The sequence below is a fragment of the Bacillus sp. AY2-1 genome, from assembly GCF_008368965.1.
Taxonomy (GTDB): Bacteria; Bacillota; Bacilli; order Bacillales; family Bacillaceae_G; genus Bacillus_A; species Bacillus_A thuringiensis_S.
Genome location: NZ_QPEL01000017.1, coordinates 173,014 through 230,684 on the forward strand (window position 1 = coordinate 173,014; position 57,671 = coordinate 230,684).

Sequence of the window (57,671 nt, forward strand, 5' to 3'; positions counted from 1 at the left end):
TCATTATAGTGCAGATATAAACGATCCTTTCGGTATGGGAATGGTAGAAGCACCGAAGATAACTGAAGAAGACATTTTTGAAATTAAAAAAATTCCAGAAATCGCACATGTGGTAACAACAAATTCCAGCATGGAACCACTTGATATTGAAGATAAAAAAGAAATGGTGAGTATTACTGGATTAGATAGCGAGTACTTTGCAGTAAATAAAGTAAAGTTGTTAAAGGGACGTTCTTTACAAGAATCAGATGTGGATCAAGGTAATAACGTTGTTATGATTAGTAAACAAATGGAAGAAAAGGTGTTTAAGGATGCCAATCCAGTCGGTAAAATTATTGAAATGAAAGGTCAACCGATGCAAATTATCGGTGTCTACAAATCAGATAATGAGTTTATGGGAATGGGACCATCAGAAGCACTAGTTCCAATTTCATTATGGCCGACACTGTATGGAAAAGATGAAATTCAAAACATTTCTGTTCAAGCAAAAAATGTAGATAATCTAGAAAAAGCAGGTAAAAAAGCTGCAGATGTCTTAAACAGTCGTAAACCGACTGATGCAACTGGTAAATATGAAGTTATGAATTTAAAAGAAATTCAAGAAGGTATTTCGAAGATGACCGGTATTATGACAATGATCATCGGTGGTATTGCTGGTATTTCATTAGTCGTTGGTGGAATTGGTGTTATGAACATCATGCTTGTATCTGTAACGGAGCGTACACGTGAAATTGGTGTACGTAAAGCACTCGGGGCAACACGTAGTAAAATTTTATTACAGTTTTTAATTGAAGCTGTTATGTTAACACTTCTAGGTGGTTTAATCGGAATTGGTCTTGGGTACGGCGGAGCATATATCGTTTCTACATTCGCAAAATGGCCACCACTCGTTTCATGGGAAGTTGTCGTTGGAGGCGTACTGTTCTCGATGACACTTGGTATTATTTTCGGGTTAATTCCAGCGAACAAAGCTGCGAAATTAGATCCAATTGAAGCATTGCGTTATGAATAATTAATAGTGTGGTAGAACTACACATTACCGTTCTAGTGGGCGGTTCGTAGCCTCTTGCATGAGGAAGTGAACCGCCCGTTAGAACGGGTTATATAAATAGAAGGAGGCGTTATAATGGAAGCGAATATTAATACGCAAGATGTAGTTTCAAAAAAGCCATCATTATTTGGAATGATTACTTCTCCAGGTGAGCAATTTGAGAGAATGAAGACGAGTAATGCAGTTTGGGGTGCATTTTGGCTACTTGTTTTAATAGCTGGGCTTGTTGGGGGATTTGCTGCTTATGTATATTCTCTAACACCTGAGGCAATTAAGCTTAATAAGGAATTAGGTGTTACTGTTTCAGCTGCAATGACATACGGTATGGGATTTGGGGTAATTGCTATTAGTATGGCATTTGTCTTTCTACTTAGTGCTGTGGTGTATAAAGTGTTAATGGTGTTTATAAGCAATGATACTTCTTATAAAAAATTATTAGCGATTACTGTATATTCAAGTGTTATTTCATTACTTGGTTTATTAATAAATACGATTTTAGCATATATTTTAGGTGGAACGGGTCAAGAAATGTACACTGGCCTAGAACCGATTTTCGCCTCAAGTAGTGGTGTTGTAAAAGGTATTGTAAGTAAATTTGAAGTGTTTACAATCTGGGGATATGCAGTTACATGGCTAGGTCTTCAAATTACAGCAGGTTTAACTAAAAAGCAGGCAACAATTATTACTATTGTTTTCTTTGTTTTAACTCTTGGAATGGGAGCTTTACAAGGTATGTTCCAATAAGGAAATAAAATAGAAAAGGTGACTCTTCAAGAGAGTCACCTTTTTTATTTTTACCCTTACTTCAAATACCACCAACAAAATTTCAAATACTATCTAGTGTAATTTCAAATTCCATCGGTAGTATTTGAAATTACTCACAGTGAAATCTTTTCTTTATTTTTATATTGTGAAGGTACCGCGGAATACTAGAAAGGTATACCTTTTAGAAACGGGTACTGTGTGAAGCCAGCGACTTTTACAGAGGCAGTTGTTTTGTATGAAGGAATGATTGTAAATCAAATAAAGAAATTAGGTATTCGCCAAGATTATGAAGAGTATTATCAATGTGGTTTAATTGGTCTTTGGCATGCGTATGAAAGATTTGATGCAAAGAAAGGGTATTTCCCTGCATATGCACTTGTAACGGTGCGTGGTTATATATTAGAAAGATTGAAGAAAGAATCTACTGTACAAGAAAGATGTGTATGTGTAGGTGAGTATGAGGATATTTTTCATTTTGAAGATGTTGAAATAAGAGTGAAGGATTTTATGAGTGTGTTAGATGAGAAGGAGAAGTATATTATTTTTGAACGTTTTTTTGTAGGAAAGACGATGGGAGAAATCGCTTTAGAGACGGAAATGACATATTATCAAGTAAGATGGATGTATCGGCAAGCACTCGAGAAAATGCGAGATAGTGTAAGAGGATAAAAATAGCAAATAGAATGGAAGTTAAGGAAATACTACCTTCCATTCTATTTGTTATTAAGGTGATGAATCTTGCATGTTCATTTGGGATAATACATATCCAGCTTTCCATAATTGCTGACTTAGCTTATGGGAACTAATTTGTATCGTTACGGTAGCTCCGTTTGAAAAATGAATTTTAGCTTGTTTAGCTTTTTTGAAAAACTCTATTGTATGAACATGTTTGAAGAAAAGCCAAATACAATTTGGAGAAGCAGGAGATTCTGTTGGGAAAGCGCAAATATATTCTCTATGATTGATCGGAATTGGAACGTTTTGTTTAAATTTAAATTTTGTTTTTACGGCATTACGTCTCCCTTGATAGGTAGAATGAATATTTGTTAGACAAGATTTCTGTATAAGTTGGAGAGCAGTCTGACAGGAGTAAAGATGGTTTCCGCTACTGTCGATGATTTTTGTACGGTAATAAGGGTGTTTACATGGTTCAAGCATCATTGTAGAACTAGAAATAAAAATGTTGTTTTCATTATCCATAATTCTATATCCTCCCTTATAATTTTCATTCTGAATATAATTATATATAAATTAAGTAAATTGGTTGTTAATATTCTATTTCATATTGTAAATTTTGGCTATTCGTTTACAATCAATAGGTGATAGTCTTTCTAATTTGCATCGCTTGTACATATATATGAAAATAGAAAAGAGTAGGCGGTGATATAGTATGAAGAAAAAGTATATTATTATGGCTTTAGTTGTCATTCTCCTAGTATATTTAGCAAACAGCAATCCGAGTAAAGGAGAATATACAGAATGGGCAGCGAAGCAGTTTATGAAGCGAAATGATGTGAGTAAGAAGCTAGATGAAGTTCAAAAAGAGAATGAAGAGGGTCTTCTTGGCGACTTGGCATCGGCCGGTAAAAAGTTAGCGAAAAAGTATGTTGAGCCACAAGTTGGGTTATTAATTGATCATTATACGAAGCGAAATGATTATATATTCTTCTCAACATATACGACTGAGTTTGATATAGGTGAAGAACATTATAAGTACGTATGCGTCGGTTTTTCAAAGATTTTTATTCCGATTGAAATGCCGAAGAAAAAAGACGAATCTGCAAAATGATGCAGATTCGTCTTTTTCATTTTATAAAGTAATTGGAATTTCAGATACATTTTTTTCTACAAGGCGAGCTCCCTTTTTTCTTGTATTTTCATCAATGGATGAAAATACAGATGAGGCAAGGATTGTATCCATTACTTGATTTACGACTTGTGCATCGATTGGTGTGATGGGCGTATCGATAGAAAAAACGACTGTTTTTCCATCTTCTTTCGCGAAAATTAACTCTAGTACTTGCATGTGTTATTCCCTCCTTTGTATTTATCCCGCTATTTACGGGACTCGGGTCTGCTGGTTAAATTGCGGCTAATAATCAGTGGGGATGAATAAAATCCCCACTGATCTGAAGTTTTACTTTATAGTTTAGAAAGATCTGATGTGCTTACAAGTTGTACAGCATGAAGTGGTGATGCTTGTAAGGAAGCGAGAGCATGAGCTACGTTGTGTACTTGATCTAAGCTCGCATTTGTTTTAACACGTTTAAATTGTTTGCTCTTGAAAACTGTTTTGCCATTCTTATCTAATCCGTTGTTTAATACTAGACGTAAAGTTAAATCCATTACGATTGTTTCAATTGCCATGTGTATCACCTCCTTTCACTTTATAAATAGGGCGTGAATGTCATGTTTTGGCGTGAAATTTTTTCTTTTTTTTGGTACCCTTAAAAGATTAAGAGAGGAGAATTCTGGATAATGAATCGTAAATGGTTATTTTGGATTCCTGTATTACTATGGATGGGGCTGATTTTCTATTCTTCGGCACAACCATATAAAAAGCAGGATATGCGTTCAGATATTGAACAATATGTCAATGTTGAATTTGTAAAAGAGCATTTTTCATGGGTATCTATCGATTATGGTGGAGGAACCCCTGTTAGTATTGCGAATAAAGGTGTAGGCGGATTTATTGAGTTTTTCCTTCGTAAAGGTGCTCATTTTATGGTGTTCTTTATGCTAGGTTCATTGATTTATTACGCTTTTCATCGATCAGGTCATTCGAGGAAAAGATGTTTTATATATGCCATTCTTTTCGTTGCGGGTTATGCAACATTTGATGAAATTCACCAATGGTATACGGGGGACCGTACACCAATGTGGCAAGATTCATTGCTTGATACGTGCGGCGGATTAACGGGAATTATAATAAGTAATTGGTTTTGGAATAGAAAAAAGCGCTAATCTCATTTCGAGATTAGCGCTTTTTTTGCGGGTAGTAAAACTTCCGGTAAAAGCCCGATTGGTGAGGGCTGATAATCAGTGGGGGATGAACAAAACCCCTACTGATTAAAGTTTCACTTTATACACCAAGTAATTCTTTTAGTTCGTCTGTTGATAGTTCAGTCATCCAGCTATCACTTGTGATGACCGCATTGTTTAGAGATTGTTTTCTTTCTAGCATTTCATCGATTTTTTCTTCTAATGTTCCTGTTGTAATGAGTTTGTGAACATGAACAAATCTTTTTTGACCAATGCGATATGCGCGGTCTGTTGCTTGATTTTCCACAGCTGGATTCCACCAACGATCGTAGTGAATGACATGGTTGGCAGCAGTTAAGTTTAATCCTGTTCCCCCAGCTTTTAAGGATAAGATGAAAATGTCATACGTTCCGTTTTGGAACTCCTCAATCATCTTGTCACGATCTTTTTTCGGTACACTACCGTTTAAGAAGAGGACACGCTGGCCAAATTGTTCTTCTAGCACACGTTTTAGCATGTTTCCCATGCCGATGTACTGAGTGAAGATGAGGCAACTTTCATTTTGATCTTTTATATTTTCGATGAGCTCCATTAACGTTTTTGTTTTCATAGAGCGTTCAACGACATTTTGTGGTTCTTCTTCTTTTAAATAAAGAGCAGGATGATTACAAATTTGTTTTAGCTTGTTCAACATAAGTAATATAAAGCCGCGTCTTTCAATTCCGCTTAATCCTTCTACATTTTGCAGTGTATCTTGAACAAGTTGTTCATATAAGGAAGCTTGTTCACCAGTAAGAGGACAGTAAGCTTTTTGTTCTTGTTTATCTGGTAAATTTAATGCGACTGTTTGATCTTTCTTCGTTCGGCGCAGTAAAAATGGTGAGATAAACCGTTGGACTTGCTGGATTTTTCCTTCATCACGATCTTTTTCAATCGGTGTGACGAAGCGGCGTTGGAATTGTCCTAAGCTTCCGAGATATCCATGATTAATAAAGTCGAAAATGGACCAAAGTTCAGCGAGGCGATTTTCCATTGGTGTACCAGTTAAAGCGATTTTGTGATTTGCCTGCAAGTTTCGTACTGCTTTCGACTGTTTCGTATGTGGGTTCTTAATATTTTGTGCTTCATCCAAAATAACAGCATCCCAGCATAATGAAGTCAGTTCTTCCTCATCGAGTTGAGCCAATGCATAAGATGTTAATACAACATCTGCTGATTGAAGGAAATCTTCAAATGAATTGCCCTTCTCTCTATTACTTCCGTAATGTAATTGGACACATAAATTCGGTGCGAAACGCTCAAATTCTTTTTGCCAATTTCCAAGAACAGATGTCGGCGCTACGATTAATGCAGGGCCTGTTTTGAGATTGTTTTCTTTTATATATAGTAAGTAAGAGATTGTTTGAATACTTTTCCCGAGTCCCATATCGTCAGCTAGCAATGCTCCAAATCCAAGCTTTCGTAAATATAATAACCATTCAATACCATGTTGTTGATACGGACGAAGTGTTGCGTTTAGTGAAGTAGGGACATCTACCTTTGGAATATCTCCAATATGAAGCAGCTTTTGGAATAGTTCCTCATAATATCCATCTAGTTCGATTTCAATATCAGTAAACGGACTATCATCTTCTACAATTTCTGTTTCAGCCGTATTTGATAAATGTTGCTGCAGGACATCTTTCATCTCTAGTCCGTATTTATCGGCACGGTTCATGAGTTTCCTTACTTCTTCGATAAAGGCTGGATCTAGTCGCATCCATTGACCATTTATATTAAATAGACGTTTGTTTTGTTCAACGAGCTCGAAAAATTCGCTTTCTGATAAATCAATGCCGTTCGTCGAAATGCGCCAGTCAAAATTAACGAGCGTATTCATACCGAAGAACGATTGTGTTTGTGCTGTATTTTGCTTCAACTGGACACGTAATTTCGGTTTTGTTGCTTTTAAATTTTGCCACCATGATGGTAGTAAAATTGTAATGCCGGCTGCAAGTAATTCGTTGCTTGCATCTGTTAAGAAGTTCCAAGCTTCTGTTTCAAAGAGCTCATTTCGGAATGTATCTCCTTCTTTTAACCACGGTATGAGCTTACTAAAACCTTCTTGTGTTTCTGTAATCCGTTCTTCGTAATCGTGCCATCTTTTCGGTAAGGAATCGATGTTTTCATATACATATATGCGATGAGCCCCGCGCTTTGGTGTCACAATTGTTTCAAGCTTCCACATTTCAAATTCTTCTTGTGGTTCTTGTAGTCTTAGTCCGATTGTAAACGGAAGATCATCTTCAATATAACCGATTTTTCGAAGCCAATCTTCTTCATGTAGTGCTGTTTCCAATTGTCTTTTCGTAAAGTCGTAATGTTCATATAGCCTTTTAGCATCTTCCCAGCCGTCATTTGAGCGATTATCTTGTAATATGCTTTCATTAACTGCTGCTGAGAAAAGAGATGCTAATGTATCATCTTCAATTGGTGTATTTTGAACTTTCCAAGATGGCTGTTTAGGCCAATGATTCATATCTGGTACGAAGCTACCACTCGTAAAGGCGTCCCATAATTCATTTGCATCTTTCGTAAGTGCTGTAATAGGTCCGTTTATTTGCATATGTGCAAAGGAATTCATCGGTTTGTTTGCAATGTATTCAAAGGCTTGTGCATTTGTTAGGAGCACACCTTGTTTTCCTTCGAAGGTTGCTTCTTTTAGAGAAGTACCGTAGAAAGAAGTGGAGTGCCATGTGAATGCATTTCGTTTCCAACTTTTTACGGATAATGGAGTACCGCTGTCATCTTCTCCCCAAAGGAACCAACCTTGACTAACATGCTGGAGCCTAATTGTTACTTCAGTTTGATTGATCATCGATTAATTTTCCTTTCCGTAATTCCTCTTGTAGTGCACGCAGACGTGAATGGAGATTGGCGATGTGAATAATGAAAGCATCCCATTCATCGGTGCGTTTTAATCGTTTATACAATGTACGTAATTTCTTTAAGTAACGAACTGCGCGTTTATATGATTTACGATTTCGTTCTTCAATCGCCTCTACAGCAGCAAGATGGTAAAGAGGAAGTGCCACTTCTGGCGCTTCTTTTTCAATATCTTTCAGTGGCTCTTTCAACAGCTCAATTGCTTCAAATCCATATAGGAGATGAAGCTCTGCCCATGTACGATACTGTTTTTTCGCGAGTACGTACTGTTCATAGTTTGTGAAACTATACGGTAATAGTTCTTGTAAGATCATTTCGAAACCAGCTTGTTCATTTGTATGTGTTGCATATGTTTCATACATGATTACAAATAGCCGAACGACATCTTTTATGAAAATCGTATTTTCGTGATCTTGGATCGTTTTCTTTACTTGTTTATACGTAAAGGAAAGCCAGTTTTTTGCACGATCCCAATGCATGGCACTTAATAGTTCTTCTAACCAATAGAAGTATAGACTCACAACAGAAGCAGGCTGTTTTTTTAGTAAGTCCATCGCTAGTAGATCTTCGTCATTTAAAAAGAGAAGATGAGAAGACGCTAACGCTTTAGATAGTGGATTGATTTTCGTATCGATTCGTTTTTCTTCTTCTTGTATTTTCTCTTTATTGTTTAAAAGTTCACTCCATATGTGACGATAAATGAAAAATCGCTCTTGCGTATAAGCGTCGGTAGAGAAGAATACTTCATGAACGAGACGAGCTGTTTCTTGTAAAATTATTTCAGACTCTGAAGGAATCGCTTCTGATTGTAAGTCCCGAACGATGGATTCCACTTTGTCTACAAATAGGCGAATGACATTAACAGGTTGGTGATAAGAATATGTTTTGTTTGCTTCGAATGCCTGAATTTCTTCTAATAATTTTTGAAAGCAGTAAAGTGCTGCGTGTAACCTGAATAATTCATGTATCGCAATGATACGCGGAGCTTTCCGCTCAAGTTTCGTATAGAAATCTGTAAAGATACTCATAAGAAAATACATTTGTTTATAAGTAAGCCGAGCTTGTTCTTTTTTAAATGAATCATATTCTTTTTCAAAATATGATTCCCAACTTTTATAGTCAGTTTCTTCAAAAGCTGATGATTGTAATACTTGTCTTGCAGTTCGAATAGGGGGAAGGGAAGGTTTCGTATTATTTTTAAATAAAGTTAATACATCTCCTACTTGCCCAAAACTAGACGCTGCAGATAGTAATACAGCGAGCATATGCTCACATTGTGTTGGTGCGAAGCAATCACAATAGCTTTCAGCGACGTTACGAATCGGAATATGAACGCTATATACGTTGCCTTCCGCATCTACAGTTCCTGATAGTGTATAACCATCAAAGTCAACGTTATAGACAACACCACTACGATATAGGTGCCGAGCTGTAGCGACATGTTCCTGATCAGCTGTTTGCTGTGGATCTAGTCCTTGAACGAACTCATTCGCAATCATCATAATTTCATCTTTCGTAATTGAGTGTTGCAGCATAATATTCCTCCGTACACATATTTCTTTCCTTTACCATTATAAACAAAAAATGCTCAAAACAGAAAAAATGAAATTTGGATTACATAACTTGAAAATCATGGTAATATATAAAATGTTAATTTCGTATATTACTATATATTTATAGGAGGGGAAGTTGTGTCAGATTTACAAGCGAAGTTTGGGAATGGTATGAACAAGTTGCAAGAGGGAATTGAGCAAGGAAAGATGAAGTTGCAAGTTGCACAAGAGGTTGCACAACTAAAGAAAATTACGCAGGAGAAGTTACAAGCGAAAACTGAAATTTTGTTGGAGCTTGGTCAAACTACATATATGCAACTGCGCAATGATGAAGTTCGAATAGAGGTATTGAAAGGAATTGTAGAACCGGTACAAGAGCTTGATATTGCTATTTATAACATGCGTAAGCAAATTGCTAATTTGCAGAATCAAGGTCAGAAAGGGCAGTGTAGCTGTGGTGGCTCATTATCATTAAATGATAAATTTTGTGGACAGTGCGGGAAAGAAAATGAGTTACTCCTTCAAACAAACAATGTTGAAAATGAATCATGTTCTTCATGTAGTGAACAAATCGCAACAGAAGCTATATTCTGTCCAGTTTGTGGTATGAAGCAAAGTAAGGAGTGAGGAACATGTATTGTAAAACTTGTGGTTTAGAACAGTCTGATGTATCAAATTATTGTACGCATGATGGGTCTAGTACAGGTGGTGTAGCAAGTCATATTATATTAGCGCCTAAAGACTCAAAATATTGCCGAACTTGTGGAGTGGAAAGTAAAGAAACTGCTACATATTGTGAGAAATGCGGCGATTCCTTACTAGTAGGTATTACGAAAAAAGAAATGAAAACGAAATTACCAGACCAGGGTGTACAACTAAATGTGGGTTCATCTGGAATTGCTTTGAAAAAAGGCTTACTTGGTGGTGGTCTGGCAATTATATGCATGTTTTTGGCTGGCTGGATTAGTAGTTTAATTATCGATGCAGCGATGAATGATTTAATGAGAACGATGGTTACAAATACGAACGGTATGCTGGATATGACTACCATTAATCAATCTTTCATTGGCATAGCGCCATTAATTTTAATGTATCATTTAGCGGGTCTTGAAGTCAGTGGAAGTGGTACATACATAATGTCATTTATTCTTCATGTCCCATTGTTCATTTTATTAACTATTCCAGCACTTATATTAGGTGGAATTGGCTTTTTTGTAGAGAAAAAAAAGCCGTCTATTGTTTGGCGTGAGAAGCTAGTAACAGCATGTATTATCGGTATTGTATATGGAATTTTCTTATGTGTTATAAGTTTTGTAGCAAGTTCTTCTACGACGATTTCTCAATTCTATGAAACAATGACAATTAATGTTAGTTATTCTCATATTATTAGTTTGTTGTACGGTATTATATTTGGTTTATTATTTAGCTTTATTGGCATGAGTATTGCAGCGGGACCACATCGTATGCTTTCCGCAATTAGTCAAAGTGTTCCATATGCAGCATCTATTTATTATAGTGTAGTGACTGTTTTAAAAGGATTAATCATTACATTTGGTATTATACTTATTACGATTTTATTTAGTAGTTCAAAATCAATGGGACCAATTGATTTCCCTGAGAAAACATATAAAGCATTAATTTCATTAGAAGCAACACCGTATATGTGGAATATGGCTCACTTTGCTCCAACTGCAATTGAATGGGCGAACATGGAGAAAGAAATACAGAACTATCCAGGAGGAAAAGGGCCGTTACATTTATCATATACATCAGGCATATCATTAAATGGTACGTCTTTAAAAGATGTGGCAATTGCTAATGGTGCTTCTGCTAAAGAAATTAAATATATGGATGATTTCAATTCCTACATGCATTGGTGGGGTTTATTAATTTTAATACCATGTATCTTACTATTTAGAGCTGGAATGAAATTAGCTCAATATCCAATGAAAAATATATATGTAACAATTGCGATGTTTAGTGCGGTTTATACTGTGATGATGCTTTGTGTAAATGGATTAGCAAAAATCCAAATCGAAGCTTCAGGTAGTAAGGAAATTATGAAGGAATTTACGGGGATTTCTGGTCCGCTATTATCGATTCAAAGTAGCACGATGTATTTAATAGTAGGTAGCTTTATTCTTTCTTACGTATTAGTGTTTGCTGGGATGAAGTTGGTAAAAAAATAAGGGGGAGAATCGCTTGAAGTTTTGTGGAATATGTAATGAAAAAGTTGCAGACCATTTAAATTTTTGTCCAGAGTGTGGAAGTAAGATAGAAGAAATAGCTGATCAAACAGCTTCTTCTCGTTCAGAAATACAACGGGAAACAAAGCCGGTGAAAAGTAAGAAGAACATATTTTTACTGCTAGGTTTTCTTGTTATTTTTGCTATATTGTTCGGAGCATATAAATTTGGTGCAAGCAAGTTTTCAAAGGAAAAACAAGTAAACGTTATGATTGAGGCGTTTCAAAAGAAAGATGCGAATGCAATTGATGAGTTTGTAAAGGTAGATGATCCGAGCTTAAAGATTAAGGCAGAGGATATTAAGGCATATATCCGTTATTTAAAAGACAACCCTTCATATAATAAAGAGCTGCTGTCTTATTTACAAAGAGAGACAGTGGATCAAAAACTAGCAAGTGATAAAGCATCGTTTAAAGATGGACAAATTATAGAAGACGGAAAAGAATGGTTTTTATATCCGAAGTATAAATTTAGCATGAAATCGTATTATATGAATGTAAGTACAACTGCGAAGAATGCAGAAATATATGTGAATGATAAGAAAGAAGTAGAATTGTCTAATGACAAAACTTCAAAAGAAATTGGTCCATATTTTCCGGGTTCTTACGTTGTAAAGGCAAAAGCAAAGTCAGAGTTAACTGAGTTAGAAACAGAAAAAGAAGTAGATTTAGCAGATGAAAAAAGTGCGAAGGTAGATGTAAATTTATCATTAGAAGGCAATTATGTAACAATTTCCTCTGATGAAAATGATGCAAATGTAGTTGTGAATGGTAAGAAGCGTGGGAAGTTAAGCCGCGGAAGTTATAAACTTGGTCCTGTACCAACAGATGAAACGGTAGAAGTGCATTTAGAGAAAAATGCTGAGTTTGGCTTAATTAAATCAGAAAGCGTTAAAGTTGGAGACCAAAGCACCTATTACTTAAAATTCCCGAAAGAAACATCAAGTTCAGCAGTGGGCGAATTTGTAAAAAATCATATTTATGATAACGTACGTGCAATTTCATTAAATGATTTTAGTTTAATTGAAAATAATTATGATAAGAGCGGGAAATCGTATAAGGAAGACCGTGATTATATACAGTATTTACACAAAAAAGGAATTACAGAAGACTTATTAACGATGGAAGTTCGTAATGTAGAGCGTCAAAGTGATACGAAATATAAAGTAACGACATATGAAGAGTATCATATTCGTTACGGTGATGGATCTGTGAAGTTCAAAAGTTTTAACAACGAACATATTGTAACTGTGAATGGAAATGGAAAGATGTTGTATCATTCTCTTGGTGCAAATAATACGTTGAAATCAGAAGATGTATCTGGTCCAACTCGTTAATATGAGAGAGGCTGTTCAATATTTGAACAGCCTCTTTTTGTAGCTAAATCGATATTTCGTGTCAAACCGTTGATATATCGTAAGTTATGATAGATATAATTGAAAAATTGTTGATATATTGCGATTTATGATAGATATATTCGGAAAATCGTTGATATCTTTTTTTACAATTATGAGTGCGTTTCCTTTAATATCGCTTGTACATATGGATCATGTAATATTTGCTCTATAATTGGTAACATGTTTTGTTCAAATGGAATGTCGATAGGAAATGGCTTTTGAGAGCCTGGTTTTATTCCATATTGCACAATTTTGTAGTGTGTATTTTTTTCTGACTTGAGCACAATTAGCTTATAGCGATTATCATCGCCAGCGAGTGAGAAATCAATAGAAGTAGCGTTATATGTTACTTCATCTTTATATATGTACGGTTTTGGCGTACCAATCCAGTCTACTTTTGCTTGTACATTCATGGGCATAGCCTCCTTATATGTATTATAAATAAATAAAAGCCAGCTCTCAATAAAGAGAACCGGCTTGTAATTTAGCAGTCATTGGTTATTTTAAAATTTTCACTTTAACAGTTTTGCGTCCCCATTTTTGAGCAGCGCTATCTGATCCAAGTAAGATATCGATACGGTTACCTTTAATTGCACCACCAGTATCTCCAGCGATAGCTTCTCCGTAACCTTCTACCCATACTTTAGATCCTAATGGGATTACTTTCGGGTCAACAGCAATCATTTTCATGTTTGGATTCGCAGTTAAATCATGACCCATTGCAGTTAATACACGGCCGCCATATGTGCCACCGTTTTCGCTCGGATGAGCTGTATATGCTGTAGCTACAACTGTTAACTCACGACCACCAGATGGTTCGCTAGTTTCAGCAGCTTTCACAGCAGGCTTAGCAGCTGGTTTTGCTTGTGCTGCAGGTGTTTGAGCCTTAGCTGGTGCTTCAACTTTAGCTTTAGCAGGAGCAGTTGTTTCTTGTTTCTCAATTACAGGTGCTGTACCTGTTAAGAAAGGAACATGAACATAAGCTGTTTTCCCGTTATATTCAAATTGTAACCACTCATTTTGTACTTGGCTCGTTGTTTCGATTACATCGTCTTTCTTCAACTTTCCAAGAATTTCTGAGTTTGTGTTCGCTTCAGCACGTACGTTTAATACGTTAGCTGTTACGTAGTAGATGCTTTTTGTGAACTCTGCACTTACGAATGCGTCTTTACCGTCTAAAGTAACTTTTGACCATCCGTTCTCTGTATTTTGAACATCTATTTTATTACCGTTTAGTAATTTACCGACAACTTTTGATTCAGTAGTAGGGTTTTCGCGTACGTTTAGTACGTCTGTTGTTACAACAGTTTCTGCATTAGCAGATGATGTGAAAATCCCAAGACCAAAAACTGCTGCTGTTGCTATTCCAATTAATTTTTTCATGATAGCCTCCATTGCGTTTGTTTTCGTGTCCTCATTATAGCAACAGATTTTTTCGGATTTGGGGAAAACACACAATTACAAACCATTCGTAATCAGTCGTTAACATCCTGTAATATAACAAAAAATATAGGAAAGCGTTTTTCATTCTATATGACTCATAGGTTGCTGGTTATATTCAAAATATTTAATACAACATATTTTTTTCGACGTAAATAAAAATATTACAGGAATGTTACATGATGTTTACTAAACGATTACATTCCTTGAGTATTTTACCGTTTTATGGGTAATATAGTTATATAAACATAAATATTTTGTTTGTGAAGCTATAAACACGTGCTATATACTAGCAAAAAAACCGCATAATTGTTACAAAACGAAAGGGTTGCAAGGAAGAAATTCGCCCTTTTTTACATATGTAACACATCCTTTTTTAGGAAAATACATTCCTATCCGCGTTTTTCTCACACAATTTGACAGCAGTATTTCTAACTTGTAGCTCTTGCAGAGTGAAAAGGTTATACGAAAGGTAAGGCTGTCTATAAGAATTCGAATTGGTGAAGGTGAAAGTAAGAAAATCACCGCAAAATTATAGTTTTCTATCCGATTTTACATATCGGAATTTATGTTATTTACAAAAGCGAAACCTACGAAGGGGGATTTGATGAGGAAACTGACAAAAACATTCATCGTTTCATTAACATTATGTATTGCATTTACAATTTGGGGGATTATTCCCGAATCTATTATTGGAAAAGGTAGCTTAGGAAATGTAACAACTGCAATTCAAACTGCATTAGTTAGTAAGTTTGGGTGGTTTTATATTATTTCCGTTTCTATTATTTTAGGTGTGTCTATCTTTTTAATTGTTTCGAAATACGGTTCTATTCGTTTAGGTAAAGATGATGACGAACCTGATTATAGTTATATGACATGGTTTGCTATGCTATTTAGTGCTGGTATGGGTATCGGCTTAGTTTTCTGGGGCGTTGCTGAACCATTAAACCATTTGTACGCACCTCCGTTTGGAGAAGGTGCAACTGAGGAAAGTGCGCGCCTTGCATTGCGTTTTTCATTTTTCCATTGGGGATTACATCCTTGGGGACTATATGCGTTTGTAGCGTTATGTATTGCTTATTTTACCTTTAGAAAAGGAAAAGCAAGTACGATTAGTGCGACGGTAGGTCCGTTATTTAAGGGTGGGGAACACGGACGTATTGCTCATTCATTTGATGTGTTAGCTGTTTTCGCAACTGTGTTTGGTGTTGCAACTTCATTAGGTCTCGGTGCAAAACAAATTGCAGGTGGTGTTAGCTATTTAACATCTATTCCGAATTCATTAACGACACAGTTAGTTATTATTGCAATCGTAACAGTTCTTTTCATGTTATCTGCACAAACAGGTCTTGATAAAGGCATTAAATATTTAAGTAATACGAACATTATTTTTGCATTTGCACTTATGATCATTGTATTATTTGCAGGTCCAACAAACTTTATTATGAATTACTTCACTTCAACAATAGGTTCTTATATTCAGGAATTGCCAAGTATGAGTTTCCGTTTAAGTCCATTGGATGAAGGCGGAAATCAATGGATTCAGTCATGGACAATTTTCTATTGGGCATGGTGGATTGCGTGGTCACCGTTCGTAGGTACGTTTATTGCTCGTGTTTCACGAGGTCGTACAATTCGTGAGTTTGTTATCGGTGTGTTACTTGTACCGACCGTAATCGGTGCGCTTTGGTTCTCCGTTTTCGGCGGGACTGGTATTCACATGGAGCTGTTTGGTGATGCACATATCTTTGAAAAAATTAAAGAGATGGGAACAGAAGTAGGATTGTTTGCTATGTTCGATCAGATGGGAAGCTTTGGATCAGCTTTATCTGTTTTAGCGATTCTTCTTATTTCTACATTCTTTATTACATCGGCAGACTCTGCAACATTTGTTTTAGGAATGTTAACGACACATGGTAGTTTAAACCCACCAAATCGTATTAAAATGATTTGGGGTATCGTTCTAGCCGCGATAGCTTCTACCTTATTATATATTGGCGGATTAGAAGCCTTACAAACGGCAGCTATCATTGCAGCATTCCCATTCGTCTTTGTTATTTTCTTTATGATGGCAGCATTATTTAAAGAGTTACAAAAAGAAGGACGTATGAAGCGTCATTAATAATAGAAGGAAAAGAGCTGATTTTATATCAGCTCTTTTTTTATCCCTCTATTTGCTGAGCAGTAAGAACCCCACCTCAAAATTCAGCAAAAGCAAATAAATCGAGCTGCTTGTAAAAGCCCGATTGGTGATGGCTAATGAAAGTTTCACTTTATATAGAAGGAATTTGAAATGCGGGTAGGGGAAATAAAATACTTTACTATATAAGTAGTATGCCCTTTATATGAAGAAAAAACGATAGGTTTCGACAATATTCGATACCTTACGAATTCTATTCGTATTTTTGTCAAAAATATGTCGGAAATGTGTTGTCACTTTTATGTATATGTGCTATATTATTTCCTGTAAGCGATTTCAAATAGTTTTAAAGCGCATTCAAGGGGGACATCTAGAATAATGAAACGTTACGAAAGAAAGTGGAAGCATATTTGTTTGAAACATGTGGCACATCGTAGTGTCCAAGAAAGCACGGAACCTAAGACTGAAACGCGCAAAGAACAGCAAGAGAAGCAATTGGTTCTACAAAAATAGCAATCACTTTTTCGTATATAAATGAAGGTCGATCGTTCGTTGGGGGATGGACGTGAAATTACTTTCAGCTAAGGGGTATTGTCTGATATATAATTTATACGGCAATAAATAAGCACAGAGCATACGGCGCTCTGTGCTTATTTTTATTTATCTTTTTTAAATCGAACTGTCTTATCCCAGCCGATGACTTGTTTCTTGCTCTTTGCACGTAAATATAAGATTAAGCTGCGAATAAATAAGTACGTAAAGAGCTGTGCATACGTAAAGTACATAATAACGCTAATAAAAATATTAGTCGGTGTAAAGGTTCGTTCGACACTCTGGGCACTAAATAATTGTGAAACATATGTAATATATGCTACATACCACATAAATAGTAGCGGAATGCTATATTGAATTTGGAATATCCCGAGTAGCCCAATTACAAACCAAACGTTTGAAATGATTAGGAATAGCCAAAATACAACATACACTAGAACTTGTTGTAAGGAATGAACGAGCAGTTTTCCTTTAAAGAAACTTAATGACGAGAACATTTTTTCTAAAATGTATAAATTTCCTTGGAGCCAACGTGTACGTTGTTTAATAAGAATTTTTAAATGCTCTGGTTCTTGTTCCCAAGTAACTGATTCTGGGATGATTGGTAAGAGATAACCTTTTTGTGTAATTCGTAATGTTAATTCAGCATCTTCTGCAATTGCATAAGGGTCATAGCCACCAAGCTCTTCTAGTGCAGAGCGACGAAGAAGCATGTTTGTTCCTGTCAGTGAACCCGTTTGGAATAGTAACCAGCGTCCAGATTGCATAAGGAGCTGGAAGATTTGAAATTCTAGCGAAATCATTCGCGTCAGCCAGTTTCTTTTTTCATTTACAGTACGAACGTGTCCAACTGCTCCAACCGCATCTTCAGTTGTTTCAGCGTGCTCTACAAGCATTCGCAGTGCGTGTGGTTCAGGTTGGTTATCTGCATCGTAAACACAGAAGTATTCACCATCTGAAATACTAAGCCCATAGTTTAGTACACGTGATTTACCCTTCGGTTCACCGGAGGGAACACGAATGTGGCGAATATGAGCATAAGCTTTGTCGAAATCATCGCCGATTTCAGGTGTTTCATCTTGAGAGTTATCATTTAATAAATAAATAGTTAGCTTTCCTGGATATTCAATCTTCGCCATCGCCTCTAAAGTATCTTTAATAACGACCCCTTCATTATGGGCAGGTATGAAAATATCGACGCTAGGATAATGTTCTAGTGTACGATCTTTTCGTTTGCTATTTCGGTGAATTAAACCCGCGATTGTTAAGAAAGAGTAGTAAACGAGTAAGCCAGAGAATAGAAAGGCCGTAAAAATAAGTACATATTTAATTGAAAATGTGATACTGATCCAAAAAACGAGTACGCAAAACAGAAGAAATAAAAGAAGTATAACGAGAGTCATCATAACAATGTCTGTCCTTTGTTTCCAATTTGCTCGCGTGAAATTTTTATATCTTGGATTGCTTCAGCTGCAAGCCATTTTTCTAATTTTGGCTGTAGACGGTTCATTACTATATCTGCACCAGCCTCATTTGTGTTCTGTAATAAAATAACTAATGTACTCTCATCATATTCAGCAGCAAGGTCAAAATCATTCCTTACCGTTTCAACTAATAAGGAAGCTACACGATCCATAACACTTTCCTTCGTATATTTACTAAAGGAAGTGAAATCAAAGTAAACGATAACGCCTGTTTCATTACGACGATTCATTGCAGTCGTTAATAACGCTTGGCGTCTCTCGAATTCTTGTCTAGTTAATAATTTTGATTCTCCAATATATTGTTCCAACGTTCTCACACGCTCAGTTAAAGTTTTATTTTCATGAATCACTTTTTTTAATAGGTGAGTTGTTATATATACAATGAAGAAGTTAGCTACCATTAGGAAGTGGGTAATCATATATTGCCATTGATCTGATGTACTCCATAAATGAAGCCATGCTTGATAAAATAAATAAAATACGGAAATAATGGTTCCTAGTATGAAGAAAATAAATGCTGTTTTATCAGCTAAAAATAAGAATAGTACATTTACGATTACGTATATTATTGTAAAAATGAGCGCATGCTCATAATTCGTCACATGTACAGTAGTAAAATAAAATACAATTTGTAGAATCCACATAGAGAGGATTTTATAGAACTTATCTTTCACAAAACTTTCCTCCTTAAAGCTATTTCATCCATAGATACTTGTAGTATGCGCAATTATTAAGAAATTGACTATGTCGTTAAATTCTTTTGAAGGGCAACAACAAGTAGTATCTCTATTTTCATAAGAAAAATAAAAAGACGTAAACATTATTGTATCATAATGTCCTCATGTTTGGGATAAGGTGATTGATAGATACATAAAAGGCGTTTGGAGTGCATGAAAAAAGTCTTCTCTTGGAGAAAGAGAAGACTCTATATAAGTTTATAGGAACATCATACCTGCAACTGCTGCATTTAAGAAGTTAGCTAATGTACCAGCGATAACTGCTTTAATCCCTAATTGTGCAATTTGTTTACGGCGAGTAGGAGCTAGCGTTCCTGTTACACCTAATTGAATTGCAATAGAAGAGAAGTTTGCGAATCCACAGATTGCGAATGTTAAAATTAGATTTGTTTTGTCAGAGAACTCTGCCATATGTGGTCCTAAGTTTGCGTATGCAACGAATTCGTTGATTGCAAGTTTTTGACCGATAAAGCTTGCTGCTTGTACAGCTTCACCTGGAGAAACCCCGATTAAGATTGCAAATGGTGATAATAAGTAACCGAAGATTAAATCAAGGCTAAGTTTAATATGGAATAAAGACCCAACTAATCCTAATAGACCATTTAATAAAGCGATTAATGCAATGAAAGCCATTAACATTGCTGCTACGTTAATAACAAGTTGCATACCTTCAGATGCACCACGTGCAGCTGCGTCGATAACGTTTGCGTCTTCACGTTCTGTAGAAAGTTCAACGTTATTATCTACTTTTTCTGTCTCTGGCATGATTAGTTTCGCAATTAATAAGCTTGATGGAGCTGCCATAATTGCAGCTGCTAATAAGTGCTCTAACGGAATACCCATTGCTGCATAGCCGACAAGAACTGATCCGGCAACAGCTGTCATACCGCTTACCATAATAGTGAAGAATTCACTATTTGTTAAGCGTGCTAAGTAAGGTTTAATTAAGATTGGAGCTTCAGTTTGTCCTAAAAATACAGTCGTTACTGAGTTTAAGCTTTCTGCTTTAGAAGTTCCAAGAAGTTTACTTAATGCACCACCAACGACGCTAACAAATTTCTGCATAATACCGAAATGATATAAGATTGCTACTAATGAACTAATAAATACGATTGGAAGTAGTGCTTGAATAAAGAATACAAATCCCCAAGGTCCTTTTGCGTTGACTAAATCCCCAGCAACGAACTTAATTCCCTCGTAAGAAAAATTAATTAATCCTTGAACACCGTCAGCAGCGTGTTTTAAACCTGCTTTACCAGCATCCCATCGTAATACGATAAATGAAAATGACATTTGTAATGCTAGCGCAATTAAAATTGTGCGCCAATTAATAGCTTTGCGGTTGGAAGATAGTAAGAAAGCAATTGCTAATACTCCAATCACGCCGCCAATTCCCCATAAAAGATTCATGCAGTGTATGCTCCTTCCTCATAGTAAAAACAGTGTATAAACCAGTTGTCTATACATTTACGAATATAACATCTTAAGTAACTTATCATAATGGACATCGGAGGTCAAACGTCTAATGAAAAGTTTAAATAAAAAGAAAATTCTTCAAAAAAACACATATAAAATAAATAGACATGAAATAGGTTATGTTTTTTATGAAAATATATACATTATGATAACGTTATGCATTGTTTTTGCAGAATAAAGTGTATGAAATAGAAGAATGGATACATTATTTTTGTAGAGAGAAACTAGGGGAAAGGGAGTAATGTGTTGAACTCGTAACAAAAAAGCCTTCTAGTAAACTAGAAGGCTTTGAAACTATTAATTAAGGTGCTTTCGTGTATCCTAAGAAGTGGCTCTTCCAATAAGAGTTACTTAATGAAGCGATTGCTACACCTTTATCTCCAGCTTGGATAAATGATCCGCCCCCAAGGTAAATACCCATGTGAGAAGGACCAGATTTATAAGTGTTTTGGAAATAAATTAAGTCACCAGGTTGTGGACTTGAAGTTTTTGGTAGGCTACTCCAATATCCCGCAACACTTTGACGGCTAATGTTATGACCAGATTTCTTAAATACATGGTAGATGTAGCCACTGCAGTCTACGCCGTTAGCAGAAGTTCCGCCCCAAACGTATGGTACACCTTGCATTGATTTTGCATATGCAAGTACGGAAGAACTGTCGCCACTATTATTGCCTGTATTATTATTGTTGTTATTGTTTTGATTGTTATTTTGGTTATTGTTAGGCTTATTATCTACTGCGCCTCCAACTGGTGTTTTAGATAGGTAACGTGTTCCGATATAACCAGTTTGACCGTTGTAGTTAATTTTGCTCCATCCAGAGTTTTCAGAGATTACTTGAACCTTCTGTCCTTGTGGAAGTGCACCTATGATTCTATAATTTGTACCTTCGCCGCTACGTACATTTAGTGCAGAAGCATTAATGTAGTAGTCGCCAATTGCACCTTGGTTAGGTTTTTCAGGTTGTTTTGGTTGCTCAGGAGTAGTAGTACCACCTTTAACGAATTTTACAAATTCGCTACTAACAAAGCCTGTTTTTCCTTGGTAATTTACTTTAAACCAACCGTTTTCAGATCCAACTACGTTTAATGTTGTACCGTTTAAAACACCACCAATTACACTATGGTAAGCAGCAGGGCCTGTACGAACACGTAAAGATGTAGCGTTAACCACGTAAGAACCGCCAGTTTGAATAGTTCCATTATTATTGTTTTGCTCTTGTTTGTTGCCTTCTGTAACGTTTTCGTTAGAACCGCCTTTTGTTACGTAGTCTTTGCTTATATAAGCAGTTTGTCCTGCGTAATTGATTTTGAACCAATCTTGAACTTCGCCAACAACTTGTACTACTTGTCCTTTTGTAACAGAACCTACAGTTGTGTGAGAAGTACTAGGACCTGTACGAACACGAAGGGAAGATACATTTACTGTATAGTTTCCGCTTGCTGGTTTTACTTCTTGGTTGTTATTGTTATTATTCGTATTGTTGTTTGAAGAACCCGCATTAGAAGAAACGCCAGATACGAATTCGCCACTTACATAACCTACTTGTCCATTATGGTTAATTTTCACCCAACCATTTTCTTGTCCAATTACGTTTAATGTTTGTCCTGCATATACACGTCCAGAAACAGAACTAGAAGTGTTAGGAGCTGTACGTACACGTAATACATCAGCAGTAACTTTATTGTTTCCGCCTGTGCTTACATTGTTGTTTGTTGCTCCACTTTTTGATACAAATTCGCCACTAACAAAGCCTGTTTTTCCGTTAATGTTAATTTTGAACCAACCATTTTCTTCGCCAATCACGTTTAGTGATTGACCGTTATAAACGCGTGAGATGATGTCGTGAGAAGTGCTTGATCCCGCACGAACATGTAATACGCTCGCGTTTACCTTATAAGATGAGTCGTTTGATGCAGAAGCTTGGACAGTTGTAGCAGCTTTTTGTGTATTTTGTTCAGGTGCAGCTTGAACACTATCAAGTGTAGGTGCTGCTCCTCCTGCTACAGACACTGCCGCAAGACCGGCAAGATACTTTTTCATAATTTGTCGATTCCTTTCTGTCTGTAATGTAGTGAAGAAATATTTACCAACTGTTAAAAATTCTAAAGAGCATGTCGATTACTGTCAAGACTTATGTAGGAATCTGAATATGACAAAAAGATTACAAAAAAAAATCAAGGCATAAATTTACACCTTGATTTCCATTTAAATGTATATATTGAATATGAAAGGACAGAAATTATTCGTGTTTAAGAAGATGCCATATTGGATTGTAACAAGATTTGATTAAAAGATTTTTGCAGTTTTTTGGTGATAGGCCCAACTTGCCCATCTTGAATCGCGGTTCCATCAAGGTGGGTCATTGGTAAAATTTCAATCGTTGTGCCTGTAAAAAAGCATTCATCTGCTTGATAAACGTCACGAACGCTGAAAAGTTCTTCCTGTACAGGAATGTGAAGAGTATTCGCTAAAGAAAGGACATATTGACGAATAATGCCATTTAGAATAAGGTGATTGGCTGGATGTGTGTAAAGAGTTCTGTTTTTAATTAAAAAGAAGTTGGAATGGCTTCCTTCCGTTACGATACCATTCCTTATGAGAAGTGCCTCTTTACAGCCTTTACGTTCAGCTTTCGTAGCAGCTAGTACGTTTGGTAATAAATTTAATGATTTAATGTCACAGCGTAGCCATCGAGTATCGGGTTCTGATATAGCGCGTATACCATATTCAATCCATAATGCTGGTCTTTCTTTTTTTGTAATATAGGCATAAATTGTCGGAGGGGTGTCATATGAAAATACATGTGTGCGAGCTTGTACACCGCGAGATACTTGCAAATAAATTGTGCCATCTTCGTGGAAATGGTTTCGTTCAATTAATTTGTAAAGTAAAGTGATGAGTTCAGCTTTTGAGAAAGGGAGCGATAATTCTACTTCTTCCATGGATCGATATAATCTTGTTATGTGCGGATCTAATAAGTGAAAGTTCCCTTTATATAGGCGAATAACCTCGTAGACACCATCTCCGAATTGCAAACCTCTTTCTTCAAGTTCTATGTACGTTTGTTGTTTTGTTGTATCAATAACTTCATCATTCCAAAGTACAAATTTTTCGTATGCCAATTTCCGTCCCATCCTTTCGTAAGTACGTAAATAACGTGAAACTTTCATTCCTGCGAGATAAAAATCACTATAGTAATTTTTATGTAAGCAATTCTCTATATATGACCGTATATGTATTTGTAAATCATAGAGAAGTAAGGACGATTTCCCCCGCATTAACGGGCTGATTAAAGTTTCACTTTACAGCATTTTGTATATACAAATTCGAAAATAAGAAATGAGAATCCTGCTTTTAAATAAAAAAAAGCAACATTCTTATGGAATGCTGCACAAGGAGGGTAGCTATCTTTCATAGGGACATTGTCTCGTTGAATGCTTTGTGTATGGAAACAAAACATGTTGAAAGACAATTATAAGAAAGTAGAAACAAGAGATTTACACATTTCTTTAAGGGATCTTACGAAAGATGAGAGGTAAGAAATATGTAGAACCTTGTTTACATATTTTATTATAGAGATTCTTCATTAACCCTATGTGAATATTTGGTAAAGGTTATGTAATTTTAAAGTTAATGAATATAAGCAGTTGTATGGAAGAAAATAAAAAAAGAGGCTGAGATTACTCAGCGCTCTTCTTTTCTTCTTTAATAGCTGTTTTTACTTCACCAGTTTTGATCTTATTACTTTCAGAGAAGCGAAGTAAGTCACCTTCAATGATTTTATCAGACATGTGCAATTCATTTTGGGCACGATCAATTAGTGGTTGAGATTCTTCTTTCGGTAATTGTACAACTTCGCCAGTAGCACGGTCGTAGAATGTACTGTTTGTGTACATGTATTTATCTGTAATGAAGCTACCGTCACGAAGAACAACAAATCCTTTATTATCAGGTGAGAATACATCATGACCGAATCGAACGTCATTTGTAGAATCTACACCAAGTAAGTTTAGAATAGTTGGTTTAATATCAATTTCACCAGTTGGTTTCGAAATTGTTTTACCTTCTTTTTGACCTGGAACGTGAATAAACATCGGTGTTTTTTGTAAGTTCATATGGTCAAATGCAGTGATTTCTTCTTTTCCTAAGAACTGTGCCATTGCACGGTTATGGTTTTCAGAAATACCGTAGTGGTCACCGTAGAATACGATTACTGAGTTGTCGTAAATACCTTCTGCTTTTAGACGCTCAATAAAGTGTTTCATTGCTTCGTCTAAGTAACGAGCAGTTACCATGTAACGGTCAAATACTCCATCACCAGAATTATATTCGTCGATTAATTTTGTACTGTCATCGTAAGTGAATGGGTAATGATTCGTTAAAGTAAGGAAGCGAGTATAGAATGGTTGCTTCACTTCTTTCAACATATCAATAGATTGATCGAAGTATTCGATATCTTTTAATCCCCAGTTTAATTTTGTTTCCGGCGTAATCTTGTAATCAAGCTCGTTGTAGTAACGATCATAACCAAGTGCTGGATACATAATGTTACGGTTCCAGAATGTTGCGTTGTTTGCGTGGAATACCGACGTGTGATACCCTTGCTGACGTAAAATTTCTGGAGTTGCTGTATATTCATTGTTACCGTGTGTGAAGAATACAGCACCGCGGTCTAGTGGATATAAAGAAGTATCTACTAGGAATTCAGCATCAGATGTTTTACCTTGCCCAGTTTGATGGAAGAAGTTATCAAAGTAATAACTTTCTTTCGTAAATTGGTTTAAGAACGGTGTAACTTCTTGTCCGTTAACTGTTGCGCCAATTAAGAATGTTTGTAATGACTCAAGAGAGACAACAATTACGTTTTTCCCTTTTGCAGTACCGAACATATTTGGATCTGGTTTACTTTGTGTTGTTTTCACGTAGTTTTCTGTTTCTTGTAATTTACTACCGTCAGCGAATGCTTTTTGTGAACTTGATTTCGCTTGTAAGCCAAGATCGTATACTTGGTGTACATATAATCCTAAGTTTTTAACAAGCATAACGCGGTCGAATGAACGTGTTAATAGTTCTGGGCGTTCAGCTTCTGCAAGTCCTAAGTTTGCGAAGAAAATAGCAACTGTTGATACGAAGTATAGAGAACGCATCGGGCGTGCTACACGCTCTGTAGGTGCAAAGTTTTTCATTTTCTTCAATAGAACGAAGAATACGATAATGTCTGCGAATGCAAGAATAATTTTGTAGTTAAATAATTCTTTCACACTAGAACCTAAACTTCCGAAGTTAGATGTTTGTCCGAGTACTGGTAAAGTAACGAAGTCATTGTAGAATCCGTAGAACATTACGTTACCAACAAGAACGATTGTTAAGACAAAGTTAATTCCAAGTGCTATATAGTTACGTTTTTTCCCTTTTGCAAATAATGCAAGACCAACAAGCAGTAATGATGCTGCTAATGGGCTAAGGAATAAAATGAATTCTTGCATGAAAGATTCAAGTTTTAAATCAAAGCTTGTGCGTGTAATAATGTAAGTTTTCAGCCATAAGGCTAAAGCTACGAATACAGTGAAACGCACATTTTGAAATTGCGATTTCAAGGTTTCTTTCATTCATTTCCACCCTTTCTCTATCAGGCTTGGTCGATTTTGGAGCGAAAAATGCTAAAATAAAAAATACATAGTTTTCTTGGCCATAATTAAAGGTTCTATATTCACCCATATACGACTATAACTATGCATACCCTTTTGGTTTCTTTTGTTGCTCATAAGCATAACGTCATTTCTGTATTATACAACAAAATTCATTTCTGAGAAACACTATAACATTTTACATTTTTTGTATAAGATTTGTCACTACCAGAGAAAACTTTAACATTCGTTTATATGTCCGTCAACTAGAAAATATAACAAAGATAGAGCAGAATGTTAAGTGGAAGTGAAAATTTCTTTGTTGAGAAATAAGAAACGAAGATGGATAAGGGTTATCTAGAAATCTATTATATGAAGGAAATCGTGTAAAAATTAACGAACACTTGTTCTTTTTTGGTTTGTTTGTTACAATGAAAGTTCATTGATAGGTTTTGTGTAATTTCCATGAACTTTTACTGATAACATATTGTAGCTTATTTCTTTTTAAAAATAGGGAGGCTTTTACATGAAACAAAAATTTTCAGTTGAAGCGTTTTGGAAGAAAGTAAAACATGTTGCAAAGCAAGCAGGGCAGTCGGTCATTTATACAAGTTTATTACTGTTTTACGTTTTGCAAAGACCCGATGTTCCAAAACGAGTGAAAATTATTGTAATTGGAGCACTTGCTTATTTTATTGCACCGATTGATGCGATTCCAGATTTCATTGCTGGAATTGGCTATACGGATGATTTAGGGGCGTTAACGGCCGCACTAATACAGGTGTCGTTATACGTCAATGAAGATGTGAAAGATAAGGCACGAGTGAAGTTGGCAGAATGGTTTGGTTCGGATATAGACACAACATTTATCGATCAGAAATTAGGTCAATAGGTGAAATCTGTCATAAGGTGACAGGACGAACGTAAGCGAGGAAGTGCATTATGCCATCAGGAAGAACGCATACGAAAATAAACTTAATATCCCTTCCGGTTGTTTTGTTTTTGCTCTTTTCGTATGGATTAACAAATTTTGATTTTTTATTAACTTTTGCAATTGGTTTTTTAGTAGGTACTTCATTTTTAACACCAGATTTAGATACGTACAGTAATGCTTATAACAAATGGGGTTTCTTACGTATATTTTGGTATCCTTATAAGAAAGTAATGCCACATCGATCTTTCTTTACGCATACGATTATACTTGGTGATGTGATTCGTATTGCGTACATGTTAATCGTCTTTTCTCCATTTTTATTCCTATTAAATGTAATCGCACTGGATGGTAATTTAATAGAAATTGCGAAGAAACATGAGGTTGAAATTGTAACGTTCTTAATGGGAATTGTTGTGGCAAGTACGCTCCACATTATAGCGGATAAGGTGAATACGCGCCGAAAGAAAATGATGAGAAAAAAGAAGAAACGCAGAAGATAAAGTAACTAATCGGGAAAAGGACCCTTGCAATTTGCAAGGGTCCTTTTTTAAACAAACGTTTGTTTAAAATTAAGCTTTCAGTACTTTAATTCCTTTTACAATGTTCCAGATGAAGTAGTATAAGCTGATGATTCCGCAAATAGCTAAGACAATCATTGCTCCAATTCCAAGTGTTACATCTGGTTGGTCAGATCCTATGCCCATAATTCCTAAAATGGTTAAGCCGATAAATGTAGCGATACTTGGAATGATGTGTGTCCATAGAGCACGTTTTGCGTGTGGCTTTGTTTCAGCGTCTCCTACAATCCAAACGATAATGGGGAATAAGATAGGGGCAAATAGTACACTAAAGTATGATAACGCAGCTAATATTTTATTTCCGTTCATATATATCACCTCATGAATAATGTCTGTTGTTATACTATTATTATGCAATAATTTAGGTAAGCTTTCTATCGATGAACATTACAAGAACATGACGATTTTGTAAGATTTTTTTGTTAAATGATAAAATTTTCAAAAAAATCTTTTTTAATGGAAATTGTTATGGTACAGTATAAATGGAAGTTGTTGAAAGCGTTTTCTTAAACGTTTTTTATTTTTAGGCTTAAAGGTATGATGACCTGATAGTCTATTGATAAGATTGTATTTATTTAAAAGGGGATTCTTTAGGGGGAGAGGACAATGAACACATGGACACAAGTTTATGATCCGTTCGGTAATATTTGGATTTCAGCAGCGGTAGCACTTATTCCGATTATCTTTTTTTTCTTAGCTTTAGCGGTTTTTCGCATGAAGGGGTATGTGGCAGGATTTATTACAGTTGTACTTACAGTTTTAGTAGCATTATTCGCTTATAAAATGCCGTTCACGATGGCAATGGCAGCAACCGGGTACGGTTTTTTGTACGGGTTATGGCCAATTGCTTGGATTATCATTATGTCGGTATTTTTATATAAAATTTCTGTAAAAACAGGTCAATTCGATGTGATTCGTGCATCGGTATTATCGATTACGAACGATCATCGTTTACTCGTTATTTTAATTGGATTTTCATTCGGAGCATTTTTAGAAGGAGCGGCAGGGTTTGGAGCGCCAGTAGCGATTACAGCAGCGCTTCTTGCTGGTCTTGGGTTAAATCCTTTATACGCAGCAGGTCTTTGTTTAATTGCAAATACTGCACCAGTGGCGTTCGGAGCGATGGGAATTCCGATTACAGTTGCTGGACAAGTAACAGGTATTGATCCACATAAAATTGGACAAATGGCTGGGCATCAATTACCGTTCCTATCATTATTTGTTCCATTCTTTATCGTATTTTTAATGGATGGATTTAAAGGGGTAAGACAAACGTGGCCTGCGTTACTTGTAGCAGGTAGTTCATTTGCGATTACGCAGTTCATTACAGCGACGTTCTTAGGACCGGAACTTCCGGATATTACGTCAGCACTTGTAAGTTTAGTGAGTTTAGCACTGTTCTTAAAAGTTTGGCAGCCGAAAGAAATTTATCAATCCGGGCAAGCAAATAATGAGGTAGCAGCAACAACGACAGCAGCATCGATGCCGAAATTAACGTTTGGAAAAGTAGTGAAGGCATGGTCCCCATTTATCGTATTAACGGTTATGGTAGTCATTTGGAGCCAAAATTTCTTTAAGGCATTATTTGCTCCAGGAGGGGCTTTAGAAAGTCTTGTATTTAAGTTTGAAATTCCAGGTCTGCATAATCTAGTAATGAAAGCAGAGCCAATTGTAAATAAACCAACGCCTTACGAGGCAATTCTAAAGTTTGATGTATTATCGGCAACTGGAACAGCGATTTTAATTGCTTGTATCATTTCCATGTTTATTTTGAAAATGAATGTAAAAGATGCAGTAGTGACATTTAAAGAAACGTTAAACGAATTAAAAATGCCAATTCTATCTATCGGATTTGTACTAGGGTTTGCATTTATCGCAAACTATTCTGGCCTATCTTCTACGTTAGCGTTAGCATTAGCTGGAACAGGCGGACTATTCCCGTTCTTCTCACCATTCTTAGGCTGGATTGGCGTATTCCTAACAGGGTCTGATACGTCTGCGAATGCACTGTTCTCGAATTTACAAGCCATTACAGCGCAGCAAGTCGGCGTATCTGAAGTGCTTCTCGTTGCAGCAAATACAACAGGCGGTGTAACAGGTAAAATGATTTCCCCGCAGTCGATTGCCATCGCTTGCGCAGCAGTTGGTCTTGCTGGAAAAGAATCGGATTTGTTCCGTTTTACAGTGAAGCATAGTTTATTCTTCGTAATTATTGTTGGTATTATGACGTATGTACAGGCATATTATTTAACGTGGATGATTCCATAAAAAACAAAAGAAATAAACTTTGAATTTTTCAGATTATAGTGTATGATGGGAAAGTATTGAAAATTAAATCAGTGATAAACTAGGGGTGCCTAACGTATGCGTAGGCTGAGAGAGAAGCGCGTGAACTTCTTAACCCTTTGGACCTGATCTGGCTCGTACCAGCGTAGGGAAGTTAACGGCTTTACATAATGATGTCTTTATGAGCCAGGTCCTTATTTTTTTATGGACCTGGCTCTTTTTATTTTGGCATGCGCTGGCCATATCTTGTCCTTGTCACGAACAGGGGGGCAACAAAATTTATGAAACAATCTGTTTCAGCTGAGCAAATTGAATTGAAATCGAGTTTACCAGGGAGTAAGAAAGTATATGTGGATGGACCACGAGAAGGTATGAAAGTGCCGATGCGTGAGATTGAACAAAGCGAAACGAATGGCGTCCCAAATCCACCAATCCGTGTGTATGATACGAGCGGTCCTTATACAGATCCTGCGTATAAGGTCGAGCTGGAAAAAGGCATTCCAACGCCGCGCCACTCCTGGATTATGGGGCGTGGTGATGTAGAAGCATACGAAGGGCGTGAAGTAAAACCAGAGGATGACGGTGTGAAAGTGGCTTCGAAACATACACCTGTTTTCCCGCAAATGGATCGTAAGCCGCTTAGAGCAAAGCAAGGTGCAAATGTTACGCAAATGCACTATGCGCGTAATGGCATTATTACGTCTGAGATGGAATACGTTGCGATTCGTGAAGGGGTAGAGCCGGAGTTTGTTCGTAAGGAAATCGCAGAAGGCCGCGCTATTTTACCAGCGAATATTAATCATCCAGAAGCTGAACCGATGATTATCGGGCGTAACTTCCATGTGAAGGTCAATGCAAATATCGGAAACTCTGCTGTATCTTCTTCTATTGCAGAAGAAGTAGAGAAGATGACGTGGGCTACTCGCTGGGGTGCAGATACAATTATGGATTTATCTACAGGTAAAAATATTCATACGACGCGTGAGTGGATTATTCGTAACGCGCCTGTACCAGTTGGAACTGTACCGATCTATCAAGCGCTGGAAAAAGTAAACGGAATTGCAGAAGATTTAACGTGGGAAGTATATCGTGATACGTTAATTGAGCAGGCGGAGCAAGGCGTTGATTACTTTACGATTCACGCTGGTGTATTGCTTCGTTACATTCCAATCACGGCAAAGCGTACGACAGGTATCGTTTCACGCGGTGGTTCGATTATGGCGCAGTGGTGTTTATTCCATCATAAAGAAAACTTCCTATATACTCATTTTGAAGAGATTTGTGAAATTATGAAACAGTACGATGTTTCGTTCTCTCTTGGAGATGGATTACGTCCAGGGTCTATTGCAGATGCAAATGATGAAGCACAGTTTTCTGAGCTTGAAACACTTGGTGAATTAACCAAAATTGCTTGGAAACATGATGTGCAAGTTATGATCGAAGGACCTGGACACGTACCGATGCACTTAATTAAAGAAAATATGGAGAAAGAGCTTGATATTTGTCAGGGCGCGCCGTTTTACACACTTGGGCCACTAACGACAGATATTGCACCAGGTTATGACCATATTACATCGGCGATTGGAGCTGCGATGATCGGTTGGTTTGGAACGGCGATGCTTTGTTATGTAACGCCGAAAGAACATTTAGGTTTACCGAATAAAGATGATGTACGCACGGGTGTTATTACGTACAAAATTGCAGCGCATGCGGCTGATCTTGCGAAAGGACATAAAACGGCTCATCAGCGTGATGATGCACTTTCAAAAGCACGCTTCGAATTCCGTTGGCGCGATCAATTTAATCTATCTTTAGATCCTGAACGTGCGATGGAATATCACGATGAAACGTTGCCTGCAGAAGGGGCAAAGACAGCTCACTTCTGTTCAATGTGTGGACCGAAGTTTTGTAGTATGAGAATTTCACATGATATTCGTGAATATGCAAAAGAAAATGATTTAGAAACGACAGAAGCAATTGAAAAAGGAATGAAAGAGAAAGCAGAAGAATTTAAAGAAGCTGGTAGTCATTTATATCAATAACACGTTACACCTCTTTACTTGATTGATCACACTGTAGTACCTAACTTTATTATAGAAGAATCCCCATTTGCTAAGACGGTAGCAAATGGGGATTCTGTTGTTTATCCCGCTATTTGTGGGCAGTAAGACCCCCACCTCAAAATTCAGCGGAAGCAAAGAAGTTAGGTCGGGGTCGGGCTGCCCGTAAAAGCCCGATTGGTTAGGGCTAATAATCAGTGGGGGATGAACAAAACCCCCACTGATTAAAGTTTCACTTTATAAGGCAAAGAAGAGGTGTACCCAGTAGAATAAGAGGAATAGTGTGACGACTGTTGTGAGCGGGATAACGATAAGGGATACACTTAAATAGTCTTTCCATTTTACTTTAATTTTGTTTTGTTTCAGAATATACATCCAAATGAGTGAAGCTAGCGTACCAATTGGTAGTAATAGTGAACCGATGTCACTACCAATGATGTTTGCGAGATAGATTGTTTTTAATGTGACTGGATCTAGTCCCATTTCTGTTAATGTGATCGTACCAATCATAAGGGCAGGATGGTTATTGAAGACGTTAGAGAGGATGGATACAAGTCCGCCCATCGCAAAGCTAGCATAGAGTAGATGCTGATTCACAACTGGCTCGAGCCATTGTACAAGTGCAGCTGTTAATCCTGCGTTGTGGAGTCCGTAAATAATGACGTACATAGAGAAGGCGAAAATTAAAATGTGCCACGGTGTCTTTTTCAAAATGTCGACAGGATTTGTTCGTAAGTAGTACCATCTCCAAATGAGAAGAACGAGTGAACCGAGTACCGCAACGATTTCAATTGGTATGGATAAGAAGGATGCAACGAATAGAAGACAGCGCATAAGGAAGACAAAACCTAATACTTTTAACATGAATCTTGTCCGTTTTTGTTTCGTATCAACAGAATTATTTCCTTTTAGTGGATGGAAGTTTTTCGTGAAAAAAATTTCTTCAATATCATATGAAGAAACAGGTAATTTTTTCGGAAGTTTTTTCTTCAAAACTGTATACATGAGCCATGACATAAATAATAAGCCTAATGTTGCAGGTACAAACATCATAGCAGTATGCATATAAAGAGTCATATTAACGATATTTAATGCAATTAAGTTTACGATATTACTTACACCAATTGGTGCACTAGACGCAGTAGCGATTAAAGCGCCACTTAATAAATAAGGAATTTGTTGATGTGGTTTTAATTGAAGGTTTTTTAGAAGAAGAATTAAAATTGGAGTTGTAATTAAAATACTGCCGTCGTTATTAAATAAAAGAGTCATAAGAAAACATAGTAATTGAATATACCAGTATAAACGGTGACCGGACCCTTTTGCTAAATTTGCTAGTTTCGCTGCGGACCAATGGAAGAAGCCGAAGCTTTCTAATATAACTGCCATAACAATGGTCGCTAATATTGTTATGGAGGCTCCTCCTATTTTACTAACAATATCTATGACGTCTGGTTTTGATACGATTCCTGTAAAGAGGATAATACCAGCGCCGACCGCTGCTGGCCATGCCTCATTTAAACCTCGAGGCCGCCAAAAGATAACAATCATTGTTAAGAAGAATACAATAATAGTAATCCATATTTCAATGCTCATATTTTGCCTACCTTTCTATTTTCCCTTAAACAGATGTAGCTTGTCTCAAGTTTATATTGGTAGTATATTCAGCAAAAAATAAGAAGAACTAGACGTATAACGAGATGAAGCGAATATGTGTTTTTCATGCTAAAGGACAAGTGTCACTAGTAGTGAAATAACTATTGTGATAGGAGCCTATAAATCGATTGGGCAGTAAGGTAGGAAATGAGATTTATATCGGAAATTTTTAAAATATATCGACTTAACGACAAAATATAATAAGAGGAGTCTATCCCAAAATACCTTTTGGAACAGACTCCAAGGCTATATTATTTTTCCTTCAAAAAAGTACGATCCTTCAAGAATAAATTCCAGAAGAAAATAAATCCTGGTAATAAAATTGCAATCCCAATTGCGTATAGAATGAGCAGTGCATAGAACGTTTCTTTCGTTGTAAAGCTTGTAAATACAGTTACGTCAGGGTAAATAATATACGGTAAATGCGCGACCCCGTAAGCATAGCTTGCAAATGCATATTGAGCGACGACAGCTAAAACAGCAATGCGAGGGAATCCTAGTGTGTTATACTTCTTGTTTGTCCACCAAAGGGACGAGTATCCGATAACGAATAGAACAATAGAAACTGTAAACCATGGGAATTGCTTTATTAATCCTTGCATAAGCCAATGTGTTTCTGGATCCATTACAACGAGAGCGATAATCGCCGTAACAAGTGTTGCAGGGCCAAGTATGATGGCATTCCTTCTATAAAGTTTGTATGCATCTTCTGAACCTTGCTCTCTCGCAAAATCAGCAAGAAAGAGAGAGGAGAGAAATAGTTCAGACGTTAGTCCGAAGAGCATATAACAATAGATAACCGGGCTAGAAAGAAGTTTTCCATACAGGAGTACTTCTCTTCCTTCAGACATTGTAATATACGCTCCCTCTGTAACGGGTAAAACGGTAATTAATAGTGCTGGAATTAAGAGACCAGTAATACCTGAAATAACCCGAAGAAGGTACTGATATTTTGGCAAGGAGTAAGCAAATACCATAAATGTACTACGTACTGCAACGAGTACTAAAATTAACATAACTGGTACGAACATAACGGTTGCAAGAGTAAAGGCCGCTTTCGGAAAGAAGCCGAGAAATGCGACAACGACGAAAACGAGAAACGTATTTGTTACTTCCCAAGTTGGTGATAAGTACCGATTGGCAAGTTTGGCAGCGAGCGTTGGATGTTTTGCGTATACCATGCCCCAAAAACCAGCTCCAAAATCGATGGACCCTAATATACTGTATACGAAAATAAGGGCCCATAAGATGATGATTGCAATACTTTCCTCATGCACGAGAATCGCCTCCTTGGTGTTGTAAATCATTCTTTAATGGATGTCTTCTAAAGAATGTCCGTAGAACAAAGACTGTTAAAATAGCGAGTCCAATATATAAAATGATGAATAAAACAAATAAAGGACCGACGAAATCAGCGCGAGTAGAAGCATCGACTGTACGTTGCATACCATAAATTGTCCATGGCTGACGACCGCTACAACTGAAAATCCATCCGAATTCAATACCGAGCATCATAATTGGTCCGCATGCGGCAGCCCCCCAAAGTAGCCACTTCGGTAGTTCTGTCCCCTTTTTTCGGTAAACGAAGTACCAATATAAGAGAGCAATTGCTGCAACTGCAAAGGTAAACGCAGCAGTGCCGACCATTAAGTTGAACAGTGTATGTGTATAAAATGGTGGCCATGTTTCTTGTGGGAATTCATTTAGACCTTTTACGACAGTGCTAGGGTCTAGTCCCACTAATAAGCTAAGCATGTTTGGAATTTCAAGTGCATAGTTTAGTTCAAGCGTATTAGGATCCACAATCCCGCCAATGGATAGCGGTGCGTGTGATGTCGTTTCAAATAAAGCTTCAGCAGATGCAAGTTTTTCAGGTGAGTGTTTATGTAGGGCGATTGCCGATTCGTGCCCTGAAAGCCACATCGTAGCGCCTGTAATAAATGTCACGACAAGCCCTAATAGTAGCCCCTTTTTATGATAAGCAATTTCACGTGTATTTAAATTTTTCTTCAATAATTTAAATCCAGCGATAGAAGCAATGACAGCCGCACCAGTTGCATAAGCCGTAATAACGACATGGAATGCACTTGTGCCAAAACTCGGATTAAAGAAAGCTTTCCAAGGATCAACGTTAAAAACAGATCCATCTGGATTCATTGAAAATCCTGCTGGTGTATTCATCCATGTATTTGCTGATGTAATAAGAACGGCGGATGCCGTGGCACCAAGCATGACGAAAAATAGCGAGATTAATCTCATAAATGGAGGAAGTTTATCGGCTGCATATACGTAAATCGACATGAATAAAGCCTCCAAAAAGAAGGCAAAAATCTCAATTTGGAAGGGAACAGAAATAACTTGCCCAACAATTTTGGCAAAACCAGGCCAAAGAAGTGAGATTTGCACACCGACAATTGTTCCAGTTGGAATTGCTACACCGAGAAGAATAGCAAACGCCTTTGTCCATCTTTTCGCCATAATGGCATAGTCGGAGTCTTTCTTCCAGTGATAGAGTATTTCGCTTATAAAAATCATCAATGAAAGTCCAACGCCAAGTGTTGCAAAGATAATGTGGAATGCTAATGAAGAACCAAAAAATGCTCTTGCTAATGTTACCGTATCCATATGTAAACTCCTCTTCTTTTTTGCCATTATTTTCTGATTGAATTGGAAGATTTATTCAAAAAAACTACCAAAAATATATATGTATTTAAAAAGTGAATATGATAATATAATGTTGTAATATTTTGAATAGAAAGAAATAAGTAGTTGCTTATATTTTGTTTGTTTTTTGCGCAGGAATCTTTTATAATCTTTTATGCGAACATAAGTTCTGTTTTCGAAAAAGAAGTTTATGTGAAATGGAGAGGGTGTTTTATGTATCCTGAAGTCATTAAAAAGATGGCATTTTCAAAAGAGCATAGAGATTTATTATTGAAGCTATATAATAAAGAAATTACACGTCGTGAATATGATCGACTTGTACAATCGCTATATAAACCTTCTAAAGAGGTTTGTGGGGGATAGAAATGGGGGAGACAATCTAATAGATTGTCTTTTTTAAATTTATGTATGTTCTGATAAAATTAAGGTTAGCCTTACTAGGGAGGTGAAAAGATTGCGGAAACGTTTATATATAGGGATTGGAGTTATCTTCTTAATCGCTCTAGGTGGAATTGTATTTTGGTCAGCTTTACAAGGAAACCGTACAGAAAATTTTATTTTAAGACATATGGTGAATGAAAATGGAACGCTTGCCACGTATCGTTTAGTAGATACTAAGGCAGGTACGGGTGAAGCGAAGGGACGTGAAGCTTTATCAGAATCGGCGGGATTATGGTTACAATATACACTTGATAAAGATGACCAGGCGTTATTTGATGAGCAAGTAAAGGTTATTCAAGATAATTTCGTATATAAGAATCATATCGTTTTATGGAAACTCTCTGAAAAGGGAGAGAGGCAGTCAGCTACAAATGCACTTATAGATGATCTTCGTATTATAGAACAATTATATCGTGCTTATGAAATGTATAAGGAAGAGCGTTATAAAAACCTTGCCGATCAATTAAGTGATGCTGTACTTCGTTATAATAAAAAAGATAATTATTATGTTGATTATTATGATGCAGATGCAGGGAAACAAAATAATTTTGTAACAACATCATACATAAATCCGCGTGCATTCTCTTATATGAAGAAGTACGGTAAAGTTTCTGCTCAGCAATATCAGGAAATTGTTCAATTTTTAGCGGATTATCCAAGGCATGGCTGGGCATTCCCAAAAGAATATAAAGAAGATGGTACATTTAAGTACGATAAAGAAGTGAATCTTATTGACCAATCATACGTTGCATATCATCGAAGTTTAGGTGGTCTTTCATCAGCTGCTTATTTGGAATTTATAAAGAAGAGATTCCAGGAGGATGGAAAGCTATACGGTCGTTACAATTTAGAAACGGGAAAACAAACTGTGAATTATGAATCGCCAGCCGCGTATGGACTAACGATTTTGTACGTACTACAAACAGGTGATACAAAGTTTGCGAAGGAATTGTATGATCATATGTCCACATTCCGAAATGACAACGTATTTAGTAGATATTATGGTGGATATGTAACAGGTGAAAATAATAATACGCATATTTTTGATAATGTACTACCACTTTTAGCTGAAATGGAATTAAAAAAGAGTGACCAATAAAAGGTGCCACCATATGAGGGTGGCACCTTTTATTGGTTGATATAATTTTGCGTCCTAATATTAGAGAAGTAGTCAATCACGAATTCACGGAATTGCTGAGCTGTTTTTGATAAGTATCGCTTTTTTGACCAACTTAATCCGATGGTTCGCTTACAAGCGGGTTCAATAATACGCAACTTGTTTGCTGCTAAAGTAGAGTTTTTTAATAAAGTTAAATTTGGAACAAAAGCGATGCCGAGACCTTGCTTAATGAGGTCGCTAATCACTGTCGGTTCATCTACTTCAAAAGCAATATGCGGAGTGAAACCAGCTTCTTTACAAAATTCATCCGTTAAGTGCCGAAATCCATAGCCAGTATTCATACTAATAAACGGTTCGTCTTTTACTTCATGCAGGTGGATACTTTCGCGGTTTGATAACCGATGGCCTGAAGGAACGACTAAGAAAATTTCTTCTGTAATAAGTGGTTCCCAAATAATTTCTTCTCCTTCAACTGGTACAGAGGAAAGACAAAAGTCAATTTCCATATTTTCCAGTTGTCGTTTCATAGAAGGAGTAGACGCAAGAAATTGCTGGAATCGAACATTAGGATGTTCTCGTAAAAAAGAACCTAGTAGTTCTGGTAATATTCTTGGAATAGAAACGGCCATTGTAATAGAGCCTTGTTGTAATTCGGCTAAATCTTTAATTTCTCGTTCCCCTTCACTTAATTCATGAAAAATACGTTCTACCCGTTTTAAAAATACTTTTCCGAAAGAATTTAAAGTAATCTGTCGGCCTTGGCGATCAAATAAAGGGACGCCTAAATCCTTTTCGAGTCTAGCGATTGTTTTGCTGAGTGAAGGTTGCGCGATATGCAATTCTTCAGCTGCCTTTGTCATATGTTCTAGTCGTGCAACTGTCTGAAAGTATTTTAACTGGAGCAGTTCCATTTCGAATCTCCTTTCTATAGACCAAAAGGAATGAATTGATAATTAAAGATGTATTATACAGTATGGAAAGTGACGTGTATAGTAAATCTGTTAAACCATTGTAATGGTGTGAAATTAGGAGAAGGAGTATGTTTCATGAAAGGAATTCAACTTATATTTAAAGATTGGAAAGCGATGTGGCACCATAAACATGGACGTATCGCTTTAATTTTTTTATTAATCGTTCCGTTAATTTATTCAGGATTCTTCTTGGCTGGATATTGGGATCCGTACGGAAAATTAGATAAATTACCTGTTGCAGTTGTGAATTTAGATAAGGGTGCTGTGATGGATGAAAAAACAATTCATGCAGGAGACGATTTTGTTAAAAATTTAAAAGAGAATAAGGAACTGGCTTTTCATTTCGTATCAGAAAAAAATGCTGATGAAGGGTTAAAAGAAGATAAATATTATATGGTTGTTACGATTCCAGAGAATTTCTCTAAAAAGGTAAGTACACTTATGGATGAGAAACCAGAGCCAGCAAAGTTACAGTACAAAGTAAATCCAGGTAAAAACTTTGTAGCAGCTCAAATTGGAACGACAGCTGTTGAAAATATGAAAACAAAAATCTCAAATAGTATTACGAAATCTTATACAGAGGGTGTCTTTTCAAAGTTTCAAGATTTGGCACAAGGATTGAGTGATGCAAGTAATGGGGCTGAGAAGTTACATGAAGGAACGACCGATGCAAAAAATGGAGCGAATCAGCTTGCGGATGGTATTGATCGTTTAAGTGATGGGACATCGAAATTGAAAGAGGGAAGTGAAAAGCTTGCATCCAGTCAATCTGCTTTAACCGGGGGGGCAAATGAGCTGAGTCAAGGAGTGACATCACTTCATAGTGGTATGGAGTTATTAGCACAAGGTGAAAAAACGTTACAATCAGGAGTTAGTGAATTAAGTGCTGGTACAAATGAATGGGTGAGTGGAAGTGAGAAGCTTGCTGAAGGCCAAGTAAAAGCGGATGGTGCAGCTAATAGTGTAAAACAACAATTAGAAGAGTACGTGAAAAATCATCCAGAAGTGCAGCAAGATCCCGCTTTTCAAAAAATTGTTGCTACGTCTAATGGACTAGCTAAAGCAACAAGTACTTTAAATAATAGCCAACAACAATTGACACAAGGTGCGAAGAAGCTTACTGAGGGTCAACATAAGATTGAAGAAGGCATGAATACATTCGGAGTTAAGTTAAATGAAGCTACTGCTGGAACGAAAAAGGTAGCAGATGGTGCATCGAATTTAGCTGATGGATTTACGAAGTGGGGAAATGGATTTACAACAGTACAAGAAGGTGTAAATCAGCTTGCGAGTGGTGGAACGGAGCTGAATAACGGTGCTAGTAAATTAACAAATGGACTTGTTAAACTTGATGATGGTGCGAAAGAACTTTCTACGAAATTGGGAGAGGGCGCAGAGAAGATAGCGGATGTCCGTAATGATGATGCACGCAATACGATGTTCTCAGAGCCAGTTCAGTTAGTGAAGTCAACAGTTTCTGACGTTCCTAACTACGGTTCAGGCATTGCACCATATTTCTTATCACTTGCATTTTATGTTGGCGGAATTATGGCATCGAATATTTTACCTCTTGGCCGCAGACAAAATATGAAGGTAAGCGGAACGGTACATTTTATTAATAAATTAGGATTGGTATATTTAATTGGACTTATTCAAGCGCTACTCGTAGATGTAGTTGTGCTAGGTGTTATGAAACTAGAAGTTGCCAGTGTGCCACTCTTTGTTTTATCAAGTATTGTTATTTCCTTTACGTTCATGACATTTATTCTTATGTTAGTAACAGTATTTGGTCTTGTTGGAAAGTTCTTAGCGGTAACGCTTCTTGTCCTGCAATTAGCGACGAGTGGAGGTACTTTCCCAGGAGAATTAAACATAGCTGTGCTTAGCAAAATTGGACAGTTTCTCCCAATGTCCCATTCTCTTAGAGGATTACAAGATGTTATCTCTTTAGGAGATTGGTCGCAATTACAAATGCAAATTTTAATATTGTTATGTTATCTCGTTGTTGTCGGTGGAATTGCTTGGATCACGAGCCATATACAGCATAAAGAAACGAATGCAGAACAAGTTTCTTAAAATGAAATAAGCTATCCGATTTTTTCGGATAGCTTATTTTTTATTTACGTTCCATTACTGCAAAGTAATTATTTTCATTATCAGCAAAGTTGAATGCTCTACCAGTAGGTAAATCTACAACCTGTCCAACTGTGACATTTTTCTCTGAAAGATCTTTATACAGTTGATCTAAGTTATTAGAGAAGAACATAAGTGAAGGAGTACCTAAGTTTAATTCAGGTTGCATCTTCGCGATTAACGCTTTATCGTGAAGGACGATGCTTGTTCCTGCTTCTTTCGCCGGCGCAATTTCAATCCAGCGGAATCCGTTTCCGTTATTTTCTTCCGCAATGATTTGGAACCCTACTTTTTCTGTCCAAAATTGTACTGTTTCGTCTTGGTTATTTACATATAGCATAATTTGTCCAACTTGATTAATCATAGGTGTCTCTCGCTTTCTTTTTATATGCGTATCATTATATCAAATATATGGCTTGAATAGTTTTTTATGATTTTTTCGGAATACAACCTTCGTCCATTTCATCTTTGTTGTAGGAGAAGGCCCTGTAATCCAAGTATGAAATGGTATTGTGCTACAAATGACCATTGTTGAAATAGAGATAATAGCCGTTAACACAAATAGTAATAGGCTATATAATATAGTATTTTCTTGCAGTGTGAATAAAGAAAGAAACTTTGTGCATAGTTGCAAGAAGAATAAGTGAGCTAAATAAGCACCATACGTGTAATTTCCAATGAAACGTAACGTTTTATATAAGAAACCACGACGCTGTACTATCATAATAGATAACACATACAGTATGATAATTTCGCATACGATATATAAAAACATAGATGGTTTTAAATAGGTAGAAACAGTTAAATGAATAGAGTTTGCTCCGTAAAAACTAAACAACTCATAATTGATGAATAAAAATAAGATGAAAAATAATATTGTTATAAGCGGGATATGTTTCATGACGAATAGACGCCAAGTTTTTAGTGCTACAGCGGCAATGCCACCCATAACGAAATAGAATGAGTAGAATAGAAATGATCGATCTGTATAATGTAAAATTGTTGAACTTGTTAATTTTTCTCCATTAAAAATATAGTGAGAAGAGAACCACATTAATAGAAAATATAGGCACGCGAAAAAGGTCATATATTTATATATGTCTTTTTTATTTTCTGTTCGTTTTTGAAACCAATAAAAAAGTGTGCATAGTAAAGGGAACAATAAGTGAATTTGGAACATCATAATAACGTACCAAAGATGGGGCGCGGCTGTTCCGAGTAATAAACTTTTTATTCCACTTTGTAATGTAATAAGATCGTTTGTTGTTAATAGGTAAAGAATAGACCAAAAGAAATAAGGAATGAGTAAGTGTGTCGCTTTTTCAGAAATATATTCTTTATATACTAATTGCTTCGTATAGTGCCGAATTAAGTGAAATCCAACGATAAATATGAATGCTGGTGCTGAGAATTTTGCAAGGTTGAATAGCATGCCCATAATGAGAGATTGCTCAAGTAAGACATTTCCTTGATTCATTGTATATAATAAGGAACTTTGCAAAACAACAGCGAGAAATGCAATGCTTTGCAAAACTTTAAATTCTGGTGCGCTTTGAGTCATTATTTCCATCTCCTTTTCCATACATGATTATAGTACGGAGAATGGATAATGGATGTGGAATATTTGTGAAGATTGTAACAAATTTGTGGCGAGAGGAGATATCAACTTATTAACAAATAACGACAAAAAGAGGATGCTCTAAACGAGCATCCTCTTTCTATCTATTAAGCAAATTTGTTTTTGATCCAATTCTTACCTTCTACAAGGCGAGCTGTCATTACCGCACAAGCGTTATCTGCTGTTACGTTTAACATCGTTGCAGGTGGATCAATGATTGTACTAATTGCTGCAATAATTGGCAATGCTTCTGGCGGGAAACCGTATAGAGATACGATTAACATTTCACCAATCATACCACCGCCTGGAATAGCACCCATTACTGTTCCTACTAATAAAGAAACAACAAGTGCGATTGCTAATGTTTTCGGTCCTTCGAATTCCATGTTGAAAATACCGAATAAGAAAGCAATTTTTAATACGCCGCCTAAAACAGATCCATCTTTATGAAGTGTAGATCCAAGAAGGACAACTGTTTCACGAACGTCTGAAGAAATACCCATTTTCTTCGTTGCTTCTAAGTTCGCTGGAATACTTGCGGCACTACTACAAGTTGCAAGTGATGTAACTGTAGGAGAGACCATGTTCTTCCAAAATACTTGTACACCTTGTTTGCGACCTGCAAGGTATGCATAGAACGTGAAGAATACAAAGAAGTAGATAAGAGAAGCTGGATAGTATACCATTGCTGCTCGGAAGTAAGTTCCAAGAAGTTGTGGTCCGAATTCACCAACTAATGCTGCGAAGTAAGCAGCAAGTCCGATTGGAGCGTAGTACATAATGAAAGATACAACTTTCATTGAAATTTCTGCACCAGCTTGTAGGAATGTAGCGAATGGCTTTCCTTTTTCGCCAACTGCTGAAGTTGCAATCCCCATTAAGATAGAGAAGAAAATAAGAGCTAACATATTTTCACGAGATAGTAACTTCGAGAAGTCAGATACTGTTAAAATACCGACGATTTGATCTGCAACACTAACAGCTTTGCCGGCTTTGTCAGGTTGTGTTAGTTCTAGTACAACACCTTGTGCTGGCGGGAATACTTTCACGACAATAATCATAAAAATAGCAGCTAAAATACTTGTAAATAAGAAAGTCCCAGCCATACTAGACATAATTTTACCGAAACGTTTTAATCCATCCATATTAGCAATAGACGATGCGATGCTAAAGAACACTAGAGGTACAACAATCGTAAACATTAAGTTTAAGAAAATATCACCAAGCGGCTTTAAAGCAACTGCATCGGCACCCATGAAATAACCAATGAAACCACCAATTAGGATAGAAGATAATAAAATAAGTGGAAAGCGATATGCCTTCATAAATATATCCTCCTATCAATTAAAAAATCATACTGAATCATTATAGCGAGTTAGAGTCCTCTTTACTAGGAGAATACGGATAAATGGAATAGCGTGAAAACCAAGAAATTTTTGTTTTTAAGCTCGGCATACAGCAGGAAATCTAGACATATATATTTGTAACCTAGTGGTGGCAAGGGATGCACCATAACTTAGGTTTAGAAAAAGGGGGAGGGAAGCGGAATGAATATTTTGCTTTGCTGTGCAGCGGGAATGTCTTCCAGTTTAATTGTTACAAAGATGGAGAAAGCAGCAGAGGCAAGAGGGATAGAAGTGAAAATCTGGGCAGTATCAGGTTCTGAAGTGAATAGTCATATTGATAAAGCTGATGTCCTTTTACTTGGACCGCAAGTACGTTATTTATTACCGAAAATGAAAGAATTATGTAAGGAGAAAGGGGTACCTGTTGATGTTATTCAATCCGTCCATTACGGACTTTGTAATGGAGAAGCTATCTTGCAAGCAGCTTTGTCAATGAAACCATGAGGAGAGTGGGATAGATGATACGGTTTTTAGAGAAGTATGTGATGCCGGTGGCAGGGAAGGTTGCAGAGCAGAGGCATTTACAAGCAATTCGAGATGGAATTATTTTAACGATGCCTTTCTTAATTATTGGATCGTTTTTCCTCATTATTAGTGCACTGCCGATACCGGGATATAACGAGTTTATGGCAGGTTTGTTTGGTGAGAATTGGCAGAGAGCTTTAGGGTATCCAGTTAGTGCAACTTTTAATATAATGGCTTTAATAGCTGTTTTTGGAATCGCTTACAGGCTTGGCGAGTATTATAAAGTGGATGCTTTAGCATCCGGGGCATTGTCGCTTGTGACGTTTTTACTTGCGACTCCATTTCAAGTTGCATATATTATACCAAGTACAAAAGAGAGTGTACTTGTAGAAGGCGCTATCCCAGCTGCATTAATGGGAAGCCAAGGGTTATTTGTAGCAATGATTATTGCACTTATATCTACTGAACTTTATCGGTTTATTGTACAAAAAAAGATAATTATAAAGATGCCAGAGACAGTTCCACCAGCTGTCACGCGTTCATTTGCGGCACTTGTTCCAGGTTTTATTGTTGTAACAGTTATTTGGATTTTACGCTTAATTATAGAAAATACTTCTTTTGGCAGTATCCATAATATTGTAGGACAAATTTTACAGGAACCACTTAGTGTACTTGGTGCTAGTCTTTGGGGCGCAATAATAGCAGTTATTCTCGTTCATGTTCTTTGGTCGTGTGGAATTCATGGTGCTACTATTGTTGGTGGTGTAATGAGCCCTGTTTGGTTGTCGTTAATGGATCAAAATCGAGTTGCTTTTCAAGCTGGGCAAGATGTACCAAATACCATTACGGCACAGTTTTTTGACTTATGGATTTATATGGGCGGTTCTGGTGCAACGCTGGCTCTAGTTGTCGGAATGTTACTATTTGCACGAAGTCAACAATTAAAAAGTTTAGGGAGATTGTCAATCGCGCCTGGTATATTTAATATTAATGAGATGGTAACTTTTGGTATGCCAATTGTAATGAACCCAATTTTATTAATTCCATTTATATTGGTTCCAGTTGTGTTAACAATTGTTTCTTACTTTGCAATGGAATGGGGATGGGTCGCACGTCCGAGTGGGGCGGCTGTACCTTGGACGACACCTATTCTTTTCAGTGGATATTTAGGATCGGGTGGGAAAATTTCAGGTGTTGTTTTACAACTCGTCAACTTTGCGCTTGCATTCTTCATTTATTTACCGTTCTTAAAAATATGGGATAAACAAAAAGTAGCAGAAGAAAAGGGGGAGTAAAGAAGTAAAATGGATACGATAGAGACGAAAGCTTTTCATTTAATTTTGCATGGAGGAAACGCGAGAAGTTGTTCAATGGAAGCAATTGATTGTGCGAAGCGTGGGGAGTTTACAGAAGCAGAAGCTAAATTACAAGAAGCGCTAGAGGAATTAAAAGAGGCGCACCGTGTACAAACGGAGCTTATACAGAAAGAGGCTGGTGGCGAAAAGACCGAAGTTACTCTTTTAATGGTACACGCGCAAGATCATTTAATGAATGCAATTACAGTGAAAGAATTAGCAAGTGAGTTTGTAGAGTTATATAGGAAGATGTCGGTGGATGAATGAACCTTGCTTATGCAAGGTTTTTTTATCCCGCATTAACGGGCAGTAAAACTCCCACCTCAAAATGTGGCTGGAGCAAGGAAGTTAGGAGGGAGCTTAACTGTCCGTAAAGGCCCGATTGGTTCAACTAATAATTAGTGGGAGATGAACAAAACCCCCACTAATTAAAGTTTCACTTTATGTATATGCCTGTACCATCAGTGGAATGTTCATCCCACTGATGGTATTTACAATCATCCTTTTTCCGGATGAGTAAGGGTTATAATTAATCGGCAGTAACAATTTCTCCTATACCACGAATTAATCTTTTTATATGCATCCGCTCCGGTTTTAATATATTTACGATATAATCAATCGCAATTTGTGGTTCAACGGTTGTACCGCAAGTATAACAGTCAATAGCTGCAAAATTTTGTTCCGGGTAAGTGTGAATGGAAAGATGGCTTTCTGATAATAACACTAATACAGTAACACCATATGGCTGGAATTCTTTTTTACTTACGTTTAAAACATGGGCACCAGAGCAATCTGCAGCTGTAACTAAATGATATTCTAAAAAGTGCGTATCATCTAGTAGAGAAAAATCTACTCCCCATAAATCTACTATTATATGCTTGCCAAAAGTAGAATATTCCATAGGCAACACTCCTTACTATAATATCGTCAAAACTTCATTTCCTGTTTGTAGCATTGATGTAGGATAAGGTTCGATTCTGAATTTAAAAGAGCGAGGTTGCGTTGTTCTAGATGTTCTTCTTTAAATTGAAATAAAGGGAAAAGAAGAGCAGGCAAGGTTCGAGGAGTTGGTACTACATATAATTGTTCAATTTGATCTAGTACATAGGCAGAATTAGCAGCGATATGAAATCCCCAGTCAGTTCCAAAAGAAGGAACGATTGTATGATAACTTTTCACAGTTAGTCCAGCATGTTCAATTGTATTACCGATGCTCCAGTATACTAGAGGTGCATCAGCAGGTGAATTAGATTGGCAGACGAATGCGCCATCTTCTGTTAAGAATGTAGCTATACAAGCAAAAAGTTCGCTTGTATATAAAGTACTTAACAACTCTGTCGCTGGGTCTGGGAAATCAATAATGATTACATCGTATAAAGAGGAAGGAGAGCTTAAAAACTCTTTTGCATCGCATACGTGTGTATTTACACGATTATCAAAAAATGCACTTTTGTTTAAAGAAACTAATTCTGGAACATTACGAGCCATATCAATCATCGATCCATCTAAGTCAACAAGGTCTACATGTAGTACAGTTTCATATTTTAAAACTTCTCGCAGGGCAAGACCATCGCCACCGCCTAATATGAGAACACGTTTTGGATCAATTACTTTTGACATAATTGGATGTACAAGTGCTTCATGATAAATTTGCTCATCGACGGAGCTGAATTGTAGTTGCTTGTCCAAGTATAAGCGAATATCGTTTACTTGGACTAAATTAATATTTTGATAATTACTCTTTTCTTTAAATAAATTTGTATGTTCACCAGCTTGTATTTCCTTTAGAGAAATTTCATCCCACACATCTAAGTTGTGTGAATCTGTGGGTACTATAATTACATTTTCTGATTGTACTTGTTTATCCTGTTCATCTTGTTTGTCTTGTGTATCGTGCTTGTCCTGCTGTTCTAGTTCAAATTTGTCAGAGTCTACTTCAGAACGCTTGTCTTTTTTATAGCTTTTTATTCTATAAATCTTTATTTTGCTTTGTTTTCTATGTTTTGGCATAGGAATCTCCTTTCGAATTGTGTTATTTTACTCTATTCTATGTAATCTAGTAGAATTTGCTTGGACAATAGATAGAAGAGTGTGTTCAAGAGCATGTTGTTTTTTTACTAGATTCTACGATGAAAGATTTTTTTAGTGTTTTTTTATGTTAAGCATAACTAGACAACTAAACACTAATCTATTTTCATACAGTTATGTGTTAAAAGCGTGTTGTTTTATAACACACTGTGTGTTTTTTGAGTAACACACTAATTGAAAGCGTTAACACACAAAGAAAACAGTCGAAAAAGTGCTGATTTTAGTGGTTTTAAAAAGTTGGCACGCTAATTGCATTAATAAATAGCGTAAAGAAAAATAAATAAAACATAAATTTTTTATACTACACAAGGGGGATTTTCAAATGAATATTTTATTATGTTGCTCAGCAGGGATGTCTACAAGTTTACTAGTTACAAAAATGGAAGCGGCTGCAAAAGCTCGCGGTCTAGAAGGCAAGATTTGGGCTGTATCTGGGGATGCAGTAAAAACGAATATCGATCAAGCAGATGTATTATTACTAGGACCACAAGTTCGTTACATGCTCTCTTCAATGAAAACGCTTGCTGACGAGAGAAACGTTGGAATCGACGTTATCAATCCAATGCACTACGGCATGATGAATGGAGAAGCAGTTTTAGATCACGCATTAACACTTAAAAAATAATTAGGGGGGAAGTAAAATGCAAAAGTTTATTGCATTTATGGAGAAGTACATGGTTCCGATTGCTGGTAAAATCGGATCGCAACGTCACTTAGCTGCGATCCGAGATGGATTTATTGCAGTTATGCCACTTATTTTAGTTGGTTCGATGGCAGTACTAGTTAATGGTTTACCAATTCCAGCATTCCAAAATTTTATGAAAGATTTATTCGGTGAAACTTGGACACAAATTGGTGCTGGTATGTGGACAGGGTCCTTCGGGGTATTAGCTCTGATGGTGGCGGTTACCATAAGTTATAACTTAGCAAAATCTTACGGTGTTGATGGATTGTCAGCAGGTATTATTTCGTTTGGTGCATTAATTATTCTTACACCAACAACACCAAAAGAAGCTGGAATAAATATGCTTTGGACAGGCGCACAGGGGTTGTTCGTTTCACTTATTGTCTCCATACTCGTAACGGAGATATTCCGCTTCTTTGTTCAAAGAAACATTACAATTAAAATGCCTGACGGTGTACCACCAGCAGTAATGAAATCTTTCGCTGCTTTAGTTCCAGCATTTGTGATTTTAACAGGTATTGCAAGTATTCAATTAGCAGTAAAACTAGCAGGTACAAGTGTTCATGAGTATATCTTTAATACATTACAAGTTCCATTACAAGGTTTAGCGGGTACGTTACCAAGTGCAATCTTTATTGCGTTATTAGTACATGTACTTTGGTTCTTCGGTTTACATGGTCCAAATATTGTTGGTGGTATTATTGAGCCACTTTATTTACCAGCATTAGAGAAAAATATTAAGTTATTCCAAGATGGTACATCTGCATTTGATGTTCCAAACATTATTACAAAACCATTCTTTGATACTTTCGTATATCTTGGTGGTTCTGGTGCAACATTAGCGTTTTTAGTAGTTGTATTAATTGTAGCGAAAAGTGCACAATTACGCGGTGTATCTCGTCTATCAATTGGACCTGGTGCATTTAACATTAACGAACCAGTAATCTTTGGTACACCAATCGTATTAAATCCAATTTTATTCATCCCGTTCGTATTAACACCTGTTGTGTTAGTTATTACATCTTATACAGCAATTTACTTAGGATGGGTACCAAAAACAGTAGCGATGGTTCCATGGAACGTTCCACCAATTATTAGTGGGTATCTTGTAACAGGTTTACATCCTTCTGGTGCGATTTTACAATTATTCAACTTTGTTGTTGCAATGGCGATTTACTTCCCATTCGTTGTCGCATGCGATCGTTCAGTTATCCGTACTGAGAAAGCAGCACAAGAAAATAACAACTCTGTACCTATGTAACATAGTAATTGTTCTCATAGACAACGATACCTGTGAGAACAATTACCTTTATATCATGTTCAAAAAGATGAAAAACATCTATATGAACACTAAACTATCATTAATAAATTCATACTTTAATAGACATGTTCAAACTGAAGGGGTATTTAAATCGGTTGAACCTTATAGAGAGGGCGGTAATTATGATGACTACAGCAGAACAAATTCCATTCCAATTGATTTTAAATAGTGGTAACGCACGAAGCTTTGCGATGGAGGCACTTCAATTTGCCAAACAGGGGAAAATGGTAGAAGCAGATGAAGCGATGGTAAAGGCGAAAGAAGCGATTAATGAAGCGCATCATTTCCAAACAGAGCTCATACAATCAGAAGCAAGAGGAGAAAAAACAGAGGTTAGTGTTCTTTTAATTCACGCACAAGATCATTTAATGAATGCGATTACAGTGAAAGAATTAGCAGCAGAGTTTATCGATCTTTATAAAAAGCTTGAAGCGAAAGGGGAATAAAGCATGACTGGAATTAAAATTGCTACAATCGGCGGTGGATCTAGTTATACACCAGAGTTAATTGAAGGATTTATTAAACGTTATGATGAGCTTCCTGTTCGTGAAATTTGGTTAGTAGATATTGAGGCAGGAAAAGAAAAGTTAGAAATCGTTGGTAACTTAGCGAAACGTATGGTGAAAAAATCTGGTTTACCAATCGAGGTATATTTAACACTTGATCGCCGTGAGGCATTAAAAGATGCAGACTTCGTAACAACACAACTTCGCGTTGGTTTATTAGAAGCACGTGCAAAAGATGAAGCAATCCCATTAAAATATGATGTAATCGGTCAGGAAACGAATGGTCCTGGTGGTTTATTCAAAGCACTGAGAACGATTCCTGTTATTTTAGATATTTGTAAAGATATGGAGGAGCTTTGTCCGAATGCATGGCTAATTAACTTTGCGAACCCAGCTGGTATGGTAACAGAAGCTGTCCTTCGTTATACAAATATTCAAAGAGTAGTTGGTCTATGTAACGTTCCAATCGGAATCCGCATGGGTCTTGCAAGATTACTTGAAGTAGATGCAAGTCGTGTCCACGTTGATTTTGCAGGTTTAAATCATATGGTATACGGACTAGATGTATACTTAGATGGCGTAAGTGTAATGGATCGTGTGTTAGAGCTTGTAACAGATCCGGAAAAGCAAATTACGATGGAAAATATCGCAGCGCTTAACTGGGAGCCAGACTTTATTCGCGGCCTTCGTGCAATTCCATGTCCTTATCATCGTTATTACTACAAAACACGTGAAATGTTAGAAGAAGAAAAAGAAGCTTCTGTTGAAAAAGGTACACGTGCAGAAGTAGTAAAACAATTAGAAAATGATTTATTTGAGTTATATAAAGACCCGAATTTAGATATTAAACCACCACAATTAGAAAAACGTGGCGGCGCTTATTATAGTGACGCAGCATGTAGCTTAATTACGTCTATTTACAACAATAAAGGTGATATCCAGCCTGTTAATACACGAAACAATGGAACAATTGCAAGCTTACCAGATGATTCTGCTGTTGAAGTGAACTGTATTATTACGAAAGAAGGTCCAAAACCAATTGCGGTCGGAGATCTTCCAGTACCAGTTCGCGGTTTAGTACAGCAAATTAAATCATTTGAGCGCACAACAATTGAAGCTGCTGTTACAGGTGATTATCATAAAGCGCTGCTTGCTATGACAATTAACCCACTTGTACCATCAGATACAGTTGCAAAACAAATTTTAGATGAAATGTTGGAAGCACATAAAGAATATCTTCCGCAGTTCTTCAAAAAGGTAGAGAAGTAAAAGCGGCGCTATTTAGCCCGCTTTTTTTATTCTATCCCACTTTAATGGGCAGTAAGACCACTACCTCAAAATTCAGCGAAAACAAAGAAATTAGGTGGGGGATCAACTGCCCATAAAAGTCCGATTGGTTCAACTAATAATCAGTGGGGGGGAGAAACCCCCCCACTGATTAAAGTTTCACTTTATTAGGAGGTATTACGATGATTAAGTTAATTGTAAACGCAGATGATTTCGGTCTTACAGAAGGTACAAATTACGGCATTATTGATGGGCATATAAACGGACTTGTAAATTCAACGACGATGATGATGAATATGCCAGGAACAGAGCATGCGGTACGCTTAGCCAAAGAGTATGAAACGCTAGGAGTAGGAGTACATCTTGTATTAACGGCAGGAGAACCACTTCTTGGAGACGTACCATCACTTGTAAGTAGCGATGGATTGTTTCATAAACAAGGTGTCGTAAGGGAAGGAAATATAAATCCAGAAGAAGTTGAGAGAGAGTGGACTGCTCAAATTGAGAAATTCCTATCTTACGGATTAACACCAACTCATTTAGATAGTCATCATCATGTGCATGGTTTACCGATTTTACATGATGTTCTTGAGAGATTAGCGGCTACATATAATGTTCCGATTCGTCGTTGTGAGGAAGATAGAGCGGTGCGCCCATTTTCTGATGTGTTTTACAGTGACTTTTATGCGGATGGTGTGACGGAAGATTACTTTGTGAAGTTAAAAGAAAGAGTACAAGGTGAACAAACGGTAGAAATTATGGTTCATCCAGCTTATATTGATCCAGAGCTTGTGAAGCGTTCTTCTTACGTAATGGATCGTGTGAAGGAATTGCGTATTTTAACAGAGAGCGAATTACCAGAAGGAATAGAGCTTGTGAAGTTTTAATAGAAAAACGACGGCTACATCATGCCGTCGTTTTTTATTTATAAAATGGATAGAGCATATCCGCCAAATGCCCCGAGTATAACGATAACCCAAGGTGGTGTTTTCCAAAAAGTGAGCAAGCAAAATAGAAGAGATGCAAAAACAAAATCTACAGCGTTCATAATTGTGCTTGTCCAAATAGGATCATAAAAAGCTGCTAGTAAAATACCGACAACAGCTGCATTGACTCCAAGTAGTGCGCCTTGTATGAATGATATTTTTCTCACGCTGTTCCAAAATGGTAAAACACCAATAACGAGTAAGAAAGCAGGGAAGAAAATTGCAATTGTTGCGAGTAATGCCCCAAGCGTCCCGTTTAACACTGCTCCTATATAAGAGGCGAATGTAAACAGTGGTCCTGGTACTGCTTGTGTTAATCCGTATCCAGCTAGGAACTGTTCTTTCGTCATCATTCCGTTTTGTACGAACTCACCTTCAAGAAGAGGCAGCACGACATGTCCTCCTCCAAATACAAGTGCGCCAGAGCGATAGAAACTATCAAATAAAGCGATGTAATAAGAGAACGGTCTTAATATTGGTAGCAGTAGTAATAGTCCAAAGAATAAGACGAGACAAGAAACTGCTATCTTTTTTGAAATAGGTACTTTTATATGTTGAGATTGGCTAATTGGTTGGTTGCGATATAAAAACCAGCCGATAAAGCCACATATTATGATGAGGGTGACTTGTGTCCAACTACTTGGCCATAATAAGGCGATTGCGGCAGTTACAATCGCAATCGTTGCACGATTGCGATCTGGAGTTAACTTCCGCGCCATTCCCCATATGGCATGAGCGACAATAGCGACTGCTACAAGTTTTAGTCCATGAATCCAGCCAGCACTTCCAAGATCGAACTGATTAAGGAATGAGGCGAAGAAAACCAAAACAAGCACAGACGGTAAAGTGAATCCAATCCATGAAATAATAGCTCCTAATAGCCCGCCCCGTAATAATCCAACCCCCATACCGACTTGACTGCTGGCAGGACCGGGAAGGAATTGACATAGTGCTACTAAATCTCCATAGCTTCGTTCATCCATCCATTTTCTTTTTTGCACGTATTCGTGGTGGAAATAGCCGAGATGAGCGACAGGACCGCCGAATGAAGTAAGTCCTAATTTAAATGAGACGAGAAAAATCTCTAATAATGTATGAAAAGTGTATTTGTTAGTTTTCAATGGAACCTCCTATAATGTTTTTCTATGTGCATTATACAAGAGACTTTCAATCTACAGGAACAATTACAATGTAAAGATTTTGTGAATCTTTTCTTTGTAATTAAAATTGAAAAAGTCATAAATGATTATGTCTAAACCATAAAGTAGTAGAAGTAGTGCTGGGAAATTTATATAAGGAGAATGCCTTATGACAACACATTTCTTTGCCAGGTTAACAGGTAAGAGGGAAGTGCCTCCTGTAAATACAGAAGCTTTTGGGGTAGCAGAGTTTATTTTTAGTGATGATTTAACGAAATTGCATTACAGAGTAATACTAAAAAATATAGAAAAGGTTACATCGTGTCAAATTCATTTAGGGAAGTCTACTCAAATTGGTCCTGTTGTTTTATATTTGTATGGTCCACTAGAGCAAGGGATTAGCTTGAACGAGGGAAGCATTACTGGTGTAGTGAATGTGGAGGATTTTGAGGGACCTTTACAAGGGAAATCATTTGTACATTTACTTCAAGAAATTATTCAAGCAAATGTATATGTTAATGTTCATACGAAATCACAAAAAAGAGGAGAAATAAGAGGGCGAGTTAGAAAAGTAAAGAAATAGAGGAAAAGGCTGTCCATATGTTGGAACAGCCTTTTCTTCTTAATATAAGGTGCTAGTTTTAGTGATTATTGTCGGTAAAGCGATATATTTTGAAAATCGCTGATATAACTCGCGTTACGGTTGATATTTTTAAAAACTGCCTCGATTAATTTTTCGCAGGCTGATTTTTAATAAAGAAGTCCATAACGTAAAATACTTCGTCATCAGGTATTTGTATTTCAAATGTATTTTCAATTGGTTGCAATGCTTTTTTTACTTTCATATACATCCAGTATTCATCTTGTCTTCTTTTCTCTTTATCAGGGTGAGGAAGAAGGCTTTCTCCTTTTTGAAGACGGTCAACCATACAGCTCATATGCAGAATAACACCCATTAAGCTATCAGGAGTTAGCTGTAAGGAAATTAATTCTTGAATTGTATTTAATGCGTAACGAATTGTTTTGATAAGTAATGCCCCATCGTTACGCTGCATTTGTTGTTCAAGAATATCCGCCATTTTTGCATATGTTTCTTCATACGTAATTAATTCTTGAATGGGCTGAATCGCTGTGTAGTTTACGATGTCTTGGAAATGATATGTTAAGCACGGCACTTGCACATCGAAATTCGTGACGATACAAATGATGTTACGCTCTTTTTTTATGTTCTCGATCATTTTCGTTAAATCTTTTTCATGGACGATACTAATCGGAATAATTTCAATTAAGTCTTTATCAAATCGTAAATAGTTCTCTAACATTTTTTGAATAGCTAAAGCACTTCCTTCACCAGTTAAACAAGCTGTTAAAATAACAGATTTCATTGGAGAGAGAGGTTTTTTCTTTTCTTCTTGTACGTTTAAGTAAAATGGTGTTAAATTTTTTACTGTTTCATACAGCGCATCTAATGAATAACCGAGCTGAGCTTTTCGAGCTGCTTCTAGTGCATGTGGTGTGCTCGTCATCGAGAGAACACGTACAGGGATTTTGAACTCCGTTTCTAATATGTCACCGATATAAGCAAGTGACCCCATATCGACAAGTAAGAGAAGCCCATTTACATTTTGTAGTGTTTTCATATACACTTTCACACGTTCCAAGAAATCTTTCGGTGATTCGTGTAACGGCATATCAATACCGGTTACTTCCTCAATGCCGAGAAGTTCGTTTGCAACGTTTGCCATTTCAGTTGCGATGCCATTACCGTGTGCTAATATTAATACTTTTACTTCTGTTTGTGAGGCAGGAATTGGATCAACAACGAAGAACATTGTTAAAAAGCCAGCTTCATCAATAGGCATTGTTATTTGTAATTCTTCTTCCAGTAGTTGAATGCATTGCATAGCTACGGAAAAAGCTTCTTTATATTTCGTACGAATTTGATTTAATTGCGGGTGATGTATTTGTTTTCCGCTTTGTAAACGTTGTAGAGTTGTCTGTACATGTAAACTTAAAGCGAGAAATACTTTTTCATCAAACGTCTTAGATAAATGCTTTTCAGCAAGTTCCGCTATTTTTTCACATATGGAAACGATATTACGATCCACAATTTTAAAAACATTTTCATGGCTTGTTTTTTTGGATATTTGGTTAAAATATTGTACGAAAAAGCTTTGAACATCATTTTCTATTAGTAATTCTAATTCTTCCTCTTCAATACCACGGGCTTGAAGTTCTTCGTATTTATAGTCAATATAATCGTAAATAGAAGAGCGTTTTTCATCTTCTGTTTTATGATTACTCCAACCTTCCTCACCTGTAAATACAAATGTTTCATTTGGTATTTGGTATAAGTGACGGCTCTTCCTTTCAATGAACAACCCTTCTTTCATATACCAAGGTAAATCTGTACTTGAAACATAGACAGAATCACGTTTCTTTGTGACCAAATCAGAATAGGCTTTCGCACAGGCAATTTGAACATCTGTTTTTAATTGACCAATGTTATTGGGACAATTATAAAAGACGAAAGCACGCATTGCATTTGGGCTAACGTGAATGTCTTTTCGCAGACGAATTGCTTCATTTGTGAAAAATAGCTGTAGTAAAGCAAAGCGCTCTTTATGTGTACGCTCACGAAGTGGTGGCAGCGTAACAGTCATCGGTATACGTCTTGTAAATGTTTTTAATAAAAATGAATTTGGTTCTTCTGTTGTTGCAGTAATGATTAATACTTGTGCTTTACGTTCGTTCTCTGTTTCTCCAAGGCGGCGGTACACTCCGCGGTCAATAAAGGTGAAAAGCATTTCTTGTCCCTCTGGAGGTAGGCGATGTACTTCATCTAAGAAAAGAATTCCTTCATGTGCTTTTTCAATTAATCCTTTTTGATCACTTGCTCCTGTGTAAGCTCCTTTTTTAATCCCAAATAATTGCCCGAGTAGTAGCTGTGGATTATTTGCGTAATCAGCACAGTTAAAGACGATAAATGGTGCATTTTTAGGAAGCTGTTCAACTTCAATTGCATATTCGTGCATTAAAGAAGCAAACATAGACTTTCCGACCCCTGTTTCTCCCAGTAGTAAAGTATGCATACCGTTTGGAGGATAGAGCATAGAAGCTTTCGCTTTTTCAATTGCGATTTTAAGGCTCGTATTTTCAATTGCAAATGTATCTAATGAAGTTACTTCTTTTGAATGCGTTTCCAACGAAGTGTTCGTTTCTATGTAAAAACGAACAGGTCGCGTATTTGTTTTTAATAAACGTTTATCTTTTACAAGTTTGTTTAAGTCGCTACTTACATTGGCGCGATCTAGTTGCAACAGGGTAGCTAGTTCTGATGCGGTTACACCTTCTGTATAATTGCCTTCTTGTATTGCGTTAAAAATGAGATCTATTCGTTTCATTTCTATTCACCTCGAAACTTCATCACTATTTAAAATTTTACACAAAAACGGGAAGGGTGGGAAGAGAAAAATAAAACAGCTTTAGCACATAGGCACTAAAGCTGTTACAATCTTGTGTCTTTCCAAAAATTTACCTTGAGATGAGAAGAAGGATTATAGGGAAGAAGTTTGTATCCTTGTGACTGTAAAT

At 36.7% G+C, this 57,671-nt stretch carries 51 protein-coding genes and 1 riboswitch (2 of these 52 only partly in view); of the genes, 25 read left to right on the forward strand and 26 right to left on the reverse strand.

Annotated features, from left to right (window positions below):
* The 3 genes from DN403_RS04795 to DN403_RS04805 all read left to right on the forward strand — a co-directional run.
* On the forward strand, positions 1 to 1,012 hold the 3' portion of the coding sequence (locus DN403_RS04795; RefSeq protein WP_000054346.1) for an ABC transporter permease. 188 nt of this gene lie to the left of the window's left edge; the window shows 1,012 of its 1,200 coding nt (coding positions 189-1,200); the start codon falls outside the window, past its left edge; the stop codon is at positions 1,010 to 1,012.
* A 114-nt stretch (positions 1,013 to 1,126) separates the two neighbouring features.
* The gene (gene yknW / locus DN403_RS04800; protein WP_063676156.1) at positions 1,127 to 1,795 is read left to right on the forward strand and encodes a YknW family membrane protein; all 669 of its coding nucleotides are present in this window, start codon (positions 1,127 to 1,129) and stop codon (positions 1,793 to 1,795) included.
* A gap of 219 nt (positions 1,796 to 2,014) precedes the next feature.
* On the forward strand, positions 2,015 to 2,485 hold the full coding sequence (locus tag DN403_RS04805) for a sigma-70 family RNA polymerase sigma factor (protein WP_000801295.1): 471 nt from the start codon (positions 2,015 to 2,017) through the stop codon (positions 2,483 to 2,485).
* 54 nt (positions 2,486 to 2,539) lie between these two features.
* Here DN403_RS04805 and DN403_RS04810 read toward each other — a convergent pair whose 3' ends face one another.
* Entirely contained in the window at positions 2,540 to 3,016 is a 477-nt protein-coding gene (locus DN403_RS04810) for a competence protein ComK (protein ID WP_000368310.1), read from the reverse strand.
* Between the two features lie 190 nt (positions 3,017 to 3,206).
* Here DN403_RS04810 and DN403_RS04815 point away from each other — a divergent pair, with 190 nt between their 5' ends.
* The gene (locus DN403_RS04815; protein WP_000731400.1) at positions 3,207 to 3,605 is read left to right on the forward strand and encodes a DUF4359 domain-containing protein; all 399 of its coding nucleotides are present in this window, start codon (positions 3,207 to 3,209) and stop codon (positions 3,603 to 3,605) included.
* 21 nt (positions 3,606 to 3,626) lie between these two features.
* On the opposite strand, the gene DN403_RS04820 is transcribed toward DN403_RS04815, so the two are convergent.
* Together DN403_RS04820 and DN403_RS04825 are read right to left on the reverse strand one after the other, a co-directional pair.
* Complete coding sequence (locus tag DN403_RS04820) at positions 3,627 to 3,842, reverse strand: DUF2922 domain-containing protein (protein ID WP_001197592.1); 216 nt, start codon at positions 3,840 to 3,842, stop codon at positions 3,627 to 3,629.
* Between the two features lie 116 nt (positions 3,843 to 3,958).
* Positions 3,959 to 4,183: a DUF1659 domain-containing protein gene (locus DN403_RS04825; RefSeq protein ID WP_000963861.1), complete on the reverse strand. Its 225-nt coding sequence runs from the start codon at positions 4,181 to 4,183 to the stop codon at positions 3,959 to 3,961.
* Positions 4,184 to 4,294: 111 nt separating this feature from the next.
* Here DN403_RS04825 and DN403_RS04830 point away from each other — a divergent pair, with 111 nt between their 5' ends.
* Positions 4,295 to 4,780 (forward strand): VanZ family protein, encoded by a 486-nt coding sequence (locus tag DN403_RS04830; RefSeq protein WP_001080704.1) that lies wholly within the window; start codon positions 4,295 to 4,297, stop codon positions 4,778 to 4,780.
* Positions 4,781 to 4,898: 118 nt separating this feature from the next.
* On the opposite strand, the gene DN403_RS04835 is transcribed toward DN403_RS04830, so the two are convergent.
* Together DN403_RS04835 and DN403_RS04840 are read right to left on the reverse strand one after the other, a co-directional pair.
* Positions 4,899 to 7,655: a DEAD/DEAH box helicase gene (locus tag DN403_RS04835; protein ID WP_000610096.1), complete on the reverse strand. Its 2,757-nt coding sequence runs from the start codon at positions 7,653 to 7,655 to the stop codon at positions 4,899 to 4,901.
* Positions 7,639 to 9,258, reverse strand: coding sequence for an SWIM zinc finger family protein (locus DN403_RS04840; RefSeq protein ID WP_000939128.1), 1,620 nt, complete (start codon positions 9,256 to 9,258; stop codon positions 7,639 to 7,641). The genes DN403_RS04835 and DN403_RS04840 overlap by 17 nt, the downstream gene beginning before the upstream one ends.
* A gap of 156 nt (positions 9,259 to 9,414) precedes the next feature.
* Here DN403_RS04840 and DN403_RS04845 point away from each other — a divergent pair, with 156 nt between their 5' ends.
* From DN403_RS04845 to DN403_RS04855, 3 genes are read left to right on the forward strand one after another with little or no spacing between them, the layout of a single operon-like run.
* Positions 9,415 to 9,903, forward strand: coding sequence for a zinc ribbon domain-containing protein (locus DN403_RS04845; RefSeq protein ID WP_001281736.1), 489 nt, complete (start codon positions 9,415 to 9,417; stop codon positions 9,901 to 9,903).
* Between the two features lie 5 nt (positions 9,904 to 9,908).
* Complete coding sequence (locus DN403_RS04850) at positions 9,909 to 11,465, forward strand: zinc ribbon domain-containing protein (RefSeq protein ID WP_149185322.1); 1,557 nt, start codon at positions 9,909 to 9,911, stop codon at positions 11,463 to 11,465.
* A gap of 13 nt (positions 11,466 to 11,478) precedes the next feature.
* Positions 11,479 to 12,858: a zinc ribbon domain-containing protein gene (locus DN403_RS04855; RefSeq protein ID WP_000666859.1), complete on the forward strand. Its 1,380-nt coding sequence runs from the start codon at positions 11,479 to 11,481 to the stop codon at positions 12,856 to 12,858.
* Positions 12,859 to 13,028: 170 nt separating this feature from the next.
* On the opposite strand, the gene DN403_RS04860 is transcribed toward DN403_RS04855, so the two are convergent.
* Both DN403_RS04860 and DN403_RS04865 read right to left on the reverse strand, forming a co-directional pair.
* Complete coding sequence (locus tag DN403_RS04860; RefSeq protein WP_001102538.1) at positions 13,029 to 13,331, reverse strand: DUF3910 family protein; 303 nt, start codon at positions 13,329 to 13,331, stop codon at positions 13,029 to 13,031.
* A gap of 85 nt (positions 13,332 to 13,416) precedes the next feature.
* Positions 13,417 to 14,301 carry a cell wall-binding protein EntA gene (locus tag DN403_RS04865; protein WP_000733345.1) on the reverse strand — a complete coding sequence of 295 codons (885 nt, stop codon included), beginning with the start codon at positions 14,299 to 14,301 and terminating at the stop codon, positions 13,417 to 13,419.
* Between the two features lie 664 nt (positions 14,302 to 14,965).
* On the opposite strand from DN403_RS04865, the gene opuD reads away from it, so the two are divergent.
* Positions 14,966 to 16,480: a glycine betaine transporter OpuD gene (gene opuD, locus DN403_RS04875; protein WP_001230116.1), complete on the forward strand. Its 1,515-nt coding sequence runs from the start codon at positions 14,966 to 14,968 to the stop codon at positions 16,478 to 16,480.
* 674 nt (positions 16,481 to 17,154) lie between these two features.
* On the opposite strand, the gene DN403_RS04880 is transcribed toward opuD, so the two are convergent.
* The 6 genes from DN403_RS04880 to DN403_RS04905 form a co-directional block, all read right to left on the reverse strand.
* Positions 17,155 to 18,456 carry a glycosyltransferase family 2 protein gene (locus DN403_RS04880; RefSeq protein ID WP_149185323.1) on the reverse strand — a complete coding sequence of 434 codons (1,302 nt, stop codon included), beginning with the start codon at positions 18,454 to 18,456 and terminating at the stop codon, positions 17,155 to 17,157.
* Positions 18,453 to 19,208: a nucleotidyl cyclase domain-containing protein gene (locus DN403_RS04885; RefSeq protein ID WP_000653230.1), complete on the reverse strand. Its 756-nt coding sequence runs from the start codon at positions 19,206 to 19,208 to the stop codon at positions 18,453 to 18,455. The genes DN403_RS04880 and DN403_RS04885 overlap by 4 nt, the downstream gene beginning before the upstream one ends.
* Before the next feature lie 261 nt (positions 19,209 to 19,469).
* Positions 19,470 to 20,681 (reverse strand): NupC/NupG family nucleoside CNT transporter, encoded by a 1,212-nt coding sequence (locus DN403_RS04890; RefSeq protein WP_001051018.1) that lies wholly within the window; start codon positions 20,679 to 20,681, stop codon positions 19,470 to 19,472.
* A 367-nt stretch (positions 20,682 to 21,048) separates the two neighbouring features.
* The gene (locus DN403_RS04895) at positions 21,049 to 22,791 is read right to left on the reverse strand and encodes a C40 family peptidase (RefSeq protein WP_086389727.1); all 1,743 of its coding nucleotides are present in this window, start codon (positions 22,789 to 22,791) and stop codon (positions 21,049 to 21,051) included.
* A 209-nt stretch (positions 22,792 to 23,000) separates the two neighbouring features.
* On the reverse strand, positions 23,001 to 23,885 hold the full coding sequence (locus DN403_RS04900) for a D-amino-acid transaminase (RefSeq protein WP_079997269.1): 885 nt from the start codon (positions 23,883 to 23,885) through the stop codon (positions 23,001 to 23,003).
* Between the two features lie 546 nt (positions 23,886 to 24,431).
* Entirely contained in the window at positions 24,432 to 26,360 is a 1,929-nt protein-coding gene (locus DN403_RS04905; RefSeq protein WP_000665344.1) for an LTA synthase family protein, read from the reverse strand.
* A 544-nt stretch (positions 26,361 to 26,904) separates the two neighbouring features.
* On the opposite strand from DN403_RS04905, the gene DN403_RS04915 reads away from it, so the two are divergent.
* Both DN403_RS04915 and DN403_RS04920 read left to right on the forward strand, forming a co-directional pair.
* Entirely contained in the window at positions 26,905 to 27,270 is a 366-nt protein-coding gene (locus DN403_RS04915) for a YkvA family protein (protein WP_000810378.1), read from the forward strand.
* A gap of 50 nt (positions 27,271 to 27,320) precedes the next feature.
* A complete protein-coding gene (locus DN403_RS04920) occupies positions 27,321 to 27,812 on the forward strand; it encodes a metal-binding protein (protein ID WP_001139059.1) in 492 nt (163 codons plus the stop codon).
* Positions 27,813 to 27,881: 69 nt separating this feature from the next.
* Here the strand turns inward: DN403_RS04920 and DN403_RS04925 are convergent, their stop codons facing one another.
* The gene (locus DN403_RS04925) at positions 27,882 to 28,199 is read right to left on the reverse strand and encodes a magnetosome magnetite crystal formation protein family (protein ID WP_001014091.1); all 318 of its coding nucleotides are present in this window, start codon (positions 28,197 to 28,199) and stop codon (positions 27,882 to 27,884) included.
* 297 nt (positions 28,200 to 28,496) lie between these two features.
* Here DN403_RS04925 and lldP point away from each other — a divergent pair, with 297 nt between their 5' ends.
* Together lldP and thiC are read left to right on the forward strand one after the other, a co-directional pair.
* Positions 28,497 to 30,158 carry an L-lactate permease gene (lldP, locus tag DN403_RS04930; protein ID WP_001099345.1) on the forward strand — a complete coding sequence of 554 codons (1,662 nt, stop codon included), beginning with the start codon at positions 28,497 to 28,499 and terminating at the stop codon, positions 30,156 to 30,158.
* Positions 30,159 to 30,229: 71 nt separating this feature from the next.
* Positions 30,230 to 30,345: riboswitch (TPP riboswitch) on the forward strand.
* 112 nt (positions 30,346 to 30,457) lie between these two features.
* On the forward strand, positions 30,458 to 32,218 hold the full coding sequence (gene thiC, locus DN403_RS04935) for a phosphomethylpyrimidine synthase ThiC (RefSeq protein ID WP_000814477.1): 1,761 nt from the start codon (positions 30,458 to 30,460) through the stop codon (positions 32,216 to 32,218).
* Positions 32,219 to 32,473: 255 nt separating this feature from the next.
* Here the strand turns inward: thiC and DN403_RS04940 are convergent, their stop codons facing one another.
* The 3 genes from DN403_RS04940 to cydA all read right to left on the reverse strand — a co-directional run bounded on the left by DN403_RS04940 (position 32,474) and on the right by cydA (position 36,517).
* Positions 32,474 to 33,832: an arsenic transporter gene (locus tag DN403_RS04940; protein ID WP_000021145.1), complete on the reverse strand. Its 1,359-nt coding sequence runs from the start codon at positions 33,830 to 33,832 to the stop codon at positions 32,474 to 32,476.
* 311 nt (positions 33,833 to 34,143) lie between these two features.
* Positions 34,144 to 35,169: a cytochrome d ubiquinol oxidase subunit II gene (locus DN403_RS04945; RefSeq protein ID WP_000544189.1), complete on the reverse strand. Its 1,026-nt coding sequence runs from the start codon at positions 35,167 to 35,169 to the stop codon at positions 34,144 to 34,146.
* Positions 35,162 to 36,517, reverse strand: a complete 1,356-nt coding sequence (gene cydA, locus DN403_RS04950; protein WP_106081668.1) for a cytochrome ubiquinol oxidase subunit I — start codon at positions 36,515 to 36,517, stop codon at positions 35,162 to 35,164. Before cydA ends, DN403_RS04945 begins: the two co-directional genes overlap by 8 nt.
* Before the next feature lie 252 nt (positions 36,518 to 36,769).
* Here cydA and DN403_RS31025 point away from each other — a divergent pair, with 252 nt between their 5' ends.
* Both DN403_RS31025 and DN403_RS04955 read left to right on the forward strand, forming a co-directional pair.
* Positions 36,770 to 36,919: a hypothetical protein gene (locus tag DN403_RS31025; protein WP_000283180.1), complete on the forward strand. Its 150-nt coding sequence runs from the start codon at positions 36,770 to 36,772 to the stop codon at positions 36,917 to 36,919.
* A gap of 91 nt (positions 36,920 to 37,010) precedes the next feature.
* On the forward strand, positions 37,011 to 38,096 hold the full coding sequence (locus DN403_RS04955) for a hypothetical protein (RefSeq protein ID WP_001231674.1): 1,086 nt from the start codon (positions 37,011 to 37,013) through the stop codon (positions 38,094 to 38,096).
* A gap of 29 nt (positions 38,097 to 38,125) precedes the next feature.
* Here the strand turns inward: DN403_RS04955 and DN403_RS04960 are convergent, their stop codons facing one another.
* Positions 38,126 to 39,028, reverse strand: a complete 903-nt coding sequence (locus DN403_RS04960) for a LysR family transcriptional regulator (RefSeq protein ID WP_098437047.1) — start codon at positions 39,026 to 39,028, stop codon at positions 38,126 to 38,128.
* A 135-nt stretch (positions 39,029 to 39,163) separates the two neighbouring features.
* Here DN403_RS04960 and DN403_RS04965 point away from each other — a divergent pair, with 135 nt between their 5' ends.
* Positions 39,164 to 41,164, forward strand: a complete 2,001-nt coding sequence (locus DN403_RS04965; protein ID WP_000676323.1) for a YhgE/Pip family protein — start codon at positions 39,164 to 39,166, stop codon at positions 41,162 to 41,164.
* 40 nt (positions 41,165 to 41,204) lie between these two features.
* Here the strand turns inward: DN403_RS04965 and DN403_RS04970 are convergent, their stop codons facing one another.
* From DN403_RS04970 to DN403_RS04980, 3 genes are all read right to left on the reverse strand, one after another.
* Entirely contained in the window at positions 41,205 to 41,585 is a 381-nt protein-coding gene (locus tag DN403_RS04970) for a VOC family protein (protein ID WP_000610158.1), read from the reverse strand.
* A gap of 39 nt (positions 41,586 to 41,624) precedes the next feature.
* A complete protein-coding gene (locus DN403_RS04975; protein WP_000194340.1) occupies positions 41,625 to 42,782 on the reverse strand; it encodes an acyltransferase in 1,158 nt (385 codons plus the stop codon).
* A 164-nt stretch (positions 42,783 to 42,946) separates the two neighbouring features.
* Positions 42,947 to 44,164 carry a dicarboxylate/amino acid:cation symporter gene (locus DN403_RS04980; protein ID WP_000649376.1) on the reverse strand — a complete coding sequence of 406 codons (1,218 nt, stop codon included), beginning with the start codon at positions 44,162 to 44,164 and terminating at the stop codon, positions 42,947 to 42,949.
* Between the two features lie 222 nt (positions 44,165 to 44,386).
* On the opposite strand from DN403_RS04980, the gene DN403_RS04985 reads away from it, so the two are divergent.
* Genes DN403_RS04985 through DN403_RS04995 form a run of 3 tightly spaced genes read left to right on the forward strand, consistent with a single transcriptional unit; the run spans position 44,387 to position 46,332 of the window.
* Positions 44,387 to 44,689 carry a PTS sugar transporter subunit IIB gene (locus DN403_RS04985; RefSeq protein WP_001023546.1) on the forward strand — a complete coding sequence of 101 codons (303 nt, stop codon included), beginning with the start codon at positions 44,387 to 44,389 and terminating at the stop codon, positions 44,687 to 44,689.
* 14 nt (positions 44,690 to 44,703) lie between these two features.
* Entirely contained in the window at positions 44,704 to 46,005 is a 1,302-nt protein-coding gene (gene celB / locus DN403_RS04990; RefSeq protein WP_000617788.1) for a PTS cellobiose transporter subunit IIC, read from the forward strand.
* A 9-nt stretch (positions 46,006 to 46,014) separates the two neighbouring features.
* Entirely contained in the window at positions 46,015 to 46,332 is a 318-nt protein-coding gene (locus DN403_RS04995) for a PTS sugar transporter subunit IIA (protein WP_000379645.1), read from the forward strand.
* Positions 46,333 to 46,594: 262 nt separating this feature from the next.
* Here the strand turns inward: DN403_RS04995 and speD are convergent, their stop codons facing one another.
* Positions 46,595 to 46,966 carry an adenosylmethionine decarboxylase gene (speD, locus tag DN403_RS05000; protein ID WP_000456838.1) on the reverse strand — a complete coding sequence of 124 codons (372 nt, stop codon included), beginning with the start codon at positions 46,964 to 46,966 and terminating at the stop codon, positions 46,595 to 46,597.
* 26 nt (positions 46,967 to 46,992) lie between these two features.
* Positions 46,993 to 48,075 (reverse strand): polyamine aminopropyltransferase, encoded by a 1,083-nt coding sequence (locus DN403_RS05005; RefSeq protein WP_001123949.1) that lies wholly within the window; start codon positions 48,073 to 48,075, stop codon positions 46,993 to 46,995.
* Positions 48,076 to 48,475: 400 nt separating this feature from the next.
* On the opposite strand from DN403_RS05005, the gene DN403_RS05010 reads away from it, so the two are divergent.
* From DN403_RS05010 to chbG, 5 genes are all read left to right on the forward strand, one after another.
* Positions 48,476 to 48,778 carry a PTS sugar transporter subunit IIB gene (locus tag DN403_RS05010; RefSeq protein WP_001023569.1) on the forward strand — a complete coding sequence of 101 codons (303 nt, stop codon included), beginning with the start codon at positions 48,476 to 48,478 and terminating at the stop codon, positions 48,776 to 48,778.
* Positions 48,779 to 48,794: 16 nt separating this feature from the next.
* Positions 48,795 to 50,099, forward strand: coding sequence for a PTS cellobiose transporter subunit IIC (gene celB, locus DN403_RS05015; protein ID WP_001168857.1), 1,305 nt, complete (start codon positions 48,795 to 48,797; stop codon positions 50,097 to 50,099).
* A gap of 182 nt (positions 50,100 to 50,281) precedes the next feature.
* Positions 50,282 to 50,605 (forward strand): PTS lactose/cellobiose transporter subunit IIA, encoded by a 324-nt coding sequence (locus DN403_RS05020; RefSeq protein WP_000989059.1) that lies wholly within the window; start codon positions 50,282 to 50,284, stop codon positions 50,603 to 50,605.
* A gap of 3 nt (positions 50,606 to 50,608) precedes the next feature.
* Positions 50,609 to 51,934, forward strand: coding sequence for a 6-phospho-beta-glucosidase (celF, locus tag DN403_RS05025; RefSeq protein WP_149185324.1), 1,326 nt, complete (start codon positions 50,609 to 50,611; stop codon positions 51,932 to 51,934).
* 200 nt (positions 51,935 to 52,134) lie between these two features.
* Positions 52,135 to 52,839 (forward strand): chitin disaccharide deacetylase, encoded by a 705-nt coding sequence (gene chbG / locus DN403_RS05030; protein WP_000593462.1) that lies wholly within the window; start codon positions 52,135 to 52,137, stop codon positions 52,837 to 52,839.
* A gap of 38 nt (positions 52,840 to 52,877) precedes the next feature.
* Here chbG and DN403_RS05035 read toward each other — a convergent pair whose 3' ends face one another.
* Positions 52,878 to 54,059, reverse strand: coding sequence for a chromate transporter (locus DN403_RS05035; protein WP_149185325.1), 1,182 nt, complete (start codon positions 54,057 to 54,059; stop codon positions 52,878 to 52,880).
* 187 nt (positions 54,060 to 54,246) lie between these two features.
* On the opposite strand from DN403_RS05035, the gene exsM reads away from it, so the two are divergent.
* Positions 54,247 to 54,660, forward strand: a complete 414-nt coding sequence (gene exsM, locus DN403_RS05040) for an exosporium regulatory protein ExsM (RefSeq protein ID WP_000207046.1) — start codon at positions 54,247 to 54,249, stop codon at positions 54,658 to 54,660.
* 145 nt (positions 54,661 to 54,805) lie between these two features.
* On the opposite strand, the gene DN403_RS05045 is transcribed toward exsM, so the two are convergent.
* A complete protein-coding gene (locus DN403_RS05045) occupies positions 54,806 to 57,481 on the reverse strand; it encodes a sigma-54-dependent transcriptional regulator (protein ID WP_017763757.1) in 2,676 nt (891 codons plus the stop codon).
* Between the two features lie 104 nt (positions 57,482 to 57,585).
* Positions 57,586 to 57,671 carry the final stretch of a polysaccharide deacetylase family protein gene (locus DN403_RS05050; RefSeq protein ID WP_000597185.1) on the reverse strand. It continues 652 nt past the right edge of the window, so the window shows 86 of its 738 coding nt (coding positions 653-738); its start codon lies off the right edge, out of view; the stop codon is at positions 57,586 to 57,588.

Excerpts from the sequence above, each read along its gene's own strand:
- DN403_RS05020 (WP_000989059.1), top strand. The coding sequence starts at position 50,282 with ATGATGACTACAGCAGAACAAATTCCATTCCAATTGATTTTAAATAGT.
- DN403_RS05005 (WP_001123949.1), bottom strand. The coding sequence starts at position 48,075 with ATGCCAAAACATAGAAAACAAAGCAAAATAAAGATTTATAGAATAAAA.
- DN403_RS05010 (WP_001023569.1), top strand. The coding sequence starts at position 48,476 with ATGAATATTTTATTATGTTGCTCAGCAGGGATGTCTACAAGTTTACTA.
- DN403_RS04860 (WP_001102538.1), bottom strand. The coding sequence starts at position 13,331 with ATGAATGTACAAGCAAAAGTAGACTGGATTGGTACGCCAAAACCGTAC.
- DN403_RS31025 (WP_000283180.1), top strand. The coding sequence starts at position 36,770 with ATGTATCCTGAAGTCATTAAAAAGATGGCATTTTCAAAAGAGCATAGA.
- DN403_RS04975 (WP_000194340.1), bottom strand. The coding sequence starts at position 42,782 with ATGACTCAAAGCGCACCAGAATTTAAAGTTTTGCAAAGCATTGCATTT.
- DN403_RS04835 (WP_000610096.1), bottom strand. The coding sequence starts at position 7,655 with ATGATCAATCAAACTGAAGTAACAATTAGGCTCCAGCATGTTAGTCAA.
- lldP (WP_001099345.1), top strand. The coding sequence starts at position 28,497 with ATGAACACATGGACACAAGTTTATGATCCGTTCGGTAATATTTGGATT.
- cydA (WP_106081668.1), bottom strand. The coding sequence starts at position 36,517 with ATGGATACGGTAACATTAGCAAGAGCATTTTTTGGTTCTTCATTAGCA.
- celB (WP_000617788.1), top strand. The coding sequence starts at position 44,704 with ATGATACGGTTTTTAGAGAAGTATGTGATGCCGGTGGCAGGGAAGGTT.
- DN403_RS04925 (WP_001014091.1), bottom strand. The coding sequence starts at position 28,199 with ATGAACGGAAATAAAATATTAGCTGCGTTATCATACTTTAGTGTACTA.
- DN403_RS04840 (WP_000939128.1), bottom strand. The coding sequence starts at position 9,258 with ATGCTGCAACACTCAATTACGAAAGATGAAATTATGATGATTGCGAAT.
- yknW (WP_063676156.1), top strand. The coding sequence starts at position 1,127 with ATGGAAGCGAATATTAATACGCAAGATGTAGTTTCAAAAAAGCCATCA.
- DN403_RS04810 (WP_000368310.1), bottom strand. The coding sequence starts at position 3,016 with ATGGATAATGAAAACAACATTTTTATTTCTAGTTCTACAATGATGCTT.
- DN403_RS04905 (WP_000665344.1), bottom strand. The coding sequence starts at position 26,360 with ATGAAAGAAACCTTGAAATCGCAATTTCAAAATGTGCGTTTCACTGTA.
- DN403_RS04865 (WP_000733345.1), bottom strand. The coding sequence starts at position 14,301 with ATGAAAAAATTAATTGGAATAGCAACAGCAGCAGTTTTTGGTCTTGGG.
- celF (WP_149185324.1), top strand. The coding sequence starts at position 50,609 with ATGACTGGAATTAAAATTGCTACAATCGGCGGTGGATCTAGTTATACA.
- DN403_RS04850 (WP_149185322.1), top strand. The coding sequence starts at position 9,909 with ATGTATTGTAAAACTTGTGGTTTAGAACAGTCTGATGTATCAAATTAT.
- DN403_RS04920 (WP_001139059.1), top strand. The coding sequence starts at position 27,321 with ATGCCATCAGGAAGAACGCATACGAAAATAAACTTAATATCCCTTCCG.
- DN403_RS04900 (WP_079997269.1), bottom strand. The coding sequence starts at position 23,885 with ATGGGACGGAAATTGGCATACGAAAAATTTGTACTTTGGAATGATGAA.
- thiC (WP_000814477.1), top strand. The coding sequence starts at position 30,458 with ATGAAACAATCTGTTTCAGCTGAGCAAATTGAATTGAAATCGAGTTTA.
- DN403_RS04820 (WP_001197592.1), bottom strand. The coding sequence starts at position 3,842 with ATGCAAGTACTAGAGTTAATTTTCGCGAAAGAAGATGGAAAAACAGTC.
- DN403_RS04985 (WP_001023546.1), top strand. The coding sequence starts at position 44,387 with ATGAATATTTTGCTTTGCTGTGCAGCGGGAATGTCTTCCAGTTTAATT.
- DN403_RS04895 (WP_086389727.1), bottom strand. The coding sequence starts at position 22,791 with ATGAAAAAGTATCTTGCCGGTCTTGCGGCAGTGTCTGTAGCAGGAGGA.
- DN403_RS04995 (WP_000379645.1), top strand. The coding sequence starts at position 46,015 with ATGGATACGATAGAGACGAAAGCTTTTCATTTAATTTTGCATGGAGGA.
- DN403_RS04960 (WP_098437047.1), bottom strand. The coding sequence starts at position 39,028 with ATGGAACTGCTCCAGTTAAAATACTTTCAGACAGTTGCACGACTAGAA.
- DN403_RS04890 (WP_001051018.1), bottom strand. The coding sequence starts at position 20,681 with ATGAATCTTTTATGGGGAATTGGCGGCGTGATTGGAGTATTAGCAATT.
- DN403_RS04980 (WP_000649376.1), bottom strand. The coding sequence starts at position 44,164 with ATGAAGGCATATCGCTTTCCACTTATTTTATTATCTTCTATCCTAATT.
- exsM (WP_000207046.1), top strand. The coding sequence starts at position 54,247 with ATGACAACACATTTCTTTGCCAGGTTAACAGGTAAGAGGGAAGTGCCT.
- DN403_RS04830 (WP_001080704.1), top strand. The coding sequence starts at position 4,295 with ATGAATCGTAAATGGTTATTTTGGATTCCTGTATTACTATGGATGGGG.
- DN403_RS04915 (WP_000810378.1), top strand. The coding sequence starts at position 26,905 with ATGAAACAAAAATTTTCAGTTGAAGCGTTTTGGAAGAAAGTAAAACAT.
- DN403_RS04825 (WP_000963861.1), bottom strand. The coding sequence starts at position 4,183 with ATGGCAATTGAAACAATCGTAATGGATTTAACTTTACGTCTAGTATTA.
- DN403_RS04970 (WP_000610158.1), bottom strand. The coding sequence starts at position 41,585 with ATGATTAATCAAGTTGGACAAATTATGCTATATGTAAATAACCAAGAC.
- DN403_RS05045 (WP_017763757.1), bottom strand. The coding sequence starts at position 57,481 with ATGAAACGAATAGATCTCATTTTTAACGCAATACAAGAAGGCAATTAT.
- celB (WP_001168857.1), top strand. The coding sequence starts at position 48,795 with ATGCAAAAGTTTATTGCATTTATGGAGAAGTACATGGTTCCGATTGCT.
- opuD (WP_001230116.1), top strand. The coding sequence starts at position 14,966 with ATGAGGAAACTGACAAAAACATTCATCGTTTCATTAACATTATGTATT.
- speD (WP_000456838.1), bottom strand. The coding sequence starts at position 46,966 with ATGGAATATTCTACTTTTGGCAAGCATATAATAGTAGATTTATGGGGA.
- DN403_RS04880 (WP_149185323.1), bottom strand. The coding sequence starts at position 18,456 with ATGATGACTCTCGTTATACTTCTTTTATTTCTTCTGTTTTGCGTACTC.
- DN403_RS04940 (WP_000021145.1), bottom strand. The coding sequence starts at position 33,832 with ATGAGCATTGAAATATGGATTACTATTATTGTATTCTTCTTAACAATG.
- DN403_RS04815 (WP_000731400.1), top strand. The coding sequence starts at position 3,207 with ATGAAGAAAAAGTATATTATTATGGCTTTAGTTGTCATTCTCCTAGTA.
- DN403_RS04965 (WP_000676323.1), top strand. The coding sequence starts at position 39,164 with ATGAAAGGAATTCAACTTATATTTAAAGATTGGAAAGCGATGTGGCAC.
- chbG (WP_000593462.1), top strand. The coding sequence starts at position 52,135 with ATGATTAAGTTAATTGTAAACGCAGATGATTTCGGTCTTACAGAAGGT.